At 71.9% G+C, this 56,955-nt stretch carries 52 protein-coding genes and 2 tRNA genes (2 of these 54 only partly in view); 40 read left to right on the plus strand and 14 right to left on the minus strand.

Annotation, left to right across the window (positions count from 1 at the left end; translation table 11 throughout):
• Together ACWCP2_RS21120 and ACWCP2_RS21125 are read left to right on the plus strand one after the other, a co-directional pair.
• Positions 1 to 445 carry the 3' portion of a TIGR02611 family protein gene (locus tag ACWCP2_RS21120; RefSeq protein WP_450910120.1) on the plus strand. 2 nt of this gene lie to the left of the window's left edge, so the window shows 445 of its 447 coding nt (coding positions 3-447); the start codon is cut by the window's left edge — 1 of its three bases falls inside, at position 1; the stop codon is at positions 443 to 445.
• A 58-nt stretch (positions 446 to 503) separates the two neighbouring features.
• Positions 504 to 575, plus strand: a tRNA-Val gene (locus tag ACWCP2_RS21125).
• Between the two features lie 149 nt (positions 576 to 724).
• On the opposite strand, the gene ACWCP2_RS21130 is transcribed toward ACWCP2_RS21125, so the two are convergent.
• Complete coding sequence (locus ACWCP2_RS21130) at positions 725 to 3,136, minus strand: SCO7613 C-terminal domain-containing membrane protein (RefSeq protein ID WP_450910121.1); 2,412 nt, start codon at positions 3,134 to 3,136, stop codon at positions 725 to 727.
• A 125-nt stretch (positions 3,137 to 3,261) separates the two neighbouring features.
• On the opposite strand from ACWCP2_RS21130, the gene ACWCP2_RS21135 reads away from it, so the two are divergent.
• Together ACWCP2_RS21135 and ACWCP2_RS21140 are read left to right on the plus strand one after the other, a co-directional pair.
• Complete coding sequence (locus tag ACWCP2_RS21135; RefSeq protein WP_450910122.1) at positions 3,262 to 3,741, plus strand: SRPBCC family protein; 480 nt, start codon at positions 3,262 to 3,264, stop codon at positions 3,739 to 3,741.
• Between the two features lie 38 nt (positions 3,742 to 3,779).
• Positions 3,780 to 3,851, plus strand: a tRNA-Val gene (locus ACWCP2_RS21140).
• Between the two features lie 84 nt (positions 3,852 to 3,935).
• Here the strand turns inward: ACWCP2_RS21140 and ACWCP2_RS21145 are convergent.
• Entirely contained in the window at positions 3,936 to 4,661 is a 726-nt protein-coding gene (locus ACWCP2_RS21145) for an exonuclease domain-containing protein (RefSeq protein WP_450910123.1), read from the minus strand.
• Between the two features lie 254 nt (positions 4,662 to 4,915).
• On the opposite strand from ACWCP2_RS21145, the gene ACWCP2_RS21150 reads away from it, so the two are divergent.
• Positions 4,916 to 5,506, plus strand: coding sequence for a DUF4365 domain-containing protein (locus tag ACWCP2_RS21150; protein WP_450910124.1), 591 nt, complete (start codon positions 4,916 to 4,918; stop codon positions 5,504 to 5,506).
• Positions 5,506 to 6,729, plus strand: a complete 1,224-nt coding sequence (locus ACWCP2_RS21155) for a hypothetical protein (RefSeq protein WP_450910125.1) — start codon at positions 5,506 to 5,508, stop codon at positions 6,727 to 6,729. Before ACWCP2_RS21150 ends, ACWCP2_RS21155 begins: the two co-directional genes overlap by 1 nt.
• A 52-nt stretch (positions 6,730 to 6,781) precedes the next feature.
• Here ACWCP2_RS21155 and ACWCP2_RS21160 read toward each other — a convergent pair whose 3' ends face one another.
• Positions 6,782 to 7,405 carry a histidine phosphatase family protein gene (locus ACWCP2_RS21160; RefSeq protein WP_450910126.1) on the minus strand — a complete coding sequence of 208 codons (624 nt, stop codon included), beginning with the start codon at positions 7,403 to 7,405 and terminating at the stop codon, positions 6,782 to 6,784.
• A gap of 251 nt (positions 7,406 to 7,656) precedes the next feature.
• Between ACWCP2_RS21160 and thrS the strand changes: the two genes are divergently transcribed.
• Positions 7,657 to 9,633, plus strand: coding sequence for a threonine--tRNA ligase (gene thrS, locus ACWCP2_RS21165; protein WP_450910127.1), 1,977 nt, complete (start codon positions 7,657 to 7,659; stop codon positions 9,631 to 9,633).
• A 39-nt stretch (positions 9,634 to 9,672) separates the two neighbouring features.
• On the opposite strand, the gene ACWCP2_RS21170 is transcribed toward thrS, so the two are convergent.
• On the minus strand, positions 9,673 to 10,335 hold the full coding sequence (locus tag ACWCP2_RS21170) for a potassium channel family protein (RefSeq protein ID WP_450910128.1): 663 nt from the start codon (positions 10,333 to 10,335) through the stop codon (positions 9,673 to 9,675).
• Positions 10,336 to 10,402: 67 nt separating this feature from the next.
• On the opposite strand from ACWCP2_RS21170, the gene ACWCP2_RS21175 reads away from it, so the two are divergent.
• Positions 10,403 to 10,963: an HIT family protein gene (locus tag ACWCP2_RS21175; protein WP_450910129.1), complete on the plus strand. Its 561-nt coding sequence runs from the start codon at positions 10,403 to 10,405 to the stop codon at positions 10,961 to 10,963.
• A 42-nt stretch (positions 10,964 to 11,005) separates the two neighbouring features.
• On the opposite strand, the gene ACWCP2_RS21180 is transcribed toward ACWCP2_RS21175, so the two are convergent.
• Positions 11,006 to 12,676, minus strand: coding sequence for a hypothetical protein (locus tag ACWCP2_RS21180; protein ID WP_450910130.1), 1,671 nt, complete (start codon positions 12,674 to 12,676; stop codon positions 11,006 to 11,008).
• Positions 12,677 to 12,919: 243 nt separating this feature from the next.
• Positions 12,920 to 15,136, minus strand: a complete 2,217-nt coding sequence (locus tag ACWCP2_RS21185; protein ID WP_450910131.1) for an elongation factor G-like protein EF-G2 — start codon at positions 15,134 to 15,136, stop codon at positions 12,920 to 12,922.
• Between the two features lie 342 nt (positions 15,137 to 15,478).
• On the opposite strand from ACWCP2_RS21185, the gene pgsA reads away from it, so the two are divergent.
• The 15 genes from pgsA to ACWCP2_RS21260 all read left to right on the plus strand — a co-directional run bounded on the left by pgsA (position 15,479) and on the right by ACWCP2_RS21260 (position 30,723).
• The gene (pgsA, locus tag ACWCP2_RS21190; protein WP_450910132.1) at positions 15,479 to 16,165 is read left to right on the plus strand and encodes a phosphatidylinositol phosphate synthase; all 687 of its coding nucleotides are present in this window, start codon (positions 15,479 to 15,481) and stop codon (positions 16,163 to 16,165) included.
• Positions 16,165 to 17,118 (plus strand): phosphatidylinositol mannoside acyltransferase, encoded by a 954-nt coding sequence (locus ACWCP2_RS21195; protein WP_450910133.1) that lies wholly within the window; start codon positions 16,165 to 16,167, stop codon positions 17,116 to 17,118. The genes pgsA and ACWCP2_RS21195 overlap by 1 nt, the downstream gene beginning before the upstream one ends.
• Positions 17,115 to 18,278: a glycosyltransferase family 4 protein gene (locus ACWCP2_RS21200; protein ID WP_450910134.1), complete on the plus strand. Its 1,164-nt coding sequence runs from the start codon at positions 17,115 to 17,117 to the stop codon at positions 18,276 to 18,278. Before ACWCP2_RS21195 ends, ACWCP2_RS21200 begins: the two co-directional genes overlap by 4 nt.
• 91 nt (positions 18,279 to 18,369) lie before the next feature.
• Positions 18,370 to 18,909, plus strand: coding sequence for a hypothetical protein (locus tag ACWCP2_RS21205; protein ID WP_450910135.1), 540 nt, complete (start codon positions 18,370 to 18,372; stop codon positions 18,907 to 18,909).
• A gap of 164 nt (positions 18,910 to 19,073) precedes the next feature.
• The gene (gene pdxS, locus ACWCP2_RS21210) at positions 19,074 to 19,988 is read left to right on the plus strand and encodes a pyridoxal 5'-phosphate synthase lyase subunit PdxS (protein WP_450910136.1); all 915 of its coding nucleotides are present in this window, start codon (positions 19,074 to 19,076) and stop codon (positions 19,986 to 19,988) included.
• A gap of 8 nt (positions 19,989 to 19,996) precedes the next feature.
• A complete protein-coding gene (pdxT, locus tag ACWCP2_RS21215) occupies positions 19,997 to 20,599 on the plus strand; it encodes a pyridoxal 5'-phosphate synthase glutaminase subunit PdxT (protein ID WP_266668838.1) in 603 nt (200 codons plus the stop codon).
• Between the two features lie 57 nt (positions 20,600 to 20,656).
• Positions 20,657 to 21,409, plus strand: a complete 753-nt coding sequence (locus tag ACWCP2_RS21220) for a YebC/PmpR family DNA-binding transcriptional regulator (RefSeq protein WP_274547954.1) — start codon at positions 20,657 to 20,659, stop codon at positions 21,407 to 21,409.
• A gap of 132 nt (positions 21,410 to 21,541) precedes the next feature.
• Positions 21,542 to 22,078, plus strand: a complete 537-nt coding sequence (ruvC, locus tag ACWCP2_RS21225; RefSeq protein WP_450910137.1) for a crossover junction endodeoxyribonuclease RuvC — start codon at positions 21,542 to 21,544, stop codon at positions 22,076 to 22,078.
• Positions 22,075 to 22,707, plus strand: a complete 633-nt coding sequence (gene ruvA, locus ACWCP2_RS21230; RefSeq protein ID WP_450910138.1) for a Holliday junction branch migration protein RuvA — start codon at positions 22,075 to 22,077, stop codon at positions 22,705 to 22,707. The genes ruvC and ruvA overlap by 4 nt, the downstream gene beginning before the upstream one ends.
• Before the next feature lie 76 nt (positions 22,708 to 22,783).
• Positions 22,784 to 23,845, plus strand: a complete 1,062-nt coding sequence (gene ruvB / locus ACWCP2_RS21235; RefSeq protein ID WP_450910139.1) for a Holliday junction branch migration DNA helicase RuvB — start codon at positions 22,784 to 22,786, stop codon at positions 23,843 to 23,845.
• A gap of 165 nt (positions 23,846 to 24,010) precedes the next feature.
• Entirely contained in the window at positions 24,011 to 24,478 is a 468-nt protein-coding gene (gene yajC / locus ACWCP2_RS21240) for a preprotein translocase subunit YajC (protein ID WP_450910140.1), read from the plus strand.
• A gap of 152 nt (positions 24,479 to 24,630) precedes the next feature.
• The gene (gene secD / locus ACWCP2_RS21245) at positions 24,631 to 26,427 is read left to right on the plus strand and encodes a protein translocase subunit SecD (RefSeq protein WP_450910141.1); all 1,797 of its coding nucleotides are present in this window, start codon (positions 24,631 to 24,633) and stop codon (positions 26,425 to 26,427) included.
• A 3-nt stretch (positions 26,428 to 26,430) separates the two neighbouring features.
• Positions 26,431 to 27,483: a protein translocase subunit SecF gene (secF, locus tag ACWCP2_RS21250; RefSeq protein ID WP_450910142.1), complete on the plus strand. Its 1,053-nt coding sequence runs from the start codon at positions 26,431 to 26,433 to the stop codon at positions 27,481 to 27,483.
• Positions 27,480 to 28,034 carry an adenine phosphoribosyltransferase gene (locus ACWCP2_RS21255; RefSeq protein ID WP_399382135.1) on the plus strand — a complete coding sequence of 185 codons (555 nt, stop codon included), beginning with the start codon at positions 27,480 to 27,482 and terminating at the stop codon, positions 28,032 to 28,034. Before secF ends, ACWCP2_RS21255 begins: the two co-directional genes overlap by 4 nt.
• A 253-nt stretch (positions 28,035 to 28,287) precedes the next feature.
• Positions 28,288 to 30,723 carry a RelA/SpoT family protein gene (locus ACWCP2_RS21260; RefSeq protein ID WP_450910143.1) on the plus strand — a complete coding sequence of 812 codons (2,436 nt, stop codon included), beginning with the start codon at positions 28,288 to 28,290 and terminating at the stop codon, positions 30,721 to 30,723.
• Positions 30,724 to 30,819: 96 nt separating this feature from the next.
• Here the strand turns inward: ACWCP2_RS21260 and ACWCP2_RS21265 are convergent, their stop codons facing one another.
• Both ACWCP2_RS21265 and ACWCP2_RS21270 read right to left on the minus strand, forming a co-directional pair.
• Positions 30,820 to 32,049 (minus strand): DUF349 domain-containing protein, encoded by a 1,230-nt coding sequence (locus ACWCP2_RS21265; protein ID WP_450910144.1) that lies wholly within the window; start codon positions 32,047 to 32,049, stop codon positions 30,820 to 30,822.
• 209 nt (positions 32,050 to 32,258) lie between these two features.
• Entirely contained in the window at positions 32,259 to 33,053 is a 795-nt protein-coding gene (locus tag ACWCP2_RS21270) for a peptidylprolyl isomerase (RefSeq protein ID WP_450910145.1), read from the minus strand.
• Between the two features lie 154 nt (positions 33,054 to 33,207).
• Between ACWCP2_RS21270 and ACWCP2_RS21275 the strand changes: the two genes are divergently transcribed.
• Positions 33,208 to 33,918 (plus strand): MBL fold metallo-hydrolase, encoded by a 711-nt coding sequence (locus ACWCP2_RS21275; RefSeq protein ID WP_450910146.1) that lies wholly within the window; start codon positions 33,208 to 33,210, stop codon positions 33,916 to 33,918.
• A 10-nt stretch (positions 33,919 to 33,928) separates the two neighbouring features.
• On the plus strand, positions 33,929 to 35,188 hold the full coding sequence (hisS, locus tag ACWCP2_RS21280; protein WP_450910147.1) for a histidine--tRNA ligase: 1,260 nt from the start codon (positions 33,929 to 33,931) through the stop codon (positions 35,186 to 35,188).
• A gap of 265 nt (positions 35,189 to 35,453) precedes the next feature.
• Here hisS and ACWCP2_RS21285 read toward each other — a convergent pair whose 3' ends face one another.
• The 4 genes from ACWCP2_RS21285 to ACWCP2_RS21300 all read right to left on the minus strand — a co-directional run bounded on the left by ACWCP2_RS21285 (position 35,454) and on the right by ACWCP2_RS21300 (position 39,169).
• Positions 35,454 to 36,086, minus strand: a complete 633-nt coding sequence (locus ACWCP2_RS21285; RefSeq protein WP_450910148.1) for a response regulator — start codon at positions 36,084 to 36,086, stop codon at positions 35,454 to 35,456.
• A gap of 13 nt (positions 36,087 to 36,099) precedes the next feature.
• Entirely contained in the window at positions 36,100 to 37,257 is a 1,158-nt protein-coding gene (locus ACWCP2_RS21290; RefSeq protein WP_450910149.1) for a sensor histidine kinase, read from the minus strand.
• 98 nt (positions 37,258 to 37,355) lie between these two features.
• Complete coding sequence (locus ACWCP2_RS21295) at positions 37,356 to 38,201, minus strand: ABC transporter permease (protein WP_450910150.1); 846 nt, start codon at positions 38,199 to 38,201, stop codon at positions 37,356 to 37,358.
• Positions 38,198 to 39,169, minus strand: a complete 972-nt coding sequence (locus ACWCP2_RS21300) for an ABC transporter ATP-binding protein (RefSeq protein WP_450910151.1) — start codon at positions 39,167 to 39,169, stop codon at positions 38,198 to 38,200. Before ACWCP2_RS21300 ends, ACWCP2_RS21295 begins: the two co-directional genes overlap by 4 nt.
• 138 nt (positions 39,170 to 39,307) lie before the next feature.
• Between ACWCP2_RS21300 and ACWCP2_RS21305 the strand changes: the two genes are divergently transcribed.
• The 3 genes from ACWCP2_RS21305 to ACWCP2_RS21315 all read left to right on the plus strand — a co-directional run bounded on the left by ACWCP2_RS21305 (position 39,308) and on the right by ACWCP2_RS21315 (position 42,123).
• Positions 39,308 to 39,928 (plus strand): vitamin K epoxide reductase family protein, encoded by a 621-nt coding sequence (locus ACWCP2_RS21305; protein WP_450910152.1) that lies wholly within the window; start codon positions 39,308 to 39,310, stop codon positions 39,926 to 39,928.
• 62 nt (positions 39,929 to 39,990) lie between these two features.
• Positions 39,991 to 41,346 carry a replication-associated recombination protein A gene (locus tag ACWCP2_RS21310; RefSeq protein WP_450910153.1) on the plus strand — a complete coding sequence of 452 codons (1,356 nt, stop codon included), beginning with the start codon at positions 39,991 to 39,993 and terminating at the stop codon, positions 41,344 to 41,346.
• Positions 41,347 to 41,415: 69 nt separating this feature from the next.
• Complete coding sequence (locus ACWCP2_RS21315) at positions 41,416 to 42,123, plus strand: HNH endonuclease family protein (RefSeq protein WP_450910154.1); 708 nt, start codon at positions 41,416 to 41,418, stop codon at positions 42,121 to 42,123.
• Between the two features lie 4 nt (positions 42,124 to 42,127).
• On the opposite strand, the gene ACWCP2_RS21320 is transcribed toward ACWCP2_RS21315, so the two are convergent.
• Positions 42,128 to 43,018, minus strand: coding sequence for a DUF2470 domain-containing protein (locus ACWCP2_RS21320; RefSeq protein WP_450910155.1), 891 nt, complete (start codon positions 43,016 to 43,018; stop codon positions 42,128 to 42,130).
• 55 nt (positions 43,019 to 43,073) lie between these two features.
• Here ACWCP2_RS21320 and rpsD point away from each other — a divergent pair, with 55 nt between their 5' ends.
• Positions 43,074 to 43,685: a 30S ribosomal protein S4 gene (gene rpsD, locus ACWCP2_RS21325; RefSeq protein WP_008740451.1), complete on the plus strand. Its 612-nt coding sequence runs from the start codon at positions 43,074 to 43,076 to the stop codon at positions 43,683 to 43,685.
• 33 nt (positions 43,686 to 43,718) lie between these two features.
• Here the strand turns inward: rpsD and ACWCP2_RS21330 are convergent, their stop codons facing one another.
• On the minus strand, positions 43,719 to 45,971 hold the full coding sequence (locus ACWCP2_RS21330) for an ATP-binding protein (protein ID WP_450910156.1): 2,253 nt from the start codon (positions 45,969 to 45,971) through the stop codon (positions 43,719 to 43,721).
• A 169-nt stretch (positions 45,972 to 46,140) separates the two neighbouring features.
• Between ACWCP2_RS21330 and ACWCP2_RS21335 the strand changes: the two genes are divergently transcribed.
• From ACWCP2_RS21335 to ACWCP2_RS21385, 11 genes are all read left to right on the plus strand, one after another.
• Positions 46,141 to 46,581, plus strand: coding sequence for a DUF948 domain-containing protein (locus ACWCP2_RS21335; protein ID WP_450910157.1), 441 nt, complete (start codon positions 46,141 to 46,143; stop codon positions 46,579 to 46,581).
• 8 nt (positions 46,582 to 46,589) lie between these two features.
• Positions 46,590 to 46,943: a DUF6167 family protein gene (locus tag ACWCP2_RS21340; protein WP_450910158.1), complete on the plus strand. Its 354-nt coding sequence runs from the start codon at positions 46,590 to 46,592 to the stop codon at positions 46,941 to 46,943.
• Positions 46,943 to 49,627, plus strand: coding sequence for an alanine--tRNA ligase (alaS, locus tag ACWCP2_RS21345; RefSeq protein ID WP_450910159.1), 2,685 nt, complete (start codon positions 46,943 to 46,945; stop codon positions 49,625 to 49,627). The genes ACWCP2_RS21340 and alaS overlap by 1 nt, the downstream gene beginning before the upstream one ends.
• A gap of 2 nt (positions 49,628 to 49,629) precedes the next feature.
• A complete protein-coding gene (ruvX, locus tag ACWCP2_RS21350; RefSeq protein WP_243334308.1) occupies positions 49,630 to 50,100 on the plus strand; it encodes a Holliday junction resolvase RuvX in 471 nt (156 codons plus the stop codon).
• Between the two features lie 127 nt (positions 50,101 to 50,227).
• Positions 50,228 to 52,000 carry an endolytic transglycosylase MltG gene (mltG, locus tag ACWCP2_RS21355; RefSeq protein ID WP_450910160.1) on the plus strand — a complete coding sequence of 591 codons (1,773 nt, stop codon included), beginning with the start codon at positions 50,228 to 50,230 and terminating at the stop codon, positions 51,998 to 52,000.
• 6 nt (positions 52,001 to 52,006) lie between these two features.
• Positions 52,007 to 52,834: a shikimate dehydrogenase gene (locus tag ACWCP2_RS21360; RefSeq protein WP_450910161.1), complete on the plus strand. Its 828-nt coding sequence runs from the start codon at positions 52,007 to 52,009 to the stop codon at positions 52,832 to 52,834.
• A 180-nt stretch (positions 52,835 to 53,014) separates the two neighbouring features.
• On the plus strand, positions 53,015 to 54,199 hold the full coding sequence (gene aroC, locus ACWCP2_RS21365) for a chorismate synthase (protein ID WP_450910162.1): 1,185 nt from the start codon (positions 53,015 to 53,017) through the stop codon (positions 54,197 to 54,199).
• Positions 54,200 to 54,243: 44 nt separating this feature from the next.
• The gene (locus ACWCP2_RS21370; RefSeq protein WP_450910168.1) at positions 54,244 to 54,726 is read left to right on the plus strand and encodes a shikimate kinase; all 483 of its coding nucleotides are present in this window, start codon (positions 54,244 to 54,246) and stop codon (positions 54,724 to 54,726) included.
• Entirely contained in the window at positions 54,723 to 55,814 is a 1,092-nt protein-coding gene (aroB, locus tag ACWCP2_RS21375) for a 3-dehydroquinate synthase (RefSeq protein WP_450910163.1), read from the plus strand. Before ACWCP2_RS21370 ends, aroB begins: the two co-directional genes overlap by 4 nt.
• 171 nt (positions 55,815 to 55,985) lie before the next feature.
• A complete protein-coding gene (locus ACWCP2_RS21380) occupies positions 55,986 to 56,753 on the plus strand; it encodes an AAA family ATPase (protein WP_450910164.1) in 768 nt (255 codons plus the stop codon).
• A 141-nt stretch (positions 56,754 to 56,894) separates the two neighbouring features.
• Positions 56,895 to 56,955, plus strand: partial view of a M24 family metallopeptidase gene (locus ACWCP2_RS21385; RefSeq protein WP_450910165.1) — the 5' end (the start) only. The gene runs 1,049 nt beyond the window's last position; only the first 61 of its 1,110 coding nucleotides appear in the window; the start codon lies at positions 56,895 to 56,897; the stop codon falls past the right edge of the window.

A 56,955-nucleotide genomic window follows, 5' to 3' on the forward strand; every position in this document is an offset into this window, starting at 1 on the left:
GAACACGGGGAGTGACCGCGAGACCAACGAGTCCGCCAACGAGTCCACCGCTGCCGAAGAAGAGCCGAAGATCCATCACGTCTCCAAGGCGCCGGACTTCATCAAGGCCCGCCGGAGCCTGCACCTGAGCTGGCAGGTCGGCGTCTTCGTCGTCGGCCTCGCCGTCGTCGGCGCCGGCATCGCGATGCTGGTGCTGCCCGGACCGGGCTGGGTGGCGATCTTCGCTGGCCTCGCGATCTGGGCCACCGAATTCGCCTGGGCCCACCTCGCGCTGCGCTGGACCAAGCGCAAGGTCAGCGAGGCCGCCCAGAAGGCCCTGGACCCGAAGGTCCGCCGCCGCAACATCATCCTGACCAGCGTGGGGCTCGTGATCGCGGGCGCCCTGACCGGCTTCTACCTGTGGAAGTACGGGCTCGTGCTGCCCTGGAACCTCAAGGACCAGTGAGCCCGCCCGGCCATGGCGGAGAGCGCCGCTGACATGCGGTAATGTTTGCGGTGCGTCCGGGCGATTAGCTCAGTGGGAGAGCACTTCGTTCACACCGAAGGGGTCACTGGTTCGAACCCAGTATCGCCCACCCGGACCAGAGGCCCGGAGACTTCACAGTCTCCGGGCCTCTGGCGTTTTCCCCCGTCCGGCCCATGGTCCCCACCCGTCCGGCCCCGGCGCCGGGGTGCGGACGCCAGGGCCGGTCGGCGGGGCCGGACGGGTGGGTCCGGCGGCGGGCTACTTCAGCCGCCCGATCGCCTCCCGCAGTCGGCGGGCGTCGCGCAGCCGCTTCTCGTAGGTGGCCCCCACCGCCAGCAGCAGCACCCCCGCCAGGGCCGGCGGCAGCCAGCGCGGCAGCGCGTCCACGACCTGCACGACGTACGGGGTCAGCTCGTGCACCGCCACCGCCGCCAGCGTCGCCCCGCCCAGCAGCAGCGGCGCCCGGAGCCGGCCGCGGGCACCGGCCAGGGTCACCCCGAGCGCGGCCGTTCCCAGCAGCAGCGGCCGCAGCCAGTGCGGATCGCCCCACACCGCGAGGGTGCTCGGCAGCAGGGTCGCCGCCAGCCCCGGCCCGTACGCGGCCCAGGACCCGGTGAGCGGATCACGGCGCCGCCGCAGGAAGCCCACGGCCAGCGCCGCCGCCGTCACCGGCAGGGTGTACGCCTCGGGCACCGTCACCGCCGAGGCCGCCAGCCGGACCCACGTCGCCGCGAGGAACAGCGCCCCGGCCGGCCAGCCCGCCGCCGACCGGCGCTCGGGCCGTACCGCCGCCGCCGCGCACACCACCCCGGCCAGGGCCAGGACCAGCGCCAGCACGGGAGCGTCCCCGGTGGCCAGGGCCACCGCGAGGAGACCCGCCGCGGCCGCCGCGGCCTCCGCCGGGACCCGTACGGAGCCCAGCCGCGGCCCGAGCGCCGCCACCGCCGCCGGGACCACCAGCACCGCCGGCGCCCACCAGGCCACCGGCCGCTCCAGCAGTGCGCCCAGCGCCACCGCGAGCAGCGCGGCGTACCCGACGGCGAGCGCCGCAGCGGCCGCGCGGGCCCACACCGGCGCGGCCCGGTACGCCGCTCCCGCCGCGCACGCGGCCCCCAGCAGGCCGAAAACCGCGAAGGTGGCCAGCCGGCCGTCCAGGGCCGCCACGGACAGGTTCAGGGCCCCTGCCAGGGCGCACGCCCCGGCGGCGACCCCCGCGAGGCCGCGACCGGCGAGGGCGGGTGCGGGTGCGGGGGCGGGTGCGGAGTCCGCCGGGCCGTCGCCGGCCGGCCCCGCCGGGGAGCGCAGGGCGAGCGCCCCCGCCGCCAGCGTCACCGCGAGCTGGGCGGCGAAGACCGCGCCCGGGGCCGCGTCGAGCGTCAGGGGGGCGGTGAACAGCGCCGCCCAGCCCAGGACCACCGCGGCCACCCCCGGCTCGTTGCGCCCGGGGAGCACCCGGACCAGCCACCACGCGGCCCCGGCCGTCAGCAGCAGGGCCACCAGCGGGGCAAGCTCGGAGCTGTTCGCCACCGGAGCGGGGGTGGTCACCGACCAGACCTCCTCCAGCACCCGCAGCCGGCCCACCAGCACCGTGGCCACCCACACCGCGGCGAGCGCCGCCTGCAGGACGGCCACCCCCGCACCGGCCAGCGCGAGCCCGCGCCGGACCGGCTCCGGGAGCGCGGAGAGCCGTAGGGCGCCCAGCAGGGGCAGGGCCGCCGCGAGGTACACGACCGCCGCCCAGGACGGGCTCAGCTCCGGCCGGAACGGGCCGCCCAGCGCCGCCACCGCCGCGAGGGCGCCGGCCGCCGCGCACGCGGCCCGCAGGACCGGGGCGCGCCACGCCGCCACCAGAGCGAGCCCGGCCGCCGCCACCAGCCGCACCGAGGGACCCAGCGCCTCGCCCGCCGACTCCGCGGCCGCGGACTGCGCCAGGGCCGTCAGCAGCGCCGCCCCGCCCATCACCGATCCGGCCGCCCCCGCCCAGCGGGACCGGGGCCCGGGCCGCAGCAGCGCGAGCCCGGCGTCCAGCGCGGCGGTGCCCAGCAGGGCCCAGGCCATGTCCAGCCCCGCCGACCCGGCGGCCAGCGCCGCCAGCGGCAACGGGAGCTGCGCCGCCAGCAGCGCCGCCGGGACCGGGATCCGCAGCGCCGGCAGGCAGCGCCCGTACCCCGCCCACGCCGCCGCCAGCACCGCGGCCGCGCCCGCCGCGTACGCCAGGCCGTCCACCTCAGGCATGCCGACGGCGTACAGCGCGTACGCGTCCAGCACCGTCAGCAGCAGACCGACCGCGGCCACCGCCTCGGCGGTCGAGCCGAGCCCCCGGCGCAGCAGCGCCACCGGTGCGCCCAGCGCCGCCGCCGTCACCGCGGCGAGCACCGCACTGCGCCCGGCGATCCCCAGGGACCCCCAGCTGACCAGCGTGAACGCCAGGGCCGCGACCGCCAGCAGCACCGCGCCCAGCACCAGCAGCACGTTCTGCGCACCGGGACCCGAGGTCTCCGTCCCCCGCGCGGGCACCGGCGGCCGGGCCGGGGCGCCCCACGCCGGGGGCGCCTGGGCGGCCAGCAGCCAGGCGCGGCGACCGAGCAGGAAGTGGCGCCGGGCGTCGAGTTGGATCAGTTCGCGGTCGATGAGCACGAGCTCCTCGGCCGGCGGCAGCGGGTTGTCCATGGTTCGGAGTGTGGCGCCCGTCACCCCCTCGGGACATGGGTGCGCGTACTCATCTCGGGATGAGTCACGGCTGAGTTCGGGGTGAGTACCGGGTGGGCGTCCGTGCCGCGCGCGAGACTGGAGGCATGGACCGAAGCAACCCCGGTGGCCGGTGGACCCGTTACCGCTTCCGCAGCGTGTGGGACCTCGACGCCGCACCCGCCCGCGTCTACGCAGCCCTGGAGACTCCCGAGTCCTACCCCCTGTGGTGGCCCCAGATCCGCGCCGTGGCCCCCGCGGCCGGGGGCAGCGGCACGGCCTCCATCCGCTCCGTCCTCCCGTACACCCTGCGCGTGGGCGCGGCCGAACTCCTGCGGGACCCCGTGCGCGGCATCCTGGAGGTCGCCCTGCTCGGCGATCTGGAGGGCTGGGCGCGGTGGACCGTACGCGCGCGGGCCGGCGGCACGCGGGCGCTGTACGAGCAGGAGGTCGAGGTGCGCCGCCCCCTGATGCGCCTCCTCGGCCTCCCCGGGCGGCCGGTGTTCCGGCTCAACCACACCCTGATGATGCGGGCCGGACGGCGCGGGCTCGCCGCACATCTGGCCGCGCGGCCGGAAGCGGTTTGAACCAGCCGCAGGCCTTCTGTATTGTTCACACCGTTCCCGGGCGATTAGCTCAGCGGGAGAGCACTTCGTTCACACCGAAGGGGTCACTGGTTCGATCCCAGTATCGCCCACCGGGACAGGCCGGTCCGTCTGATGACGGACCGGCCTTCCGCATGTACGGGGCCCTCCGCACAGACCCTTTCCGCGCCCGCCCCTCACGCCGCCGCGGGCAGCTCCGGCCGCAGAGGCCAGTGCGGATCCACCGACTCCGGCGTGCCCTGCCGCGCGAACCACGCCTGGAGCCCCCGCGCCTGGGCCGCGTGCCACACCTGCTGGAGCGTGTGCAGCTCCGCCGGCGTCAGCCGCTCCAGCCGGCCCGCGAACCTGCGCCCCACGGCCCGTACGAGCTCCAGGGAGGCCAGCGCGTCCGCGCCCGCGTCATGGGCCCCCTCCAGCTCTATCCCGTAGTGCGCGCACAGGTCCGTGAGCGTGCGGCGGCCCTTGCGGTAGCGGTCCAGGTGCTTGTCGAGCACCCGGGGATCCAGCACCGTCAGCGGCCGGTTGTCCAGGTACCGGGCCAGCGAGGACGCCCGGTGGCGGCGCAACTCCCGGTCCAGCAAGGTCAGATCGAACGGGGCGTTCATCACCACCACCGGCCGCCCCGCCATCTGCTGCTCCCCGAGCGCGCGGGCTATCTCCTCCACCACCGGCGCGGGCCACCGGCCGTTGCGCTGGAGGTGGTCATCGGTCAGACCGTGCACTTCCGTGGCCCCCGGGGGTACCGGGATGCCGGGATTGACCAGCCAGCGCGTGGAGCGGATCCGGCCGCCCGCGCACTCCTGGACGATGAGCGCGGCGGACACGATCCGGTCCCGCTCCACGTCCACCCCGGTCGTCTCCGTGTCGAATGCGGCCAGCGGGCCCTCATACCAGCGTGTCATGGCGAACTCCTCGTCACCCGTCGGCAGATGGCCCCACCCGGGCATCGCGCCCCAGGCCCACCACCCTTGCCCGAAACGGTGATACCCGGGCTCTTTGCCCCGTACGCCGTTTGCGGGACGCCGACTGCGGAGACAACTCCAGTGGGGGACCGCACACATGACCGGTCGTCAACCCCGACACCCTGACACGCACCTGACGCGGCCCCACGCGGCCGCTTCGACGGGGACAGCCCGGAAGGCATGGGGAGCCGGCCATGGCGCTCGCGCAGCCCGAACCGGGCGGGGTGCTCGCTGGGCGTATCGATCCGCGGACCGACCCGCGGAGCGGACCGCTGCGCGGCACGCTCGCCACCACCGCCTGCATGGAAACCCTTCAGGTGGGATACCTGCACGCCGTCGTCGCCGCGGCGGGCTGCTCGCTGTCCCAGCCCTTTCCCGACAACGGCATCGACTGGCACGTCAGCCACGGCGCCCCCGAGCACGTCATCGACGACGAGGTGACCATCAAGGTCCAGCTCAAGGCGACCTACCAGATACCGCCCAGACCGGCCGGGCCCACCTTCGGCTTCACCCTCGACAACGAGCACCTGGTGAAGCTGGCCCGCAGCCCGGTCGCCGTGCACAAGATCCTCGTCGTGATGCTCGTCCCGCGGGAACGCGACCAATGGCTGAGCGCCGGACACGACCGGCTCGACCTGCGGCACTGCTGCTACTGGACCAATCTCGCCGGACACCCCGTGACCGGCCGGCGCCGGACCACCGTACGGATCCCGACCACGCGGATCTTCGACGACCGGGCGCTCTGCGAGATCATGACCCGGGTCGGGTCGGGAGGGACACCTTGATGAACTGGCAGTCACCGCACCTGGAGCCGCTCTCCTCACCGGAGTTCGCCGCGGGCGCCCCCGATCCCGCCCACGTCGATCCGCTCGTGCTCGGCGCGCTGCTGCACCGGCACGGCTGGCTGCGCCGCGGCGGCGCCGCCGGACGGTACGGACGCTGGACGCCGCCCGCCCCGTACGCCGCCGCGGGCAGCGGCGGCACCAGCCTCCTCGTCCCCGAGAGCCGGGCCTTCCCCGACTGCGCCGACCTGCTCGAAGAGGCGATCACCGCGCTCTCGCGCAGCGCGCTGCCGTCGGCGCGCGAGGTGCTGTACGGGCTCAGCGTGCCGAGCGACGAGATCCGCTGGGAACGCGAGATCCCGCGCGGGGCGTACGGACTCCAGGGCGAGGCCGACTGGACGGTCCAGGAGCAGCTCCGCTCGGCCGCCCGCCAGCTGCTCCTCGCCGGAGCCCTGGCCGACCGGGCCCGCGCCGGGTACTACGGTGCCCGGCACCGCGGCCAGGCGGAGCGGGCGCTGGACGGGGTCCTGGTCGGGCCGGCCCCGGGCGGGCGGCGGCTGACGGCGTACGTCCCCGTCGACGGGGGCCGGGGCACCGTGACCCGGCTGCACCACGCCCTGCACGCCGCCCGCGAGGCCGTGGACTACCAGCGGGCCACCGGCGGCATGGACGCCTTCGACGCGGCGGTCGAGGCCGGGGTGAGCCGGGAGCTCGCCGAGGCACTGATCTCGCTGGTCCACGGCTCGGAGGGGGCCCGGGTGGCCCTCGCGTGGGCCCCGGCGGCGGGGGTCCCGGCGGGGTGCGCGGCCCGGCCGGAGCCGGTGGAGTTCTCGCCCGGCGACCTCCCGGTGCTGCGGGAGGCGGCCGCGCGGTACACGCGGGACGAGCCGGCGGTGCCGGTCCGGGTGGCCGGGGCGGTGGTCCGGATGCGCCGCTCGGCCCCGGGCGGCGGGGGCACGGTCCGGCTGCGGGTCCTCGCCGGGGCGGAGATCCCGTACGTCCGGGTGGTGCTCGACGAGGAGTCGTACCGGGTCGCGGGCCATGCCCATCTGGTCGGCCTGCCGATCCGGGTCAGCGGGCGCTTGCAGCGCCGGGGCGGCTTCCGCCGCCTGACGGACGCGGCGGACGTCCGCCCGGTCCCCCTGGACGAGGTGGAGCGGGACCGGCTGATGAAGTCCCTGGACGAGTCCCTCGACGCCGGGGACGTGCTGCCGTCGGACGACTAGGGCGACTGGGGCGACTGGGGCGGCCAGGGCGACCGGGTCCGACCAGGACGGCCTAGACGTGCAGCTCGGCGGGGAATCCGGTCCAGCGCAGCTCGGCGGGCAGGTGCCGCATGTCGTTGGAGACGAGGACGGAGGCCGGCCGGCCGGGCGCGTACCGGATGACCGTGAGCGCGGCGTTGGCGTGGTTGAGACCGAGCCAGCGCCAGTGCGGCGCGTCCATGGCGTCCCGGACGAGCCAGGCGACCAGGAAGTTGTGGGTGACGACCAGCTCGTGCCGGTCCACGTCACCCTCCACCGGCCCGGTGAACCGGTCCAGCGCCTGCCGGGCGAGTGCTCCTCCGTGCTCCTGCTCCTCCTCGGTGGTACCGGCGAGGAAACGGAGGAAGAGGTCCGCGCAATCCGCCGGAAGCTCGTCCCGCGCCGGCAGGTGGGGGACGTAGTCGCCGGCCACGTCGGAGACGTGCAGGGGGACGTCCTCCAGCTGGTCGCCGATCAGGCGTGCGGTCTGCTCCGCCCGGGGCAGCGGGCCGTGGTGAACGGCCGCGAGAGGGACGTCACGCAGGCGCCGCCCGAGCAGCACGGCCTGCCGGCGGCCGCTCTCCGTCAGACCGCTCTCCTCCGACGCCGCCTCGCCGTGCCGCACCAGATAGAGATAACGGGTAGCCGTTCCGGTCATCACACAGTCCTCCGGATCCACAGACGATCTTGTCCATCCAGGGACGCCGCCCCCTCCGGCGGCGGTTCCCTCCCCCCTCCCGAAAAGGCGCCCGCCGGCGCCGCGGCGCCGCTGCCGGGGCTCCGACCCGGACCCCGCGCGGGCGCGGCCCGCGGGCCCGGGCGGTAACCGTTTAGCGGCGCAGCCACTCCGCTCGGTACGATTCAGGCGCGCAGTGTTCGCTCGCGCACCCCCTGAGTCAGGAGAGACCGGTGTCAGACGTCCGTGTGTTCATCCAACGCGATTCCGAGCGGGACGAGCGCGTGGTGGCCACGGGCACTACGGCGGCGGAGCTCTTCGCCGGCGAGCGCACCATCGTCGCCGCGCGCATCGCAGGTGAGCTGAAGGACCTCGCGTACGAGGTGAAGGACGGCGAGACCGTCGAGCCCGTGGACATCTCCTCTCCCGACGGCCTCGACATCCTGCGCCACTCCACCGCGCACGTCATGGCCCAGGCCGTGCAGGAGCTCTTCCCCGAGGCCAAGCTGGGCATCGGCCCGCCGGTCCGCGACGGCTTCTACTACGACTTCGACGTCGCGAAGCCCTTCACCCCCGATGACCTCAAGGCCATCGAGAAGAAGATGCAGGAGATCCAGAAGCGCGGCCAGCGCTTCGCCCGCCGCGTCGTCACCGACGAGGCGGCCCGCGAGGAGCTCAAGGACGAGCCGTACAAGCTGGAGCTCATCGGCATCAAGGGCTCGGCCTCGACCGACGACGGCGCGAACGTCGAGGTGGGCGGCGGCGAGCTGACCATCTACGACAACTTCGACGCCAAGACCGGCGACCTGTGCTGGAAGGACCTCTGCCGAGGCCCCCACCTGCCCACCACCCGCAACATCCCCGCGTTCAAGCTCATGCGCAACGCCGCCGCCTACTGGCGCGGCAGCGAGAAGAACCCGATGCTCCAGCGCATCTACGGCACCGCGTGGCCGTCGAAGGAGGAGCTGAAGGCCCACCTCGACTTCCTCGTGGAGGCCGAGAAGCGCGACCACCGCAAGCTCGGCACCGAGCTCGACCTGTTCTCCGTACAGGACGAGATCGGCTCCGGCCTGGCCGTCTTCCACCCGCGCGGCGGCGTCATCCGCCGCACCATGGAGGACTACTCGCGCAAGCGGCACGAGGAAGAGGGCTACGAGTTCGTCTACACCCCGCACGCCACCAAGGGCACCCTCTTCGAGAAGAGCGGCCACCTGGACTGGTACGCGGAGGGCATGTACCCCCCCATGCAGCTCGACGGTGGTACCGACTACTACCTCAAGCCCATGAACTGCCCGATGCACAACCTGATCTTCGACGCGCGCGGCCGCTCCTACCGCGAACTGCCGCTGCGCCTCTTCGAGTTCGGCACCGTGTACCGGTACGAGAAGTCCGGCGTCGTGCACGGCCTGACCCGCTCGCGCGGTTTCACCCAGGACGACGCGCACATCTACTGCACCAAGGAGCAGATGGCGGAGGAGCTCGACCGCACGCTGACCTTCGTGCTGAACCTGCTCCGCGACTACGGTCTGACCGACTTCTACCTGGAGCTGTCGACCAAGGACCCGGAGAAGTTCGTCGGCTCGGACGAGATCTGGGAGGAGGCCACCGCCACCCTCCAGCAGGTCGCCGAGAAGCAGGGTCTGCCCCTGGTCCCGGACCCGGGCGGCGCCGCGTTCTACGGCCCGAAGATCTCCGTCCAGTGCCGTGACGCGATCGGCCGCACCTGGCAGATGTCGACCGTGCAGCTCGACTTCAACCTGCCGGAGCGCTTCAACCTGGAGTACACCGGCCCCGACGGCACCAAGCAACGCCCGGTCATGATCCACCGTGCGCTCTTCGGTTCCATCGAGCGGTTCTTCGCCGTGCTGCTGGAGCACTACGCGGGCGTCATGCCGCCGTGGCTCGCCCCGGTCCAGGCGGTCGGCATCCCGATCGGCGACTCGCACATCGAGTACCTGCAGGAGTTCGCCGCCGAGGCGAAGAAGAAGGGCCTGCGCGTCGAGGTGGACGCCTCCTCCGACCGGATGCAGAAGAAGATCCGCAACCAGCAGAAGCTGAAGGTCCCCTTCATGATCATCGTCGGTGACGAGGACATGGCCGCGGGCACCGTCTCCTTCCGCTACCGCGACGGCTCGCAGGAGAACGGCGTCCCGCGCGACCAGGCGCTGGCGAAGCTCGTGGACGTCGTGGAGCGCCGCGTCCAGGTGTGACCGTGCTCACCGCACACGTGGGGTCGCCCCCGGGAAGTCTCACTTCCCGGGGGCTTCCTCGTCCTCCCGCCGGAAGGCCTGCAGCATCCAGGAGGAGAACGAACCCGTCACCGCGCCCAGCAGCGCCAGCCCGCCGGCCATCATGAACCCCGCGATGATCCGGCCCCCCGGGGTCACGGGGGCCATGTCCCCGTAGCCCACCGTCGTCAGCGTCTCGCACACCCACCACACCGCGTCCCCCAGCGTGAGGATCGTGGCGCCCGGGGCCTGGCGCTCGAAGTGGTGGACCCCGAGGGCGGCGGCGAAGCCGAGCAGTCCGGCCGACAGGCCCGCGTACGACATCACGCGCGCGTACAGGTTCCGGCGCGGGCGGTTGTAGCGGGCCTGGATCGCGTCGTGGACCTTGACCATGCGCAGCGGCCGCAGCAGCGGCAGCATCACGATCAGGGTGTCCAGCCAGTGCACGCGGACGAAGCGCAGCGGCCGCATGCGGCTCAGGACCAGCCGGGCCAGGTAGTCCACGACGAAACAGGCCCAGGTCACCACGACCATGCCGATGCCGATGTCCCGCCACAGGGGGTGGGCCCGGTAGGCCACCACGGAGAGCGTGTAGCCCGCGAGGAAGAGCAGGGAAGCGTAGAACAGCGGCAGCTCGGTCCGGCGCTCCCAGGCCTGGTCACCGGTATCGGGTGCATCGCTCATGGGCCCAGCATCGCGTCCCGCACAGCGGTGTTCGCCCCGGCGACACGCCGCCCGGGGCCAAGGTCATATGCTGCATCCCATGACGATTGAGCCGGAGCAGCAGATCGGTGTGGGCACGCAGGACGCGTTCCAGCGTCTGTGGACGCCCCACCGGATGGCCTACATCCAGGGGGAGAACAAGCCGACCGGGCCGGAGGCCGGGGACGGCTGTCCCTTCTGCGGGATTCCGGAGATGTCGGACCAGGACGGGCTGGTCGTCGCCCGGGGCCGGCACGTCTACGCCGTGCTGAACCTCTATCCGTACAACGGCGGCCACCTGATGGTCGTGCCGTACCGGCACGTCGCCGACTACACGGACCTGGACGCCGCCGAGACCCTCGAACTGGCCGACCTCACGAAGCGGGCGATGATCGCGCTGCGCAAGGCCTCCGGTGCGCACGGTTTCAACATCGGCATGAACCAGGGCCAGGCCGCCGGCGCCGGCATCGCCGCGCACCTGCACCAGCACATCGTGCCCCGCTGGGGCGGGGACACGAACTTCATGCCGGTCGTGGGCCACACCAAGGTGCTGCCCCAACTCCTCGCGGACACCCGCCAGATGCTCGCGGACGCCTGGCCCGTCGACTGAGGACGGGCCGCCGGGCCGGGCCGGGCGGGCATCCGCCCGGCCTCACGCGTCGTAGACGTCCGCCTTGCGCGGTGCGGCGTCCTGCACCATGCCGCTGACGATCATCGAGCGGTTGGTGAAGCGTTCGGTGTCGACCCCGTTCTCCTCCAGGACCCGCATCGCGGCGGTGTGCACCGCCCGCAGGACGGGGGTCGCGGCGCGCATCGCGTCGTCCGCCATGAAGCGGTGGCGCCACGGCTGGCCGGCCCAGACGTGCCGGACGCCGAAGGGCTCCGGGAGGACGAGCTTGCCGCCCAGGAAGTCCAGGAGCGGCGGGTACCAGGTGAGGGGCGCGCGCACGGCGAGGCGTACGACCTCGCTGGTGTCGACCACCGGCCGCTTGAGCTCCACGGTCTCCCAGAAGCGTACGGATTTGGCGACCTCGTCCACCGGCGCCGCCGATTTGGTGGTGAACAGGCCGTGCACCGGGCCGAGCGCGTGTCCGGTGACCTCCACGCGCAGGGTCTTGTAGAGCACGGTGACCGTGACCAGCATGGTGATCACCAGCTGGCCGTCCCAGAGCGGGTACTGGATGCCGAGGTAGTGCCGGTTGCCGGCACTGAACTGCTGCTCGTTGCAGATCCGGGTGATCTCGTGCGGCTTGACCAGGAAGGTGTCCACGTCCGCTCCGCTGGGGCGGGTCACCTCCTTCGCACCCTCACCGACCGGGGTGACGATCCAGTGCATGATCGACGCGGGCGGGAGGCCGCCGGTGTGCAGGGGGCCGCGCTCCAGCTTGCGCAGCTGGGTGTCGATCGCGCGTATGACGTCCCAGCTGCGGAACGGGTGGATCTCGGAGCCCTCGTTCTTCGGGACGAGCTCCTCGGCCAGCTGCCAGCTGCCCCAGCGCGTGCCCATGCCGAGTATGCCCTTGGGGCCCGCGTAGAAGACGGCGTTGCTGCGGTCCTCGGCGGTGAGCTTGGCCAGGGAGTGGCGCAGGTCCTCGCGGGCCTTCTCGTCGGGGTTGCCGGGGACGGCCTCCGGGATCTTGGCGGCCACCCCGCCGCCGCCCGCGAGGAGCCCGTCCCAGCGGGAGCGCAGGTCTTCGGCGGTGGCCTCGCAGAGCCGGCGGGCGAGGAACCAGCCGGCGACCGGGGCGATGACCATCGCGCGGACGTAGATGCCGAGGACGCCGGTCACCGGGAGCCGGAACATCAGGAAGGCGACCACCAGGCCCACGCCGACGAGGAGCGCCGTGCCCAGCCAGGAGGTTCCCCTGGCCTCGGAGGACGACAGGGCCTTGCGGGCCCAGAACAGTCCGAGCCACAGCAGCAGGCCGGGGAGGAACAGGACCCCGCAGACGAGCATGATCAGGCGGAGCTTGCGGTCGCGCTCCTTGCGGATGCGGGAGGCGGCCAGGCAGTGCTCGACGACGGTCTGCGGGTCGGCGCCGAAGGACTGGATGAGGGGTTTGCGGGTGGCCGGGATGGTGCGGGCCTCGACGGCGCGGCAGAAGGCCTCGCCGAGGTTGGGGGCGAGGAGGGAGATCTTGGCGGGTTTGACCACGGACTCGTGGTACTCGTTGTTGGCCTTGAGTATCTCGTCCAGCTTGGTGTCGCGTCCGCCGTCCCGGTAGGCGGCGGAGGCGAGGGCGTTGGTCGCGGCGGTCTGGCCGCCGCCGCCCTGGAGTGGGATCTGTGCCCCGGGCCTGAAGTCGAATCCGTCGTCCGCCACCGCTGCCCCCATCGCTGTGCGTCGTACTCGTGTACCTCGTGTGCGGGTCTGCCCGCGATGCCGCCCGCTCCGGGTGGTGTGGTCCGCCTGCTCGGTCCGCCCGCTCGGTCCGCCTGGTTGGTCTACCCGTTCGGTCTGCCCGTCTCACGCGCGGACGAGCCTATAGGCCGATTCCTCCCCATGGTGAGGGGACAGGCAAATGCCGCCCACCGCAAGCGGGTTGGGTGGGCGGCCGGGATGACGCTATGTCAGGTGGCTTCCCTTCTCGGACTGTTCGCGCAGCTTGTCCGCTATCTGCGGTGGCATCGGCTCGTGCCGGGCGTAGGTACGGCTGAACAGCCCCGTGCCGTGCGACACGGAGCGCAGCTCGACGGCGTACCGGCCGATCTCGATCTCGGGGATCTCGGCGAGGACCCGGGTGCGGCCGGTGCCCGCCGCGTCGGTGCCCACCACGCGGCCCCGGCGGCCGGCGAGGTCGCTCATGACGGGGCCCACGTACTCGTCGGGCACGAGGACGGCGAGCTCCGCGACCGGTTCGAGGAGCTGGACGCAAGCCCCTGCGGCGGCGGCCTCGCGCAGGGCGAGGGCGCCCGCGGTCTGGAAGGCGGCATCCGAGGAGTCCACCGAGTGGGCCTTGCCGTCGAGCAGGGTCACGCGTACGTCGACCAGCGGGTAGCCGGCCGCGAGCCCCCGGGCGGCCTGCGCCCGGACACCCTTCTCCACGGACGGGATGAACTGGCGCGGCACCGCTCCGCCGACGACCTTGTCGACGAACTCGATGCCGCTGCCCGGCGGCAGCGGCTCGACCTCGATCTCGCAGATGGCGAACTGCCCGTGCCCGCCGGACTGCTTCACGTGCCGCCCCCGGCCGCCCGCCTTGGCGCCGAAGGTCTCGCGGAGGCTGACCTTGTGCGGGACCGGGTCGACCTGGACCCCGTACCGGGTGCGCAGTCGTTCGAGGGCGAGGTCCTGATGGGCCTCGCCGAGGCACCACAGGACGAGCTGGTGGGTGTGCGGGTTCTGTTCGAGCCGCATGGTCGGGTCCTCGGCGACGAGCCGGGCCAGCCCCTGGGAGAGCTTGTCCTCGTCGGCCTTGCTGTGGGCCTCGATGGCGAGGGGGAGCAGCGGGTCGGGCATCGACCACGGCTCCATCAGGAGGGGGTCGTCCTTGGCGGAGAGGGTGTCGCCGGTCTCGGCGCGGGTGAGTTTGGCCACGCAGGCCAGGTCGCCGGCGACGCACTGGGCGAGGGTGCGCTGCTGTTTGCCGAAGGGGGAGGTCAGGGCGCCGATCCGCTCGTCCACGTCATGGTCCTCGTGCCCGCGGTCGGTGAGCCCGTGTCCGCTCACGTGGACCGTCTCGTCGGGGCGCAGGGTGCCGGAGAAGACGCGGACGAGCGAGACGCGGCCGACGTAGGGGTCGGAGGAGGTCTTCACCACCTCGGCGACGAGCGGTCCGCCGGGATCGCAGGTGACCGCGGGGCGGGCCGCGCCGTCGGGGGTGGTGACGCCGACGGGCGCGCGCTCCAGCGGGGTGGGGAAGGCGCCGGTGATCAGTTCGAGGAGTTCCACGGTGCCCAGGCCCTTGCGGGCGCCGTCGGCGGCGGGGGCGGCCATCAGGACGGGGTGGAAGGTGCCGCGGGCCACGGCCCGCTCCAGGTCGTCGACCAGGGTCTTGAGGTCGATGTCCTCGCCGCCGAGATAGCGGTCCATGAGGGTCTCGTCCTCGCTCTCGGCGATGATCCCCTCGATCAGCCGGGCGCGGGCGTCGGTGATGAGGGCGAGCTCGCCGGGGTCCGGGTCGCGTTCGACGCGGTCGCCGGAGGAGTAGTCGTACACGCGCTGCGAGAGCAGTCCGAGCAGTCCGGCCACCGGGGCGTGGCCGTCGGGGGCGGCGGGGCCGTGCAGGGGCAGGTAGAGCGGGCGCACGGCATCGGGGTCGTCCGCTCCGAAGGCGTCGCCGCACACCGTGGTCATCTGGGTGTAGTCGGCGCGGGCGGCTTCCAGGTGGGTCACGACGATGGCGCGCGGCATGCCGACGGCGGCGCACTCGTCCCAGACCATCCGGGTGGCCCCGGAGAGCCCGTCGCCGTCCTCGGCGGCCGAGACCACGAAGAGGGCCGCGTCGGCGGCGCGCAGCCCTGCCCGGAGCTCTCCGACGAAGTCGGCGTAACCGGGGGTGTCCAGGATGTTGATCTTGATTCCGGCCCACTCGACGGGGACCAGGGAGAGCTGGACGGAGCGCTGGCGGCGGTGCTCGATCTCGTCGTAGTCGGAGACGGTGGCGCCGTCCTCGACGCGCCCGGCCCGTTTCACGGCCCCGGCGGTCAGGGCCAGGGCTTCGACCAGGGTGGTCTTGCCGGATCCGCTGTGGCCGACCAGCACGACGTTGCGTACGGACGCCGGGTGGTCGGCCGTCGGTGCTCTGCCGGCGGCTCCGGATTGGTGCGATGCGGCTCCCACGATGCTCGTGCCTCCCGATTGGAGGGGATGGGGGAATTGGAGGGGATGGGGGAAAAGGCCTCCTTCGAGCTTTGCACTGCCGTCACACGGCGTCCATACGTCGTACCGGTGGCGCCGCCGGGGCGCTGGTGGAGGCGGAGACGGCCGGGAAGGGAGGCGGTGTCCGGAAACGTGCCCGGAAACATGCGCGGACAGGGCCCGGGGAACGTGGCGAACGGCCCGAGAACCGCCCGCGTCGTGTGAACCGGTGGGTGCGCGGCGCCGATGGCCCGGGGCCCTGGCTACGATGGGCCAGCCGGTGGCCGTGGTGGCCGTGCGGCCCAGCGACCCTCCGGGAAGGCCATGCTGAACAAGTACGCGCGTGCATTCTTCACGCGTGTTCTCACGCCATTCGCCGCTTTTCTGCTCCGGATGGGAGTGAGTCCCGACGCGGTCACCCTCATCGGCACGGCCGGAGTGGTGGCCGGAGCCCTGGTCTTCTTCCCCATGGGCGAGTTCTTCTGGGGCACGATCACCATCACGCTCTTCGTCTTCTCCGACCTGGTGGACGGGAACATGGCCCGCCAGGCCGGCGTCTCCAGCCGGTGGGGCGCGTTCCTCGACTCCACCCTCGACCGGGTGGCGGACGCGGCGATCTTCGGCGGACTCGCGCTCTGGTACGCGGGTTCCGGGAACAACAACGCGCTCTGCGCCGTCGCCATCTTCTGCCTGGCCAGCGGCCAGGTGGTCTCGTACACCAAGGCCCGCGGCGAGTCGATCGGGCTGCCGGTGGCCGTCAACGGGCTCATCGAGCGCGCCGAACGCCTGGTGATCACGCTGGTCGCGGCCGGTCTGTCCGGGCTGGAGACCTTCGGGGTCCCCTCGTGGATCGGCCTGCTGCTGCCGATCGCGCTCTGGGTGGTCGCGGCGGGCTCGCTCGTGACCCTCATCCAGCGCGTGGTGACCGTACGGCGGGAATCGGCGGAGGCCGACGCCGCCGCTGCCGCCGCCACTGCCGCGGGAACCCCCTCCGAAGGCGGTACGCCCTGATGGGCAAGGCACAGGACAAGCTGGTCGACGGGCTGTACGGACTCGGCTGGGCCGGGGTCAAGAAGCTGCCCGAGCCGGCCGCGGCGGCCCTCGGCCGGCGGATCGCCGACTTCACCTGGAAGCGGCGCGGCAAGAGCGTGCTGCGCCTGGAGTCGAACCTGGCCCGGGTGGTGCCCGGCGCGACGCCCGAGCGGCTGCGCGAGCTGTCGCACGCGGGCATGCGCTCCTACATGCGGTACTGGATGGAGTCCTTCCGGCTGCCGACCATGGCCAAGGAACGATTCAGCGCCGACGTGGAGATGAAGGACGACCACATCCTGCGCGAGGCCCTGGCCTCCGGGCGCGGGGTGGTCGTCGCCCTCCCGCACCTCGCCAACTGGGACCTCGCCGGCGCCTGGGCCGTCACCCACATCGGAGTCCCCTTCACCACCGTCGCCGAACGCCTCAAGCCCGAGACCCTCTACGACCGCTTCGTCGCCTACCGCGAGAGCCTGGGCATGGAGGTGCTCCCGCACAACGGCGGCGCCGCCTTCGGCACGCTCGCGCGCCGGCTGCGCTCCGGCGGGCTGGTCTGCCTGGTCGCGGACCGGGACCTGTCGGCCTCCGGGGTGGAAGTGGACTTCTTCGGCTCGGCGGCGCGCATGCCGGCCGGCCCGGCGCTGCTCGCCCAGCAGACGGGCGCCGTCCTCCTCCCGGCGACCCTGTACTACGGGGACGCGCCGAAGATGTACGGCCGGATCCACCCCCCGGTGGAGGTCCCGGAGCAGGGCACCCGGCAGGAGAAGACGGCCGTCATGACCCAGGCCGTCGCCGACGCCTTCGCGCAGGGGATCGCCGAACACCCGCAGGACTGGCACATGCTCCAGCGGCTGTGGCTGGAAGACCTGGAAGACCTGCACGGCCCGGACACCAGCGGCCGCGACGACGGCCGGCCCGAGGAGCGCTCCGCGTGAAGATCGGCATCGTCTGCCCGTACTCCTGGGACGTCCCCGGCGGCGTCCAGTTCCACATCCGGGACCTGGCGGAACACCTGATCGGCCTCGGCCACCAGGTGTCCGTCCTGGCCCCGGCGGACGACGAGACCCCGCTGCCCCCGTACGTGGTCTCGGCGGGGCGGGCGGTGCCGGTGCCGTACAACGGGTCGGTGGCCCGCCTCAACTTCGGCTTCCTGTCGGCCGCCCGCGTACGGCGCTGGCTGCACGACGGGGTCTTCGACGTGGTCCACATCCACGAACCCACCTCCCCCTCCCTCGGCCTGCTGACCTGCTGGGCGGCGCAGGGCCCGATCGTGGCCACCTTCCACACGTCCAACCCGCGCTCGCGGGCGATGCTCGCCGCGTACCCGATCCTGCAGCCGGCGCTGGAGAAGATCAGCGCCCGGATCGCGGTGAGCGAGTACGCACGGCGCACGCTGGTCGAGCACCTGGGCGGGGACGCGGTGGTCATCCCCAACGGCGTGGACGTGGACTTCTTCGCCAAGGCCGAGCCGAACCCGGACTGGTCGGGCCAGACCCTCGGCTTCATCGGCCGGATCGACGAACCCCGCAAGGGCCTGCCGGTCCTGATGGCGGCCTTCCCGCAGATCGTGGCGGCCTGCCCGGACGTACGGCTCCTGGTGGCGGGCCGCGGCGACGAGGAGGAGGCGGTCGCCTCCCTCCCGCCCGAACTCCGCTCCCGGGTCGAGTTCCTCGGCATGGTCTCCGACGAGGACAAGGCGCGGCTGCTGCGCAGCGTCGACCTGTACGTGGCCCCGAACACGGGCGGCGAGAGCTTCGGCATCATCCTGGTCGAGGCCCTCTCCGCGGGCGCCGCGGTCCTCGCGGCCGACCTCGACGCCTTCGCGCAGGTCCTGAACCAGGGGGAGGCCGGGGCCCTCTTCTCGAACGAGGACCCCGACTCCCTGGCGGCATCCGCGATCGCCCTCCTGCGCGACCCCGCCCGCCGCGAGGAACTGAGCACGAGCGGCTCCGCCCACGTACGCCGCTTCGACTGGTCGACGGTGGCGGCGGACATCCTGGCCGTCTACGAAACGGTGACCGACGGCGCGGCGGCGGTCGCGGAGGACGACCGGGTCCCCCTGCGCACCCGCCTGGGCCTCACCCGGGACACCTAGGCCGTCTCTTTCGGATCCTGCCGGGCCCGCGACGCCTGGCACGTCCGGCGCAGCGGGGCGCGCTCCGCGTCGAGAGGTAGAGTCGCGGCCCGTGATCGAAACCCTTGTCTGGATTGCCCTCGGCCTCGGCCTCGTCGGGGTCTACCTCAGTTGGACCGCCGGCCGGCTCGACCGGCTGCACTCGCGGATGGACGCCGCCCGCGCCGCCCTCGACGCGCAGCTGGTCCGCCGGGCCTCCGTGGTGCTGGAGGTCGCGACCTCCGGGGTGCTGGACCCCGCCTCCTCCCTCGTGCTGTACGAGGCCGCGCACGCCGCCCGGCAGGCGGAGGAGGAGCACCGCGAGGTCGCCGAGAGCGAGCTCAGCCAGGCGCTGCGCGCCGTCTTCGCCGATGCGGAGCAGGTCGACGCGCTCAAGGCGGCCCCGGGCGGGGCGGAGGCGGCCGAGGAGCTCGCGGCGGCCGTCCGCCGGGTGCCCATGGCGCGCCGGTTCCTCAACGACGCCGTCCGCGCGGCCCGCGCCCTGCGCCGGCACCGCAAGGTCCGCTGGTTCCGGCTGGCGGGTCACGCGCCCTTCCCGCTGGCCTTCGAGATGGACGACGAGCCGCCGGTGGATCTGGCCGAGCGGCCGTAACTTGTACCCCGTGGCCAAATCGCGAGGAGCCACCGGCTGCACATTGGCCCTTGCAGTGGACTGGTCGAGAGGGTTTCCTCGGTCCAGTACCGCTAGGTCGGTCCGCCGGGTCGGCCCGGCGATCGCCAGTAGCGCATGAATCTTCCTTCGAGTGAGGTCAATCCGTGAGCACGCTTCCCTCCACCCCGCAGTCCGAGTCGGCGATCGGCACCTCCCGCGTCAAGCGCGGCATGGCCGAGCAGCTCAAGGGCGGCGTGATCATGGATGTGGTCAACGCCGAGCAGGCGAAGATCGCCGAGGACGCCGGCGCCGTGGCCGTCATGGCCCTGGAGCGGGTTCCCGCCGACATCCGCAAGGACGGCGGCGTCGCCCGGATGTCCGACCCGAACATGATCGAAGAGATCATCGAGGCCGTCTCCATCCCCGTCATGGCGAAGTCCCGCATCGGCCACTTCGTCGAGGCCCAGGTGCTCCAGTCCCTCGGCGTCGACTACATCGACGAGTCCGAGGTCCTGACCCCGGCCGACGAGGTCAACCACTCCGACAAGTGGGCGTTCACCACCCCCTTCGTCTGTGGCGCCACCAACCTGGGCGAGGCCCTGCGCCGCATCGCCGAGGGCGCGGCCATGATCCGCTCGAAGGGCGAGGCCGGTACCGGCAACGTCGTCGAGGCCGTCCGCCACCTGCGCCAGATCAAGAACGAGATCGCCCGCCTGCGCGGCTACGACAACAACGAGCTGTTCGCCGCCGCCAAGGAGCTGCGCGCCCCGTACGAGCTGGTCAAGGAAGTCGCCGAGCTCGGCAAGCTCCCGGTCGTGCTGTTCTCCGCCGGTGGCGTCGCCACCCCCGCCGACGCCGCGCTGATGCGCCAGCTCGGTGCCGAGGGCGTCTTCGTCGGCTCCGGCATCTTCAAGTCGGGCGACCCGGCCAAGCGCGCCGCCGCCATCGTGAAGGCCACCACCTTCTACGACGACCCGAAGATCATCGCGGACGCCTCCCGCAACCTGGGCGAGGCCATGGTCGGCATCAACTGCGACACCCTCCCCGAGTCCGAGCGCTACGCCAACCGCGGCTGGTAGTCATCACCATGACGAACACCCCCGTTGACCCCGTCGTCGGGGTACTTGCCCTCCAGGGCGACGTACGGGAGCACCTGATCGCCCTGGCCTCGGCTGACGCCGTGGCCAGGCCGGTCCGGCGTCCCGAGGAGCTCGCCGAGGTCGACGCCCTGGTGATCCCCGGCGGCGAGTCCACGACCATGTCGAAGCTCGCCGTGCTGTTCGGCATGCTGGAGCCGCTGCGCGAGCGCGTACGGGCCGGGATGCCGGTCTACGGCACCTGCGCCGGCATGATCATGCTCGCCGACAAGCTGCTGGACGGCCGTGAGGACCAGGAGACCCTGGGCGGCATCGACATGATCGTGCGCCGCAACGCCTTCGGCCGGCAGAACGAGTCCTTCGAGGCGCAGGTCGACTTCGCGGGCATAGAGGGCGGACCCGTCGAGGGCGTCTTCATCCGCGCCCCCTGGGTCGAGTCCGTCGGCGGCGCCGCCGAAGTGCTCGCCACGTACGACGGTCACACCGTCGCCGTGCGCCAGGGCAATGTCCTCGCCACCTCGTTCCACCCGGAGCTCACGGGTGACGACCGGGTCCACGCGTACTTCGTCGACATGGTGCGCGCCGGGCTGTAACGGCGTCCCGGTAGGATCTGAGGCGAACATTGTTGGTGACGCGAAGGAGACAGGCAGATGTCCGGCCACTCTAAATGGGCTACGACGAAGCACAAGAAGGCCGTGGTTGACGCCAAGCGCGGCAAGCTCTTCGCGAAGCTGATCAAGAACATCGAGGTCGCGGCCCGTATGGGCGGCGCCGACATCGATGGCAACCCGACCCTTTTCGACGCCATCCAGAAGGCGAAGAAGAGCTCGGTCCCGAACAAGAACATCGACTCCGCGGTCAAGCGCGGCGGCGGCCTCGAGGCCGGCGGCGCCGACTACGAGACGATCATGTACGAAGGCTACGGCCCGAACGGCGTCGCGGTGCTCATCGAGTGCCTCACCGACAACCGCAACCGTGCCGCGTCCGACGTACGGGTCGCCATGACCCGCAACGGCGGTTCGATGGCCGACCCGGGCTCGGTCTCGTACCTGTTCAACCGCAAGGGCGTCGTGCTCCTGCCCAAGGGCGAGCTCTCCGAGGACGACGTCCTGGAGACGGTGCTCGAAGCGGGCGCCGAAGAGGTCAACGACCTCGGCGAGCAGTTCGAGATCATCAGCGAGGCCACCGACATGGTCGCGGTCCGTACCGCGCTCCAGAGCGCCGGCATCGACTACGACTCGGCCGACTCCAACTTCCTGCCGACCATGCAGGTCGAGCTGGACGAGGAGGGCGCGCGCAAGATCTTCAAGCTGATCGACGCGCTGGAGGACAGCGACGACGTCCAGAACGTCTTCGCCAACTTCGACGTCTCGGACGAGGTCATGGAGAAGGTCGACGCCTGATCCAGGCGCCCACCGCTCACAGCGTTCGGACAGCGGGCCGACGGGGACACACCCCGTCGGCCCGCTGCTTTGTCGGTGCCGCCCGATACCCTGCGAAGCTGCACGTACAGGAGATCGAAGAAGGGGGGGCGGGTGCGCGTACTCGGTGTCGACCCGGGTCTGACCCGATGCGGTGTCGGTGTGGTCGAGGGGGTGGCGGGCCGTCCCCTGACGATGCTCGGCGTGGGGGTCGTACGGACGCCCGCGGACGCCGAGTTGGCCAACCGGCTCGTCGGCATCGAGCAGGGCATCGAGGAGTGGCTCGACGAGTACCGTCCCGAAGTCCTCGCCGTGGAGCGGGTGTTCAGCCAGCACAACGTCAGTACGGTGATGGGCACCGCCCAGGCCAGTGCCGTCGCCATGCTGTGCGCCGCGCGCCGCGGCATACCGGTCGCGCTGCACACCCCGAGCGAGGTCAAGGCCGCCGTCACCGGCAGCGGGCGCGCTGACAAGGCGCAGGTCGGAGCCATGGTCACCCGGCTGCTGCGGCTGTCCGCCCCGCCCAAGCCCGCCGACGCCGCGGACGCCCTCGCCCTCGCCATCTGCCACATCTGGCGCGCCCCCGCGCAGAACCGCCTCCAGCAGGCCGTCAACCGGCATGCCAGCGCCCTGAAAGGCCGCACCACATGATCGCCTTCGTCAGCGGCCCGGTCGCCGCGCTCGCCCCCGCCCTGGCCGTCATCGAGGTCGGGGGAGTGGGCATGGCCGTGCACTGCACGCCGAACACCCTCGCGGGTCTGCGGACCGGCGAACCGGCCCGGCTGTCCACCTCCCTGGTCGTACGGGAGGACTCGCTGACGCTGTACGGCTTCGCCGACGACGACGAGCGCCAGGTCTTCGAGCTCCTGCAGACCGCGAGCGGCGTCGGCCCGAAGCTCGCCCAGGCGATGCTCGCGGTGCACAGCCCGGACGCGCTGCGCGTAGCCGTCTCGGTGGGGGACGAGAAGGCCCTGATGGCCGTCTCCGGCATCGGGAAGAAGGGCGCGCAGAAGCTCCTGCTGGACCTCAAGGACAAGCTCGGCGCGCCGCTGGGATCGAGCGGCATGGTCGGTGCGCAGCGCGCCGCGGCCTCCGGGCCCGCCCCGTGGTCGGAGCAGCTCTCCGCGGCGCTGGTCGGTCTCGGCTACGCGCCCCGGGACGCCGAGGACGCGGTCTCGGCCGTGACCCCCCAGGCGGAGGCCGCGATCGCCGAGGGCGGTTCGGCCCCGGTTCCGCAGCTCCTGAGGGCCGCCCTCCAGTCCCTGAACCGAGCCCGCTGACAGGTCCGGCGCCGCCCCGCGGGGCCGCCCGCACACGACGGACCACCGCACCACCCCGAGAAGGCAGACTGACACCGTGAACTGGGATGACGAGAGCGACGACCGGATCGTCGCACCCGCGGCGGACGGCGAGGACACCGCCGTCGAGGCGGCCCTGCGGCCCAAGGACCTCGGCGAGTTCGTCGGGCAGGAGAAGGTACGCCAGCAGCTCGACCTCGTCCTGAAGGCGGCCCGCCAGCGCGGCGCCACCGCCGATCACGTGCTGCTGTCGGGCGCCCCGGGCCTGGGGAAGACCACCCTGTCCATGATCATCGCGGCCGAGATGGGCGCCCCCATCCGGATCACGTCGGGCCCCGCCATCCAGCACGCCGGCGACCTCGCGGCCATCCTCTCCTCCCTCCAGGAGGGCGAGGTCCTCTTCCTCGACGAGATCCACCGCATGTCCCGGCCCGCCGAGGAAATGCTCTACATGGCCATGGAGGACTTCCGCGTCGACGTGATCGTCGGCAAGGGGCCGGGGGCCACCGCCATCCCGCTGGAGCTTCCCCCGTTCACCCTCGTCGGGGCCACGACCCGGGCCGGACTGCTCCCGCCCCCGCTGCGCGACCGCTTCGGCTTCACCGGCCACATGGAGTTCTACGCCCCCGAGGAGCTGGAGCGGGTCATCCACCGCTCCGCGCGGCTCCTCGACGTGGAGATCGACACCGCCGGCGCCGCCGAGATCGCCGGCCGCTCGCGCGGAACCCCCCGTATCGCCAACCGGCTGCTGCGCCGCGTCCGCGACTACGCCCAGGTCAGGGCCGACGGTGTGATCGACCGCGAGGTCGCCGGTACCGCCCTGAAGGTGTACGAGGTCGACGAGCGCGGGCTCGACCGGCTGGACCGGGCCGTGCTGGAGGCGCTCCTGAAGCTCTTCGGCGGGGGACCCGTCGGCCTGTCGACGCTCGCCGTCGCCGTCGGTGAGGAGCGGGAGACCGTGGAGGAGGTGGCCGAGCCGTTCCTCGTACGGGAAGGACTCCTGGCCAGGACCCCGCGGGGGCGGGTCGCGACCCCGGCCGCATGGGCTCACCTGGGGCTTGTCCCGCCACAGCAGGGCGGGAACGGATCAAGCGGACAACAGGGCCTCTTCGGGACCTGACGGCGCGGAGGTTGGCCCCCTCAGGAACTGCGGTGACATGCTGGGCGTTGTTCCATCGGTGCGGACTCGCCTAGACTCCGCCGATGCCGACCCTTACGGTCGGCGTACCCACCCCCCGTACAAAGGCCGTGCGCTCGTGCGGTCGATGCGAAGGACCTGCGTCCCGTGAATATCATGTCCCTCCTTCCGTTCGTGCTGATCATCGGGGCGATGTTCCTGCTGACCCGCAGCCAGAAGAAGAAGCAGCAGCAGGCCGTGCAGATGCGCGACCAGCTGACCGCCGGCACCGGCGTCCGCACCATCGGCGGCATGTACGCCACGGTGAAGGAGATCGGCGAAGACACCGTCACGCTCGAGGTGGCCCCCGGCGTCCACGCGATCTACGCGAAGAACGCCATCGGCGCCGTGCTGGAGGACGAGGAGTACAACCGCATCGTCCACGGCATCACCGATGATCTGACGATCGACACGCCGGTCGTCCCGGACGACGCGTCCTCCCTGACCGGGGACGCGGCCCCCAAGCTCGACCTGGGCAAGAAGGACGAGCCCAAGGCCGACGAGCCCGCGGCGGAGGAGCCCAAGGGCGACGAGCCCAAGGACGGCAAGAGCGACGGCGACGCCGGCGCGAAGTAGCGCTGGGCCGGGGACCGACGGGGCGCCTGACCGGCAGCCCCGCCGGTCCCCGCCAGTGACCCTTCTGCGGGGGGCAGGGGTCCCCACACACATTTCGTGGCCGTCCGCGCGCTGACCCGGCGCGGGACGGTTGGACAGGGAGATACGACAAGGTGGCAGCACCGAAGAAGGGCCGGCGGCCCACGGGGGCTCAGGGGAGGCCGGGGCGTTCCCTGGCCATCATCCTGATCGCGATGGTGGCGCTCACCGCGGGGATGTTCCTCACGAAGCAGACGACGCCGCGACTCGGCATCGACCTCGCCGGCGGTACGAGCATCACGCTCAAGGCCAAGAGCGAGCCCGGTAAGCCGGACGCGATCAACGAGACCAACATGAACACGGCGATCGGCATCATCGAACGCCGCGTCAACGGTCTGGGCGTCTCCGAGGCCGAGGTCCAGAAGCAGGGCACGGACCACATCATCGTGAACATCCCCAAGGGGTCGAACGAGCAGCAGGCGCGCGAGCAGGTCGGCACCACCGCCCAGCTCTACTTCCGCCCCGTGCTCGCCGTCACCGAGGGTGCCCCGGCGCCTCCGGAGGCCGAAGGGAGCGGCTCCCCGAGCGGCTCCCCGAGCACTGCCCCGAGCGGCTCCGGCAGCCCGTCCGCCAAGGCCACCCCGTCGTCCAGCGCCACTTCCCAGGGCCGTGCGGTCAGTGAGGCCCTCAAGGCCCCGAACGCCCCCTCTCCCTCGCCCTCGGCGAGCGGGTCGAAGAAGGCAGACGACAAGGCGACCCCGTCCACGTCGCCGTCCGCGACCTCCGCCGACCAGGCCGCCGCGGCGGCGCTGCAGGCCAAGTTCGCCGCGCTGAACTGCAGCGACGAGGCGCAGCGCACCGCGATCACCAAGGACGTCAAGCCCGAGGACCCGACGCTCGCCTGCGGCAAGCGTGACGGTGCCTGGTACAAGTGGGTGCTCGGCCCGGCGCAGGTCAACGGCCAGGACGTGAAGGACGCCAAGGGCATCATCGACCAGCAGCGCGGCATCTGGATCGTCACGATGCAGTTCACCGACCGGGGCGCCGACAAGTTCGCCAAGATCACCGGTGAGCTCGCGGCCAAGCAGGCCCCGCAGAACCAGTTCGCCATCGTGCTCGACGGCGAGGTCATCTCCGACCCCAACGTCCGCGAGGCGCTGACCGGCGGCAACGCCGAGATCTCCGGCGGCTTCACCCAGCAGTCCGCGATGGACCTGGGTAACATGCTCTCGTACGGCGCCCTGCCGCTGTCCTTCCAGGAGGACAGCGTCACCACCGTCTCCGCCGCGCTCGGCGGCGAGCAGCTGAAGGCCGGCCTCATCGCCGGCGCCATCGGCCTCGCCCTCGTCGTGATCTACCTGCTGGCGTACTACCGGGGCCTGGCGTTCGTCGCCATCATCAGCCTCATCGTCTCCGGCATCCTCACCTACACGATCATGGCGCTGCTCGGCAAGGGCATCGGCTTCGCACTGAACCTGCCGGCCGTCTGTGGCGCGATCGTCGCGATCGGCATCACCGCGGACTCGTTCATCGTGTACTTCGAACGCATCCGGGACGAGATCCGCGAGGGCCGCACCCTGCGTCCGGCCGTCGAGCGCGCCTGGCCCCGTGCCCGTCGCACCATCCTGGTCTCCGACTTCGTGTCGTTCCTGGCCGCCGCGGTCCTGTTCATCGTCACCGTCGGCAAGGTGCAGGGCTTCGCCTTCACCCTGGGTCTGACGACCCTGCTCGACGTGGTCGTGGTGTTCCTCTTCACCAAGCCCGTCATGACGCTGCTGGCCCGTACGAACTTCTTCGCCAGCGGTCACCCGTGGTCCGGGCTGGACCCGAAGCGACTGGGCGCGAAGCCGCCGCTGCGACGCTCGCGTCGTACCGGCTCCGGCGCGGCCGCCGCGACCGTCTCCGTTCCCGTCGACGCAAAGGAGGCGTGAGAGATGTCGAAGCTCGGAGATCTCGGCGCCAAGCTGTACCGGGGTGAGGTCGGCTACGACTTCGTCGGCAAGCGCTTCGTCTGGTACGGCGTTTCCATCCTGATCACCATCACGGCGATCGTGGCCCTGGCCGTTCAGGGCCTCAACATGGGCATCGAGTTCAAGGGTGGTGCCGTCTTCACCACCCCGAAGACCTCCATCTCTGAGGTCCACGCCCGCGAGGAAGCGGAGACGGCCTCCGGTCACGACGCGGTCGTCCAGAAGCTCGGCACCGGTGCGCTGCGCATCCAGATCTCGGATCTGAACACCAATGCCGCGGCCGACGTGAAGGCCAAGCTCGCGGCCAACTTCAAGATGGACCCGGCCCAGATCAACGCGGACCTGGTCGGCCCCAGCTGGGGCGAGCAGATCGCCAACAAGGCCTGGACCGGCCTCGGCGTGTTCATGGTCCTCGTGGTGATCTACCTGGCCATCGCCTTCGAGTGGCGGATGGCGGTCGCGGCGCTGATCGCGCTGATCCACGACCTCACGATCACCGTCGGCGTGTACGCGCTGGTCGGCTTCGAGGTCACCCCGGGTACGGTCATCGGTCTGCTGACCATCCTCGGTTACTCCCTCTACGACACCGTCGTCGTCTTCGACGGTCTCAAGGAGGGCTCGAAGGACATCACCAAGCAGACCCGCTGGACGTACAGCGAGATCGCCAACCGCAGCATCAACGGCACCCTGGTCCGCTCGATCAACACCACCGTCGTGGCACTGCTCCCCGTCGGTGCGCTGCTCTTCATCGGCGGCGGCTTCCTGGGCGCCGGCATGCTGAACGACATCTCGCTGTCCCTGTTCGTCGGCCTCGCGGCCGGCGCCTACTCGTCGATCTTCATCGCGACCCCGCTGGTCGTGGACCTGAAGGAGCGCGAGCCGGCGATGAAGGCCCTGAAGAAGCGGGTGCTCGCGAAGCGGGCGTCGGCCGAGGCCAGGGGCGAGTCGCCCGAGGGCGCCGGGACCGAGGACGCGCCGGAGGTAGTGGCGCAGGGCCGTTCGGGGCGGCGCCGGTGACCGCGGAGCTGCCTTCGGGCGTACGGGACCTGCTGCTCAGCCGGATCACGGACGTCGAGGACTACCCGAAGCCGGGCGTGATGTTCAAGGACATCACCCCGCTGCTGGCCGACCCGAAGGCGTTCGGCGCCCTCACGGACGCGCTGGTGGCCCTGGCCGGGCAGTACGGGGCGACGAAGATCGTCGGGCTGGAGGCGCGGGGATTCATCCTGGCGGCTCCCGTGGCCGTCCAGGCGGGCATCGGCTTCGTGCCGGTCCGCAAGGCCGGGAAGCTGCCCGGGGCGACGCTCCTGCAGTCCTACGACCTTGAGTACGGGTCCGCCGAGATCGAGATCCACGCGGAGGCGCTGTGCGCCGACGACCGGGTCATGGTCATCGACGACGTGCTGGCCACCGGCGGTACCGCCGCGGCCTCGCTGGAGCTGATCCGGCGGGCCGGGGCGCAGGTCGCCGGGGTCGCGGTCCTGATGGAGCTCTCGTTCCTGCCGGGGCGCGAGCGGCTGCTGCCGGCGCTGGGCGATGCTCCGCTGGACGCGCTGATCGTGGTCTGACCCTGCTTTCCCCGAAGCGGGCGTGCACCGGGATTCCCGGAGCGCGCCCGCTTCGGCGTGTGCGGGCCGCTGGGCGGGAGTCCGCCCGGTCCTCGAACGCCGGACGGGCCGGATGCCGCCGGGCGCGGCAGGAGTCGGGGCGGACTCGGCGAACGGGGTGGCGCAACCCTCGCTACGATGGGTTGTCCGGACCGGACACGGGTACCGGATCCTCCCCCACACCGCGTGCGGGGGGACCCCCTGAGGAGCGCTCTTGCCAGACGAGGTCCAGCCAATCTCCGCCGCGCAGCCCGACCCGGAGGCCGAGCAGCCGGCCGCGGCGGCCGCCGCCACGCCCACGCCGGCTCCGCCGGCCCCGCCGGTCAAGCCCGCGTCAGCGAAGTCGGCCGGGTCCTCCAATCGGGTGCGCGCCCGGCTGGCCCGCCTCGGCGTGCAGCGCTCCAACCCGTACAACCCGGTCCTGGAGCCGCTGCTCCGCATAGTCCGCAGCAACGACCCGAAGATCGAGACGGCCACGCTGCGGCAGATCGAGCAGGCCTACCAGGTCGCCGAGCGCTGGCACCGCGGCCAGAAGCGCAAGAGCGGCGACCCGTACATCACCCACCCGCTCGCGGTGACCACGATCCTCGCCGAGCTGGGCATGGACCCGGCCACGCTGATGGCGGGGCTCCTCCACGACACCGTGGAGGACACCGAGTACGGGCTGGAGGACCTGCGGCGCGACTTCGGCGACGCGGTGACCCTGCTCGTCGACGGGGTCACCAAGCTCGACCGGGTCAAGTTCGGCGAGGCCGCCCAGGCCGAGACCGTCCGCAAGATGGTCGTGGCCATGGCCAAGGACCCCCGGGTCCTCGTGATCAAGCTCGCCGACCGGCTGCACAACATGCGCACCATGCGCTACCTCAAGCGGGAGAAGCAGGAGAAGAAGGCCCGCGAGACCCTTGAGATCTACGCCCCGCTGGCGCACCGGCTGGGCATGAACACCATCAAGTGGGAGCTGGAGGACCTCGCCTTCGCGATCCTCTACCCCAAGATGTACGACGAGATCGTGCGGCTGGTGGCCGAAAGGGCACCCAAGCGCGACGAGTACCTCACGGTCGTCACCGACGAGGTGATGGCCGACCTGCGCGCAGCCCGCATCAAGGCCACCGTCACCGGGCGCCCCAAGCACTACTACAGCGTCTACCAGAAGATGATCGTGCGCGGCCGCGACTTCGCCGAGATCTACGACCTGGTCGGCATCCGGGTCCTCGTCGACACCGTCCGGGACTGCTACGCCGCCCTCGGCACCGTGCACGCGCGATGGAACCCGGTCCCCGGCCGGTTCAAGGACTACATCGCGATGCCGAAGTTCAACATGTACCAGTCGCTCCACACGACGGTCATCGGACCCAGCGGCAAGCCCGTCGAGCTCCAGATCCGCACCTTCGACATGCACCGCCGCGCCGAGTACGGCATCGCCGCGCACTGGAAGTACAAGCAGCAGACCGTCGCCGGCACCTCGAAGGTGCGCACCGACGTGCCGCAGGCCGCCAAGGGCACCGCGGGCCACGACACCGTCAACGACATGGCGTGGCTGCGGCAGCTGCTGGACTGGCAGAAGGAGACCGAGGACCCGAGCGAGTTCCTCGACTCGCTGCGCTTCGACCTCTCGCGCAACGAGGTCTTCGTCTTCACGCCCAAGGGCGACGTCATCGCCCTGCCGGCCGGAGCCACCCCGGTGGACTTCTCGTACGCCGTCCACACCGAGGTCGGCCACCGGACCATAGGGGCCAGGGTCAACGGCCGCCTCGTCCCGCTGGAGTCCACGCTCGACAACGGCGACCTCGTCGAGGTCTTCACCTCCAAGGCCGAGGGCGCCGGCCCGTCCCGGGACTGGCTGGGCTTCGTCAAGTCCCCCCGGGCCCGCAACAAGATCCGCGCGTGGTTCTCCAAGGAGCGCCGCGACGAGGCCATCGAGCACGGCAAGGACGCCATCGCGCGGGCCATGCGCAAGCAGAACCTGCCGATCCAGCGCATCCTGACCGGGGACTCCCTCGTCACCCTCGCGCACGAGATGCGCTACCCCGACATCTCCTCGCTCTACGCGGCGATCGGCGAAGGCCACGTCACCGCGCAGAACGTCGTGCAGAAGCTGGTCCAGGCCCTGGGCGGCGAGGACGCGGCGAACGAGGACATCGAGGACACCATCCCGCCGGCCCGCGGCCGCAGCACGCGCCGCGGAAACGCCGACCCGGGCGTGGTGGTCAAGGGCGTCGAGGACGTGTGGGTCAAGCTGGCCCGCTGCTGCACCCCGGTGCCCGGCGACCCGATCGTCGGCTTCGTCACCCGCGGCAGCGGCGTGTCGGTCCACCGCGCCGACTGCGTCAACGTGGACTCCCTCTCCCAGGAGCCCGAGCGGATGCTGGAGGTCGAGTGGGCGCCCACCCAGTCCTCCGTCTTCCTGGTCGCCATCCAGGTCGAGGCGCTGGACCGGTCCCGGCTGCTCTCCGACGTCACCCGGGTGCTGTCGGACCAGCACGTGAACATCCTGTCGGCGGCCGTGCAGACCTCCCGCGACCGGGTGGCCACCTCCCGGTTCACCTTCGAGATGGGCGACCCCAAGCACCTGGGCCACGTCCTGAAGGCCGTACGGGGCGTCGAGGGCGTCTACGACGTCTACCGCGTGACCTCGGCCCGCAGGCCGTAGCGGCGCACGGAGCCGCGCACACGGCAGCGCACATGTGAGAGGGCCCCGGTACGCAGTGCGTACCGGGGCCCTCCCCTGTGCCGGGCGTCCGCGACGTCAGCCGCCGAACTCCTCGAGACCCTTCAGCGCCTGGTCCAGCAGGGCCTGACGGCCCTCCAGCTCACGGGACAGCTTGTCGGCCTTGGAGTTGTTGCCCTGCGCGCGCGCCGCGTCGATCTGGCCGCGCAGCTTGTCGACCGCCGCCTGCAGCTGACCCGTCAGACCGGCCGCACGCGCCCGCGCCTCCGGGTTCGTACGGCGCCACTCGCCCTCCTCGGCCTCCTGGATGGCCCGCTCCACGGTGTGCATCCGGCCCTCGACCTTGGGACGCGCGTCCCGCGGTACGTGGCCGATGGCCTCCCAGCGCTCGTTCAGCGAGCGGAAGGCCGCCCGGGCCGCCTTCAGGTCCGTGATCGGGACGAGCTTCTCGGCCTCGTCGGCCAGCTCCTCCTTCAGCTTCAGGTTCTCGACCTGCTCCGCGTCGCGCTCCGCGAAGACCTCGCTGCGCGCCGCGAAGAACACGTCCTGGGCGCCGCGGAAACGGTTCCACAGGTCGTCCTCGGACTCGCGCTGCGCGCGGCCCGCGGCCTTCCAGTTCTCCATCAGCTCGCGGTAACGCGCGGCCGTCGGACCCCAGTCGGTCGACTTCGACAGCGACTCGGCCTCCGCGACCAGCTTCTCCTTGACCTTGCGGGCGTCCTCGCGCTGCGCGTCGAGCGAGGCGAAGTGGGCCTTGCGGCGCTTGGAGAAGGCGGAGCGGGCGTGCGAGAAGCGGTGCCACAGCTCGTCGTCCGACTTGCGGTCGAGACGGGGCAGACCCTTCCAGATGTCCACCAGGGCCCGCAGCCGTTCGCCGGCGCTGCGCCACTGGTCGCTCTGCGCCAGCTCCTCGGCCTCGGCCACCAGCGCGTCCTTGGCCGTACGGGCCTCGTCCGTCTGCTTGGCCTTCTGGACCTTGCGCTCCTCGCGGCGCGAGTCCACGGTCGTCACCAGCTTGTCCAGCCGCACGCGCAGCGCGTCCAGGTCGCCGACGGCGTGGTGCTCGTCCACCTGCGTGCGCAGGTGCTCGATGGCCGTCTGGGCGTCCTTGGCGGCCAGATCGGTGGTCCGCACCCGTCGTTCGAGGAGGCCGATCTCGACCACCAGGCCCTCGTACTTGCGCTCGAAGTAGGCCAGGGCCTCCTCCGGGGTGCCGGCCTGCCACGAGCCGACGACCTTCTCGCCATCGGCAGTACGCACGTACACGGTGCCGGTCTCGTCGACTCGGCCCCACGGGTCGCTGCTCACAGCGCCTCCTCCACCTGATGCCTTGCGAGGGGTTCACCCCCTGGGCATCGTCCACAGTTTCCTGGGGCGGGCCGCGCCCGCCCTGCACAACGCCAACATAGGCGACCGCCGGGCCGGCTGTCCGCATCCAGCACGACGGAATATCGCCGTACCGCGGCGCCCTCGGGGAATTCGAGGAGACAGCGCGGGCCCGGGGAGCCCGGTCCCGGTCACTTCTGGGTGACGGTGCCCTTCTCGATCGTCACGGGGGTCTTGGGGGCCCCGTCCTGGCCGCCGTCGGCGACACCGGCCTTGGCGACCTCTTCGAGCACCTTCACACCGGCCGCGTCGATCTTGCCGAAGGGGGTGTACGAGGGCGCGAGCGGGCTGTCCTTGTAGACCAGGAAGAACTGGCTGCCGCCCGTGCCGGGCTGGCCGGTGTTGGCCATCGCCACCGTGCCCGCCGGGTAGACGACCTGACCGGTCGCGTTGGGCTTGCCCAGCGCGTCGAGGTTCTCGTCGGGGATGGTGTAGCCGGGGCCGCCCGTGCCGGTGCCCTGCGGGTCACCGCACTGCAGGACGAAGATCCCGCTCGTCGTCAGACGGTGGCACTTGGTGTTGTCGAAGAACTTCTTGTCGGCGAGCGACTTGAACGAGTTGACCGTCTGCGGGGTCTTCGCCGCGTCCATCTCGAACGTGACGTCGCCCGCGCTGGTCTTCAGGGCGAAGGTGTACTTCGCCTTGGCGTCGATCGCCATCGCCGGGGAGGGGGACTGCTGCGGGGTGGGCGGGGCCGAGGGCGAGGCCGAGGGGTTCGCGGCCGGATCGGCCGCCTCGTCCTTCTTGTCCTTGTCGAACACACCGCCGGCCACGAGGCCGACCAGCGCCGCCACGACCACGGCCACCGCCGCACCGATCACGGCCAGCCGCTTGCGCGACTTCTGCCGCGCTTCGGCACGCCGCTTCTGCTGGCGTTCGTACTTCTCCCTGGCGAGCTGGCGCCGCCGCTGATCGCTCGTGACCACCGGGTCGTCTCCTTGTGCGTGTCTGGTACCACTGTCCGGGCTGGGTTAGGCCGTACCGTATATGGGTTCGCTGTGTAATGAGCGGCGCCGGTAGGCTCTGAACAGCAGCATTCCGATCTGCAAGCCTCCCGCCGGACGACGATTGAGGACGAACGTGCTGATTGCCGGATTCCCCGCCGGGGCCTGGGGGACCAACTGCTACGTGGTCGCCCCCGCCGCCGGTGAGGAGTGCGTCATCATCGACCCGGGCCACCAGGCCACCCAGGGTGTCGAAGAGACGCTGAAGAAGCATCGGCTCAAGCCCGTCGCGGTCGTCCTCACCCATGGCCACATCGATCATGTGGCCTCGGTGGTCCCGGTGTGCGGAGCACACGACGTACCGGCCTGGATCCACCCCGAGGACCGCTTCATGATGAGCGACCCGGAGAAGGCCCTCGGCCGTTCCCTCGGCGCCCAGCTCATGGGCGAGCTCACGGTGGGGGAGCCCTCCGACGTCAAGGAACTGACCGACGGCGCGAAGCTCGCCCTGGCCGGCATGGAGCTCACCGTGTCGCACGCCCCCGGCCATACCAGGGGGTCGGTGACCTTCGGGACGCCCGCGGCGGCGGACATCCCGCCGCTCCTGTTCTCGGGCGACCTGCTCTTCGCCGGCTCCATCGGGCGTACCGACTTCCCCGGCGGCAGCCACGCCGACATGCTCGCATCGCTGGCCCGCGTGTGCCTGCCGCTCGACGACGCGACCGTGGTGCTGCCCGGACACAACGAGCACACGACCATTGGCCGTGAGCGAGCCACCAACCCGTACCTGCGGCAGGTGGCCGCCGGCCTGGGAGACGGTTTCACGTCTCCACGACGAGGAATGTGACGAGAGTTTCGTGAGTACTTTTCAGGCCCCCAAGGGCACGTACGACCTGCTGCCGCCCCGCTCGGCCACCTTCCTGGCGGTGCGCGAGGCGATCTCCGCGCCCCTGAGGAACTCCGGCTACGGATACGTGGAGACCCCCGGCTTCGAGAACGTCGAACTGTTCTCGCGCGGCGTCGGCGAGTCCACCGACATCGTCAGCAAGGAGATGTACACCCTCACCACGAAGGGCGGCGACCAGCTCGCCCTGCGTCCCGAGGGCACCGCCTCCGTGCTCCGCGCCGCCCTGCAGGGCAACCTGCACAAGCTCGGCGGGCTGCCCGTCAAGCTCTGGTACTCCGGCTCGTACTACCGCTACGAGCGGGCCCAGGCGGGCCGCTACCGCCACTTCTCCCAGGTCGGCGCCGAGGCCATCGGAGCCGAGGACCCGGCACTGGACGCCGAGCTGATCATCCTGGCCGATCAGGCGTACCGCTCGCTGGGCCTGCGCAACTTCCGCATCCTGCTGAACTCGCTCGGCGACAAGGAGTGCCGCCCGGTGTACCGGGAGGCCCTCCAGGCCTTCCTGCGCGGGCTCGACCTCGACGCGGAGACCGTGCGCCGGGCCGAGATCAACCCGCTGCGCGTGCTCGACGACAAGCGGGCCGACGTGCAGAAGCAGCTCGTCGGCGCCCCGATGCTGCGCGACTACCTCTGCGACGCCTGCAAGGAGTACCACGAGGAGGTGCGGGCGCTGGTCACGGCGGCCGGGGTCGCCTTCGAGGACGACGAGAAGCTGGTGCGCGGGCTCGACTACTACACCCGCACCACCTTCGAGTTCGTCCACGACGGTCTGGGCTCCCAGTCCGCGGTGGGCGGCGGCGGCCGCTACGACGGCCTCTCCGAGATGATCGGCGGACCGGCGCTGCCGTCGGTGGGCTGGGCGCTGGGCGTGGACCGTACGGTGCTGGCGCTCGAAGCGGAGGGCGTCGAACTGGACATCCCGTCCGCGACCTCCGTCTTCGCGGTGGCGCTCGGCGCGGCGAAGCCGGTGCTGTTCGGTCTGGTGACCGAGCTGCGCCGGGCCGGTGTCGCGGCGGACATCTCCTACGGGGGCAAGGGCCTCAAGGGTGCGATGAAGGACGCGAACCGCAGCGGGGCCCGCTTCGCGGTGGTCGCGGGGGACCGCGACCTCGAAGAGGGCGTGGTCCAGCTGAAGGACATGCAGTCCGGGGAGCAGACGCCGGTGGCCGTCGCCGACGTGGTGGCTACGGTTCGGGCACGCCTGGCCTGACGCTCGCCGCCTGCTGGGGCGGGGCCGGGGGAGCCGCTGCGCGGAGCCTTGCCCCGCCCCGCCCTTTCGCCGTTTCCCGGGGCTCCGCCCCAGACTCCGCGCCTCAAACGCCGGCGAGGCTGGATTTGCCGGCTCCGCCGGGCACATACAACCCGCGCGGCGTTTGAGCGCACCGGGCGCGCAGCGCCCGGGATCGGGGTGGGGGCGGAGCCGCGAGAAACGGCGGAAGGGCGGGGCGGGGCAAGGCTCCGCGCAGCGGAAGCGGTCAGAGCAGGCCGTGGCGCATGGCTGTCGTCACCGCCGCCGTGCGGTCCGTGACCTCCAGCTTTCCGAAGATGCGCAGCATGTGCGTCTTGACCGTGGACTCCGCCACGAACAGGCGGCGGCCGATGTCCGCATTGGTCGCGCCCTCGGCGACCAGCCGGAGCACCGCCACCTCCCTCTCCGAGAGCCGCGGCAGCGACGGCCGGGCGCGGAGCCGGTCGACCAGGCGGCCCGCCACCGTCGGGGCGAGGACCGTCTCGCCGCGCACGGCCGCCCGGATCGCGGCCGCCAGTTCCGCCCTCGCCATGTCCTTCAGCAGGTAGCCCGCCGCCCCCGCCTCCACGGCCCGCAGGATGTCCCGGTCCTCCTCGTACGTGGTCAGCACCACCACCCGTACCGGCAGCCGGGCCGCCGTGATGCGGGCGATCGATTCGACTCCGTCGCCGCCGGGCATCCGCAGGTCCATCAGGATCAGGTCCAGGCCGCCTCCGGGGACCAGCCGCGCGGCCAGGGCCTCCGCCTGCGGACCGTTCGAGGCCTCCGCGACGACCTCCAGGTCAGGTTCGGCGCTGAGCATGCCGCGCAGACCCTCCCGTACCACCGGGTGGTCGTCGGCCAGCAGGATGCGGATCATGGCGTACGGCTCCTCAGCGGATCGGGAGGGTGACGGTGACGGTCGTGCCGGCCGAGGCGGCGCTGTCGACGGCCGCCGCACCGCCCACTTCCGCCGCGCGGGCGAACAGCCCCCGCAGGCCGTAGCCCGGTGCGGGGGCCGCCGGGTCGAAGCCCCGGCCGGTGTCCCGGACCGTGAGGACCAGCTCGGAGCCGCCGTAGGCGAGGGACACCGCGCAACGGGCCCGCGGTCCGGCGTGCTTGGCCGCGTTGGACAGGGACTCCTGGCAGGACCGCAGCGCCACCACCTCCACGGCCGCCGCCAGCGGCCGGACCTCCCCGGTCACCGTGACGGCCGCCGGCGGATCCTGCCGGGCCGCGAGTCTGCGCACCGCGTCGGGCAGCGAACCGCCGTCGAGATCCGCGGGCGCGCCGCCCGCCACCAGGGCGCGGGCCTCGGCCAGGTTCTGCCGGGCGGTGGTCTCCATCAGCTCCAGGTGGTGGCGGGCCCGCTCCGGATCGGTGTCCAGCTCCGACTGCACGGCCTGTACGAGCATCAGCAGACTGGTGAAGCCCTGGGCGAGGGTGTCGTGGATCTCGCGGGACATGCGTTCCCTTTCCGCGTGGGCGCCGCGTTCGGCGGAGAGCCGGGCCACCTCCTCCCGGCTGGCGTCGAGTTCCGCGATGAGGGAGGCCCGGTCCTGGCTCTGCTCGATGATCCGGACCGTCCAGGCACCGAAGAAGGCGGAGAAGGCGAAGGTGACGAGCGCGCTGATCGCGCTCACGAAGACGTGGATCCCCTCCGGCCGCCACAACAGCGCCCAGCCGGCCACCGGCAGCAGCGACACCAGGGCCACCGCACCGATCGCGCGCCGCAGGGGCAGCAGCATGAAGCACTGCGGGGCGAGGGCGAAGGTGATCAGCCGGGTTTCGCCGGCCAGGGAGGCCGCGGGCAGGAAGAGGGCCAGGGCCACGCCCAGGTAGCGGGCGGACGAGCGCGGTTCGGCGCCGGGCTCCCGCACGAGCAGCGGGCGTCCGGCGCGCAGGAACCAGGGGACGAGGAGGGCGAGCAGGCCCACCGCGAGGATCCGGTACGGCAGCGCCGGGAAGTCCGCACCGAGGACGAAGACCGCGGTCGCGGCCCACACCACCGCGAAGTAGAGGATCCACGGCCCGAACGCGCGGTCCCACACGTGGGATTCGCGCGCTCCGGCCGCCCTGCCAAAACCCGCCCTGCCAAAACCCGCCCTGCCAAAACCCGCCCGGGCGAAGCCCGCCCCGGCGAAGCCGCTCAGCCGTCGCGGCGGTTCTTCCACTTGAAGGTCAGCAGGCACAGCACCAGTCCTCCGACGACCCAGGCCCCCAGGACCAGGGCGACCCGCCCATACTCCCAGCCGCCGGTCTGTTCGAGAACGGCCGCGGACTCGGGCAGGAACACCCCGCGCAGCCCCTGGCACATCCACTTGAGGGGGAACAGCGCGCCGATGTTCAGCAGCCAGTCGGGGATCTGGTTGACCGGGATGTAGACGCCGGAGACGAACTGGAGGACCAGGAAGGGCAGGACGACCACCGAGCTCGCGCTCTTGCCGGACTTCGGCAGACTGCTGATCGCGATGCCGAGCAGGGCGCAGCCCGCCAGTCCGAGGACGAAGATCCAGCCGAAGGTGAGCCACTTCCCGGTGGTGGTGGGGAGGTCGAGCCCGAACAGGGTCGAGCCGACGAGCAGCAGGATCGCGGTCTCGGCGAGCCCGGTGGCGAGCACCATCCAGACCTTGCCGAGGAAGTACGCGGCCGGGGGCATCGGGGTCCCGCGCAGCCGGCGCAGCACCTTCTCGTCGCGTTCGACGGCGATGGAGATGCCGAGGGACTGGAAGCTGGTGGACATGATTCCGGCGGCGACCATGCCGGCCGCGTAGAGCTGGGAGGCGGTGATCCCGGTTCCCTCGACCGTGTCGCTGAAGATCGAGGCGAAGAGGGCGAGGAAGACGATGGGGAAGGCGAAGGTGAAGATCACGGCGTCGCGCTGGCGGACGAACTGCTTGATCTCCAGGGCCCCGCGGGACAGGCCCAGGGCCCAGGCGCCGGGCAGGGCGGGGGCCGGCCCGGTGACGGCCTGCTGGGTGACGTCGGTGCTCATCGGGATTCCTCCGGCTGCTGAACGGCGCTCTGGGCGGTCAGGTCGCGCTGGGCGGTCGGGTCGCTCGCGCCGCTCTGGACGGTCCCGTCGCCCGCGCCGCTCTGGGCGGGCAGGGACGCCTGGTCGAGCTGCCCCGTGAGGCGCAGGTACACGTCCTCCAGGGTGGGGCGGGAGATCTTCAGCCCCGGGATCTCGCCGTCGAAGCGGGCCATCAGTTCCGCGACGCTGCGGGTGGGGGTCTCGGTGGCGATGCTGCGCGCGGTGCCGTCCGGGTCGGTCCACTCGACGGTGGCGCCGGAGCCGAAGCGGGTGCGGAGCTCGGCCGGCACCCCCTCGGCGACCACCCGGCCGCGGGCGATCACCGCGAGGCGGTCGGCGAGGGCCTCGGCCTCCTCCAGGTAGTGCGTGGTGAGCAGAACGGTGGTGCCGCCGTCGGCGAGCTGCCGGATCAGCTCCCAGAACTGACGCCGGGCCGCCGGGTCGAAGCCGGTGGTCGGCTCGTCCAGGAGCAGCAGCTCCGGGTCGCCGATCACGCCGAGCGCCACGTCCAGGCGGCGCCGCTGGCCGCCGGACAGGCCCTTCACCCGTTCGTCGCGCTTGTGCTCCAGGCCCACGAGGGCGATGACCTCGGCCGGGTCCCGCGGGGCCGGGTAGTAGCGGGCGAAGTGCCCGACCGTCTCCCGCACCGTGAGTTCGGCGGGCGCCGACTCGTCCTGCCAGACGATCCCGACGCGCGAGCGCCAGGCCCGCCCGGCCCGCGCGGGGTCCGCGCCCAGGACGGAGACCTCGCCGCCGTCCCGGGCGCGGTGGCCCTGCAGGATCTCCACCGTGGTGCTCTTGCCGGCGCCGTTGGGCCCCAGGAGGCCGAAGACCTCGCCCCGCCGGATCGTCAGGTCCAGTCCGTCCACCGCGGTGACTTCGCCGTACTGCTTGCGGAGCCCCCGTACTTCCACCGCGTTCTGTGTCATGGCTCCCATGGTGGGGCGGAAGCGCGGCCACCGGTCCCCCCGTGCGTACCTCCCGCTGTCCGTCGATCGGTGGACAGAGCGGTCGGGTACGGCACAATGGCCGGTGCTTGGTGACCTTGCAGATGTGGAGCGGGCCGGATGACGACACGAGGGACCGAAACGGACACCGCCGGGACGCGGACGGCCGTCGGCGGCAGCCGGGCGCTGGCCCTGCTGCTGGTGATCACGGGAGCCGCGGGGCTGCTCGCCGCCTGGGTCATCACGATCGACAAGTTCAAGCTGCTGGAGGACCCGGACTTCGTCCCGGGCTGCAGTCTCAACCCGATCGTCTCCTGCGGCAACATCATGAAGAGCGACCAGGCGGCCGTGTTCGGCTTCCCGAACCCGATGCTGGGGCTGGTCGCCTACGGCATGGTCGTCTGCGTCGGCATGAGCCTGCTCGCCCGGGCGCGCTTCCCGCGCTGGTACTGGCTCACCCTGAACGCCGGGATGCTCTTCGGCATCGGCTTCTGCACCTGGCTGATGTACCAGTCGCTGTACAACATCAATTCCCTGTGCCTGTGGTGCTGCCTGGCCTGGGTCGCCACCATCGTCATGTTCTGGTACGTGACCTCGCACAACGTCCGCAACCGGCTGCTGCCCGCCCCTGGCTGGCTGCGGGCCTTCTTCGACGAGTTCACCTGGGTGCTGCCCGTCCTGCACATCGGGATCATCGGCATGCTGATCCTGACCCGCTGGTGGGACTTCTGGACCTCCTGAGCCCGGGAGGCACCGTGAGCGGACCGGGAGGGAGTGTCGGTGGCCTCGCATAGGCTTCCGGTGTGGAACCAGACCTCTTCACCGCAGCCGCCGAAGACCGCCAGGCGAAGGACCCCTCCAGTTCTCCGCTCGCCGTCCGGATGCGGCCGCGCACCCTGGACGAGGTCGTCGGTCAGCAGCACCTGCTGAAGCCCGGCTCCCCGCTGCGGCGGCTCGTCGGGGACGGGGCGGGCGGTCCCGCCGGCGCCTCCTCGGTGATCCTCTGGGGCCCGCCCGGCATCGGGAAGACCACCCTGGCGTACGTGGTGAGCCAGGCGACGAAGAAGCGGTTCGTGGAGCTGTCCGCGATCACCGCCGGCGTGAAGGAAGTACGGGCCGTCATCGAGGGCGCCAAGCGGGCGGCCGGCGGATACGGCAAGGACACCGTCCTCTTCCTCGACGAGATCCACCGCTTCAGCAAGGCGCAGCAGGACTCGCTGCTGCCCGCCGTGGAGAACCGCTGGGTCACGCTGATCGCCGCGACCACGGAGAACCCGTACTTCTCGATCATCTCCCCGCTGCTGTCGCGCTCGCTGCTGCTGACGCTGGAACCGCTGACCGACGAGGACCTGAGCGCCCTGATGCACCGGGCGCTGACCGAGGAGCGCGGCCTCGGCGGCGCGGTCACCCTGCCGGCGGACGCGGAGGCGCACCTGCTGCGGATCGCCGGCGGCGACGCGCGGCGCGCGCTGACGGCCCTGGAGGCGGGGGCCGGCTCGGCGATCGCCAAGGGCGAGGCGGAGATCAGCCTCCAGACGGTGGAGGAGGCCGTCGACCGGGCCGCGGTGAAGTACGACCGGGACGGCGACCAGCACTACGACGTGGCGAGTGCGCTGATCAAGTCGATCCGGGGCTCGGACGTGGACGCGGCGCTGCACTATCTGGCCCGGATGATCGAAGCGGGGGAGGACCCCCGGTTCATCGCGCGCCGGCTGATGATCTCCGCGAGCGAGGACATCGGGCTGGCCGACCCGACGGCCCTGCCGCTCGCGGTGGCGGCCGCCCAGGCGGTGGCGATGATCGGCTTCCCGGAGGCCTCGCTCACGCTGTCGCACGTGACGATCGCGCTGGCGCTGGCCCCCAAGTCGAACACCGCGACGACAGCGATCGGCGCGGCCCTGGCCGATGTCCGGGCTGGGCTGGCGGGCACGGTCCCGGCGCACCTGAGGGACGGGCACTACAAGGGGGCGGCGAAGCTGGGGCACGCCGTGGGGTACGTGTACCCGCACGACGTGCCCGGCGCGATCGCCGCGCAGCAGTACGCGCCGGACGCCGTGCACGGCAAGCGGTACTACGAACCGACCCGGTACGGGGCCGAGGCCCGCTACGCGGACGTGGTGGAGAAGGTCCGCGAGCGGCTGCGGGGCGCCGGGTCGTAACCGGTGGCCCCGGGCCGCGGCCTCGTGTCGCGGGTGCCGGGCATCGGGGCCGGGCCTAGGCTCCGGAGCATGGGTCGTCCCGCTCCGTTCATCGCCGCCGCGGCCGTGCTGCTGCTCAGCGGGTGTCACCACGCAGACGCCGAAAGGGCGCAGGCCAGCGCCGCCGCGCTCGTCGCCGAGGTCCCCCTCGCGAGCGCCGGGTTCCCGCCCGCCGCGGCCACCGCGAAGACCCAGCTGGGGAAGCTCACGGTCGAGTGGGGCAAGAACTGGGAGACGTACAAGCGCGAGAACTTCGGCAGGTACTGGTCCGACGAGACCGACGGCGTCGGCGGCCGCAACGGGTGCGACACCCGCGACGACGTCCTGCGCCGGGACCTGCGGGAGCTGCGCGAGGGCGACAGGAACCCCTGCGTCGTGCTCTCCGGGGTGCTGAAGGATCCGTACACGGGAAAGGAACTCCCCTACTCCTACCGCCGCGCCTCGCAGATCCAGACCGACCACGTCGTCGCCCTCGGCGCCGCCTGGCGCGGGGGCGCGTACGCCTGGACCCCGCAGCGGCGCCTGGAGTACGCCAACGACCTGGACGTGCTGCTGGCCGTGGACAAGCAGACGAACTACGACAAGAGCAGCAAGACCGCGGACAAGTGGAAGCCGCCCCAGAAGGGCTACTGGTGCGAGTACGCGCGGCGGTACACCGGGATCAAGGCGAAGTACGGGCTCTCCGTGACCCCGCCGGAGAAGCAGGCGCTGCAGGAGATGCTCGGCACCTGCCCGTAGCGGTTCAGCCGGCGAACAGCGTGCTCATCGCCCGGCGCAGGCCGCAGACGTCGGTCACCGGCTCCGGGAAGTCGAACCGGGCGTCGAAGGCGGTGGCTCCGCGGAGGAAGCGCACGCGCAGGCCCAGCCGGTCCAGCGCGAGGGGGACCGCCGTCAGGTCCGCGGCCTCCCGGGTGCCCAGCAGGCCGCACAGGTCACCCATCCGGTCGCCGTGCGAGGAGGCCAGGTGCTGGAGGAGCTCCGTCTCGTGGGCCACCATCGGGTCGGGCTCGGCCCCCGCCAGCAGGTCCGGGTCCACGTGCTCGGCGCCCCACAGGTCGTCCACCGAGATCTCGCCGACCTCCAGGCGCAGCAGCATCCACGCGGGCCGGCCGCCGGGCGCGGCGTCGAGGGACTCGGCCAGGCCGAGGAGCTCGCCGACCGGGTGCCGCTCCGCCAGCAGCGCCGCGCAGGCGGCCCGCTCCCCGGCTCCGCGCACCGGCGTGAGCCACCCGGCGAGCCAGGCGCGGCCTCGGATACGATGGGGCACGGACACCGGCGCCACATCCGTGATCTCGATCACGGCGGTGAGGTCGTCGTCTTGGGCGTGAGCGGCTGCCCTGGCAGCCGCGGATTCCCCTGATACCAGGAGAATCACGTCCCCGTCCGGGGTGACGGTCCGTGCGGCCGGCATCCCTGTCCCGAACTCCCCCTGGTCAAGAGCACCGGGGAGCGTGAGGGATACTGAGGCGTTGGACTCTACGAGGGTTCGTACGCGTTCGGCTCCGGTGAGCTGCCGAACGCCTTCCCTGGGACGCGGCTGACCTTGCCTATCGTCGCCGAAAGCAGATCCTGTTTCGTTTGGATCTGAACTTCGGTGCGCACTGGGCAGGGGGATCCCATGTGGTCGAGACATTACGTCCTCCTCGCTAAGGTAAGCCTCACCTAACTTACATGGAGGTAGGTTCCACGTGAACCAGAAGCGACCCAAGGTCAAGAAGTCGCGTGCCCTCGGCATTGCGCTGACCCCGAAGGCCGTCAAGTACTTCGAGGCCCGCCCCTACCCGCCGGGCGAGCACGGCCGTGGCCGCAAGCAGAACTCGGACTACAAGGTTCGTCTGCTGGAGAAGCAGCGTCTGCGCGCTCAGTACGACATCTCTGAGCGTCAGATGGCCCGCGCGTACGACCGCGCCAAGAAGGCCGAAGGCAAGACGGGCGAGGCGCTGGTCGTCGAGCTCGAGCGTCGCCTCGACGCCCTGGTCCTGCGTTCGGGCATCGCCCGCACCATCTACCAGGCTCGCCAGATGGTCGTTCACGGCCACATCGAGGTCAACGGCGACAAGGTCGACAAGCCGTCGTTCCGCGTCCGTCCGGACGACGTCATCACGGTGCGCGAGCGCAGCCGCGAGAAGGTTCCGTTCCAGGTCGCCCGTGAGGGTGGCTACGCAGGCGAGGGCGAAACCCCGCGTTACCTGCAGGTCAACCTGAAGGCCCTGGCCTTCCGCCTGGACCGCGACCCGAACCGCAAGGAAATCCCGGTCATCTGCGACGAGCAGCTCGTCGTCGAGTACTACGCCCGCTGATTTAGAGCCAGCGGACGTAGCCTCACAGGCTGGTCAGCCCGCCGGTTCCCCCTCGGGGGAGCCGGCGGGTTTCCTGCTTTTCACCCCCGGGCGCACCAGCGGCCGCTCCGCCCGCTCGCCCCGGTCCGCCGCGCCGCGCGGCCTCGGCAGCGGACCCGCCGGCACGGGCGCCGGCTCCGGTCCCCGCAGGGCCCGCGCCACCAGGGCGTCCAGCGGCAGGGTCCGGCCGTGCCGGGCGCACGACGCGTACCGCTCGGCGCCCAGCAGTTCACCCGCCCGCTCCTGGCACATCAGCCGCGGGGCGTTGAAGTACCCCGAGCCGAACAGCCGCATCCCCACCCCGTCCCACAGCGGCTCCGCCGCGCCCTGCAGGACCGCGGCCTCCGCCGGATGCCCCTCGGCCACCGTGACCAGCGCCAGCAGCTCCACCGCCAGCACCAGCCCGACCCGGTCGCGGAACGTGTGGTTGATGGCCACGCACTCGGCCAGCAGCCGCCGCGCCTCGGCCGTGCCCCCCGCGTCCAGCGCCGCGTAGGCGAGGACGTAGAGGGCGTACGCCTTGGTCCAGCGCTCCCCGCGCTCCTCGCAGATGTCCCGGACCTCCCGGCACAAGGTGAGCGCGCCCGCCAGGTCCCCCTGGAAGGCCAGCGCCATCGCCAGCTCCACCTGGCACATCAGCACGTTGCTGTTGAGCTCCCCGGCCTCCCGGTAGCGCTCCAGCGCCGAGCCCAGCAGCTCCCCGGCCCGCGCCATGTCGTCCGAGACCAGGGCCAGGCACCCCATCCGGTGCACGGCGTACGCCCCCGCCACCGGGTTCTCGCTGCGCACGGCCCCGTCCCGGCACTCGTACAGCGCGCTCATGGAGGCCACCGAGTCGCCCTGGAGGGCCGCGACGTACCCGAGCACCCACAGCGCCTTCAGCCGGGAGCTCTCGTACTCCGCCCCCGGCGGGCCGGTGCGTCCGAGGTCCCCCTCCAGGGTCCGGTCCAGCCAGTGCCGCCCCTCGGTGAGCCGGCCGCAGCCGGCCCAGAAGAACCACAGGGTGCCCGCCAGGTACTGGCCCAGGTGGGTCTCCTCCGGCTCGTCCAGGCAGCACTCCAGCGCGAGCCGCAGGTTCGCCAGCTCCGCCTCCACCAGCGCGGCCACCTCCTCCTGGCGCGGGCTGAACCAGTCCAGCTCGCACCAGGTCGCCAGGCCCATGTACCAGTCCCGGTGCCTTCGCCGCAGCCGCCGGGCGTCGCCCAGCGACTCCAGCCAGCCCGCCCCGTAGATCCGTACGCTCTCCAGCATCCGGTAACGGACCCCGGCCGCCGTCTCCTCCCGGACCAGCAGGGACTGCCCCAGCAGCTCCCCGACCAGGTCCAGCACCGAATCCACCGGCAGGTCCGGCCCCGCGCACACGTACTCCGCGGCGTCCAGGTCGAACTGCCCGGCGAACACCGAGAGCCGCGCCCACAGCAGCCGCTCCCCGGCCGTGCACAGCTCGTGGCTCCAGCCGATCGCCGTGCGCAGCGCCCGGTGCCGGGGCAGCGCGCCCCGCGAGCCGCCCGTCAGCAGGGCGAACCGGTCCTCCAGCCGGGACAGCACCTGCTCCGGCGACAGCGTGCGCAGCCGGCCCGCCGCCAGCTCCAGCGCCAGCGGCAGGCCGTCGAGGCGGGCGCACACCTCGGCCAGCACCGCCCGGGTGGACTCCGTCAGGGTGAAGGCCGGATCGGCCGCCGAGGTCCGCTCGATCAGCAGGGTCAGGGCCTCCTCGGGCCCCAGCGGGGCCAGCGGCCACGACAGCTCCCCGTCGAGGGTCAGCGGGCGCCGGCCGGCGGCGAGCACGCGCAGGCCGGGGGAGCGGCGCAGGAGGTCCCGTACCAGGTCGGCGGTCTCGTCGACCAGCTGCTCGAAACCGTCCAGGACCAGCAGCAGCCGCCGCTCGGCGAGGTGTTCGGCCAGGACCGTACGGGTCGGCCGGACGGTGTGGTCGGTCAGCCCGAGCGCCTCGGCGAGCGTCAGCTCCAGCAGCGCCGGATCCCGTACGGAGGCCAGCTCGGCCAGCCACACACCGTCGCAGTAGCGTTCCTGCGCCGGATCGCCCGGGCCGCCCGCCCCGGCGGCCGCCCTGGCCGCCGCCAGCACCAGGCGGGTCTTGCCCACACCGCCCGCACCCGTCACCGTGACCAGCCGCGAGGCGTCCAGCAGCCGCCCCAGCTCGGAAAGTTCCCCGCCCCGCCCGACAAAGCCGCTCAGGTCCGAGGGAAGGTTGCCCGGCGTCCTTGGAATGGGTCTTTGTCGCATGGGACACGGAGCGTACTGGTCCAGATGCGCTGCGTACAAGGCAGGCCCGTTCCGGACGCCCGGCCGGGGTGGCGCCCCGGAATTCCGGTACTGCGGCGGATCTCCGGCGCGATAGGGTCGGAGGACGACTTTTTCGCTTGGTGATCAATCTGTAGAGAGCGGTGTGAACGTGTCCGGTGGAGAGGTGGCCGGGATCCTCGTGGCCGTCTTCTGGGCCATCCTGGTCTCCTTCCTCGCCGTGGTACTGGTGAGGCTGGCCCAGGTGCTCAAGGCGACCACCAAACTGGTGGCCGACGTCACCGAACAGGCCGTCCCGCTGCTCGCGGACGCCTCCACCACCGTCCGCTCCGCCCGCACCCAGCTCGACCGGGTCGACGCCATCGCGAGCGACGTACAGGAAGTCACCTCCAACGCCTCCGCGCTGTCCGCCACCGTGGCCTCCACCTTCGGCGGCCCGCTCGTCAAGGTCGCGGCCTTCGGCTACGGCGTCCGCAAGGCGCTGGGCAAGGGCGGCGCGACCCCCGAGGCCACGCCGGGCAAGACCTCCCGACGGACCGTGATCGCCGGCCGTACGGTGCCGTCGGCCCGGCGCCGGAAGCAGAAGGGCTGAGATCTCCGATGTTCCGCCGAGCCTTCTGGTTCACCGCCGGCGCTGCCGCCGGCGTGTGGGCCACCACCAAGGTCAACCGGCAGCTGAAGAAGCTGACGCCGGAGAGCCTCGCCGCCCAGGCCGCCGACAAGGCGATCGGGGCCGGCCACCGCCTCAAGGACTTCGCCCTCGACGTCAAGTCCGGAATGTCGCAGCGCGAGGACGAGCTGAACGACGCACTGGGACTCCACCAGGATCCCGACCTGCCCGCCAACGTCACCGCCCTTCCCGGGCCGCGCCGGCTGCAGGCCATCGAGCACGACCAGACCAAGAACCGCTCTCACCACTTGAGCGGGCCGTACAACCGGAATGAGGACCACTGATGGAGTCGGCTGAAATCCGCCGCCGCTGGCTGAGCTTCTTCGAGGAGCGCGGTCACACCGTTGTCCCTTCGGCGTCGCTCATCGCGGACGACCCGACTCTGCTGCTGGTGCCCGCGGGCATGGTGCCGTTCAAGCCGTACTTCCTCGGCGAGGTCAAGCCGCCCGCGCCCACGCTCACCAGCGTGCAGAAGTGCGTCCGCACGCCGGACATCGAAGAGGTCGGCAAGACCACCCGCCACGGCACGTTCTTCCAGATGTGCGGCAACTTCTCCTTCGGCGACTACTTCAAGGAAGGCGCCATCAAGTACGCCTGGGAGCTGCTCACCAGCTCCGTGGCGGACGGTGGCTACGGCCTGGAGCCCGAGAAGCTCTGGATCACGGTCTACCTCGACGACGACGAGGCCGAGGCCATCTGGCGCGACGTCGTGGGCGTCCCGCAGGAGCGCATCCAGCGACTGGGCAAGAAGGACAACTTCTGGTCCATGGGCGTCCCGGGCCCCTGCGGTCCCTGCTCCGAGATCAACTACGACCGCGGCCCCGAGTTCGGCGTCGAGGGCGGCCCCGCCGTCAACGACGAGCGCTACGTGGAGATCTGGAACCTGGTCTTCATGCAGTACGAGCGCGGCGCCGGCGACGGGAAGGAAGACTTCCCGATCCTCGGAGACCTGCCGTCGAAGAACATCGACACCGGTCTCGGCCTCGAACGCCTCGCCATGATCCTGCAGGGCGTACAGAACATGTACGAGACCGACACCCTGCGCGTGGTCATGGACAAGGCCACCGAGCTGACCGGCGTGCAGTACGGCGCCGAAAAGGGCACGGACGTCTCGCTGCGCGTGGTCGCCGACCACATCCGCACCTCGACCATGCTCATCGGCGACGGCGTCACCCCCGGCAACGAGGGCCGCGGCTACGTGCTGCGCCGCATCATGCGCCGCGCGATTCGCAACATGCGCCTCATGGGCGCCACCGGGCCGGTCGTCCAGGACCTGGTCAACGTGGTCATCGAGACGATGGGGCAGCAGTACCCGGAGCTCGTGACCGACCGCAAGCGCATCGAGACCGTCGCGCTCGCCGAAGAGGCCGCCTTCCTCAAGGCCATCAAGGGCGGCACCAACATCCTCGACACCGCCGTCAGCGAGACCAAGGCCGCCGGCGGCACGGTCCTGGCCGGCGACAAGGCGTTCCTGCTCCACGACACCTGGGGCTTCCCGATCGACCTCACCCTGGAGATGGCCGCCGAGCAGGGCCTCGCCGTGGACGAGCCCGGCTTCCGCCGCCTGATGCAGGAGCAGCGCGACCGCGCCAAGGCCGACGCCAAGGCCAAGAAGACCGGCCACGCGGACATGTCCGCCTACCGGGAGATCGCCGACGGCTCCGGCGCCACCGAGTTCACCGGCTACGCCACCAACCAGGGCGAGTCCACCATCGTCGGCCTCCTGGTCAACGGCGTCTCCGCGCCCGCCGCCTCCGAGGGCGACGAGGTCGAGGTCGTCCTCGACCGCACCCCCTTCTACGCCGAGGGCGGCGGCCAGCTCGCCGACCAGGGCCGCATCAAGCTCGACTCGGGCGCCGTCATCGTCGTCCGCGACGTGCAGCAGCCGGTCCCCGGTGTCTCCGTGCACAAGGGTTCCGTCCAGGTCGGCGAGGTGACGGTGGGCGCCTCCGCGTACGCCGCCATCGACATCCAGCGCCGCCGGGCCATCGCCCGCGCCCACTCGGCCACGCACCTGACGCACCAGGCCCTGCGCGACGCCCTCGGCCCGACGGCCGCCCAGGCCGGTTCCGAGAACTCGCCCGGCCGCTTCCGCTTCGACTTCGGCTCGCCGAACGCGGTGCCCGGCTCGGTCCTCACCGACGTCGAGCAGAAGATCAACGACGTGCTCTCCCGCGAGCTCGACGTCACCGCCGAGATCATGAGCATCGACGAGGCGAAGAAGCAGGGCGCCATCGCCGAGTTCGGCGAGAAGTACGGCGAGCGCGTGCGCGTCGTGACCATCGGCGACTTCTCCAAGGAGCTGTGCGGCGGCACGCACGTCGGCAACACCGCCCAGCTGGGCCTGGTGAAGCTGCTCGGCGAGTCCTCCATCGGCTCCGGCGTGCGCCGTGTCGAGGCCCTCGTCGGCGTGGACGCGTACAACTTCCTCGCCAAGGAGCACACGGTCGTCGCCCAGCTCCAGGAGCTGGTCAAGGGCCGTCCGGAGGAGCTGCCGGAGAAGATCGCCTCCATGCTCGGCAAGCTGAAGGACGCCGAGAAGGAGATCGAGAAGTTCCGCGCGGAGAAGGTCCTCCAGGCCGCCGCCGGTCTCGCCCAGAACGCCCAGGACGTCAAGGGCGTCGCCCTCGTCGTGGGCACCGTGCCGGACGGCACCGGCGCCGACGACCTGCGCAGGCTGGTCCTCGACGTCCGCGGCCGGCTGCAGCAAATTACAGGAGCGGGCGACCGCCCGGCCGTCGTCGCCCTGTTCACCACGGCGAACGACCGCCCGCTGACCGTCATCGCCACCAACGAGGCGGCCCGCGAGCGCGGCCTCAAGGCCGGCGACCTGGTCCGTACGGCCGCCAAGACCCTCGGCGGTGGCGGCGGCGGCAAGCCGGACGTGGCCCAGGGCGGCGGCCAGAACCCGGCCGCCATCCCCGAGGCCATCGCCGCGGTCGAGCGCCTCGTCGTAGAGACGGCCTGACGATGACACTGCGCCGCGGCCGCCGTCTGGCCATCGATGTCGGTGACGCCCGGATCGGGGTCGCCTCGTGCGACCCCGACGGGGTGCTGGCCACACCGGTGGAAACCGTTCCGGGCCGGGACATCCCCTTCGCTCACCGGCGGCTGCGGCAGCTCGTCGCGGAGTACGAGCCCATCGAGGTGGTGGTCGGTCTGCCCCGCTCGCTCAGCGGGCGGGAAGGGCCGGCCGCGGCCAAGTGCCGCGCCTTCGCCACGGAACTCGCCAAGGGCATCAAGCCCGTGACGGTGCGTCTGGTGGACGAGCGGATGACCACGGTCACCGCCGCCCAGGGCCTGCGGGCCTCGGGGAAGAACGCCAAGAAGAGCCGGTCGGTCATCGACCAGGCGGCCGCGGTGGTGATCCTTCAGAACGCTCTGGAGACCGAACGGGTATCAGGTAATCCGCCCGGTGAGTGCGTCGAAGTGGTTGTCTGATCGCGATACGGTAACGTTCCGCGCGATGTGACGGCATTCGAACAGCCGTCGCCCATCAAAAGAGGCGGAACCGTGTGCCGCGTCAGACGGAGTCGCGGCCAACGCCCTGCGGCGCGCTAGGGGATCGATGACTGAGTATGGCCGGGGCCCTGGCCCCGAACCGTGGCACCCCGAGGACCCGCTGTACGGGGACCAGGGGTGGACCGGGCACGAGGCCCAGCAGGGTCAGATGCCCTACGTCGCAGGCCCGCAGCAGTACCAGCAGGAGCCTCAGTCCCAGCAGGGCTACTACCCGCAGCAGCAGGGCCAGCAGCAGGGCCAGTACCCCCAGGCCCAGCAGATGCCCTACCAGCAGCAGGAGCAGCAGCACTACCAGCAGCAGGGGCCGTATCCCCAGCACCCGCAGCAGCAGGAGTACGCGCAGCAGCACCAGCAGCAGCAGACGTACGGGGGCCAGAGCCAGGGCCAGGGCCAGGGCCAGGTCTGGGACACCGGGCAGGGCCAGTACGCCGCGGTCCCGCAGGCCGCCGACCCCTACGCGGGCGCCGATCCGTACGCGCAGCAGCAGTCGAGCGGCTACCCCGGCGAGGCCCCCGACACCTACGGCACCCCCGAGGCCTTCCCGCCGCCGCGGCCCCCGGGCATGCGGCACCTGCAGACCGAGGAGCCGTGGCAGGAGGAAGAGGACGCCGCGGCGGACTCCTTCCTCGCGGGCGGCGCTGCCGGCGGCGGCGGTGACGACGGCGACGACGGTGACGGTGACGACGGCGGGCGCGGCGGCCGCCGGTCGGGCCGCTCCGGTGGCAAACCGAAGAAGCGCAGCGGCATGGCCTGCCTCGTCGCGGCCGTGGTCGTCGTCGGCGTGCTCGGCGGTGGCGGCTACTACGGCTACCACTACATCAAGGAGAAGTTCGGCGCGGCCGAGGACTTCGCGGGCGAAGGCATCGACGAGACCGTCGACGTGGAGATCCCCAAGGGCGCGGGCCTGGGCCAGATGGGCCGCATCCTCAAGGAGGCGGGCGTGGTCGCGAGCGCCCAGGCCTTCGTGGACGCCGCGGGCCTCAACCCCAAGGGCCAGTCGATCCAGCCCGGTGTCTATCCGCTGAAGAAGAAGATGTCGGCCGCGGCCGCCGTCGCGGTCATGACCGACCCGTCCAAGCTGCACGTCCTCACCATCTCCGAGGGCATGCGCAACAGCACGGTCTACGACGCGATCGACAAGAAGCTCGAGAAGCCGGCCGGCACCACCAAGGACATCGCCTTCAAGCAGGCCAAGAACCTCGGCCTGCCGGCATGGGCGAACAACGACAAGAACATCATCGACCCCCTCGAGGGCTTCCTGTACCCGATGCGCTACGACCTGAGCAAGGACAGCACCCCCGAGTCCCTGCTCAAGCAGATGGTCAAGAACGCGACGGACAAGTACACCGAGCTCGGGGTCGAGGGCAAGGCCAAGGAACTGGGTCTCGAGAACCCGCTCCAGGTCATCACGGTCGCCAGCCTCGTCAACGCCGAGGGCAAGAACCACGACGACTTCCGGAAGATGTCGGAGGTGGTCTACAACCGCCTCAAGAAGACCAACGACGTCACCAACCGCAAGATCGAGTTCGACTCGACGTACAACTACGTCAAGAACCAGAGCGAGATCAACTTCAACCTCACGGAGGCCAAGGCCTTCGTCAACCCGTACAACACGCACAACGTCAAGGGGCTGCCGCCCGGCCCGATCGGGAACCCCGGTCTGGACGCGCTGACCGCTACGCTCAACCCGGACCACGGCGGCTGGATGTTCTTCGTGTCGGTCGACGGCAACAAGACGACCTTCACCAAGACCTACGACGAGCACCTCAAGCTCGTGGCCGAGTTCCAGGAACGGCAGAAGCAGAAGAACGGCGGGTAGCAGGACATGTCACGGATACGGGCCGCGGTGCTGGGTTCGCCCATCGAGCACTCCCTCTCACCGGTGCTGCACCGCGCCGCGTACCAGGAGCTCGGCCTCGGGGACCGGTCGTACGACCGGTTCGAGATCGACGAGGCCGCGCTCCCCGGTTTCATCGCAGGGCTCGGCCCCGAGTGGGCCGGGCTGTCGCTGACCATGCCGCTCAAGCGGGCGATCATCCCGCTGCTCGACGGGATCAGCGACACGGCCGCCACCGTGGAGACGGTCAACACCGTCGTCTTCACCGAGGACGGCCGCAGGACCGGGGACAACACCGACATCCCCGGCCTGCTCGCCGCACTGGGCGAGCAGGGCGTGCACAAGGTGGAGTCCGCCGCCGTCCTCGGCGCCGGCGCCACCGCCTCCTCGGCGCTCGCCGCGCTCGCCCGGATCTGCACCGGCGAGGTCACCGCGTACGTACGCTCCGAGGCCCGGGCCGCGGAGATGCGCGCGTGGGGCGAGCGGCTCGGCGTGGACGTCCGTACGGCCGACTGGTCGCGGGCCGCCGAGGCGCTCCACTCGCCGCTGGTCATCGCCACCACCCCGGCCGGCGCCACCGACGAGCTGGCCGCCTCCGTGCCCGCCGCCGCGGGCACCCTCTTCGACGTGCTCTACGATCCCTGGCCCACGGCCCTGGCCGCGGCCTGGACACGGCGCGGCGGCAAGCTCCTCGGCGGCCTCGACCTCCTGGTCCACCAGGCGGTCCTCCAGGTCGAGCTGATGACCGGCTGCCCCACCGCCCCGCTCGCGGCCATGCGCGCCGCGGGCGAGGCGGCACTGCGCGCCCGCCACTGAGCACCGCCGCAATCCCTGCCTGGATCCACGGGTCACCCCGGGCAGAGGTGCGCCGCCGTCCGACAGTTGGACCGGAGGGCGGTGCAGCGGCCCGGACATGGGAGGATCGGGTGTAGGCGGGTCCGGGCCGCGCACCCGATCGCGCCATCGATGAATCAGGCGCGAGCACGAGGAGCATCGTTGAGCAGGTTGCGTTGGCTGACGGCCGGGGAATCCCACGGCCCGGCTCTGGTAGCGACGCTGGAGGGGCTTCCCGCCGGCGTCCCGGTCACCACAGAGCTGGTGGCCGAACACCTGGCGCGGCGCCGGCTCGGCTACGGCCGCGGTGCCCGGATGAAGTTCGAGCAGGACGAGATCACCTTCCTCGGCGGTGTCCGCCACGGCCTGTCGCAGGGATCGCCGGTCGCCGTCATGATCGGCAACACCGAGTGGCCCAAGTGGGAGACCGTCATGTCGGCCGACCCGGTCGACCCCTCGCTGCTCAAGGAAACCGGCCGCAACGCGGCGCTGACCCGCCCGCGCCCCGGCCACGCCGACCTCGCGGGCATGCAGAAGTACGGCTTCTCCGAGGCGCGGCCGATCCTGGAGCGCGCCAGCGCCCGTGAGACCGCCGCCCGCGTGGCCCTCGGCGCCATCGCCCGGTCCTTCATCAAGGAGGTCGCCGGCATCGAGATCGTCTCCCACGTCGTGGAGCTGGCCGCCGCCAAGGCCCCGTACGGCGTCTACCCGACCCCCGCCGACGTCGAGAAGCTCGACGCCGACCCGGTGCGCTGCCTCGACGCCGACGCGTCGAAGCAGATGGTCGCGGAGATCGACCAGGCCCACAAGGACGGCGACACCCTCGGCGGCGTCGTCGAGGTCCTCGCCTACGGGGTGCCGGTCGGCCTCGGCTCGCACGTGCACTGGGACCGCCGCCTCGACGCGCGCCTCGCGGCCGCGCTCATGGGCATCCAGGCCATCAAGGGCGTCGAGGTCGGCGACGGCTTCGACCTCGCCCGCGTGCCCGGCTCCAAGGCCCACGACGAGATCGTCAACACCCCCGAGGGCATCAAGCGCACCTCCGGCCGCGCCGGCGGCACCGAGGGCGGTCTCACCACCGGCGAGCTGCTGCGCGTACGCGCCGCGATGAAGCCGATCGCGACCGTGCCGAAGGCGCTGGCCACCGTGGACGTCGCCACCGGCGAGGCCACTGTCGCGCACCACCAGCGCTCCGACGTCTGTGCCGTGCCCGCCGCGGGCATCGTCGCCGAGGCCATGGTCGCCCTGGTGCTGGCCGACGCCGTCGTGGAGAAGTTCGGCGGCGACTCCGTCCCCGAGACCCGCCGCAACGTGCGGTCCTACCTCGACAACCTGCAGATCCGGTGACGGGCACCAGCGCCACCGGACCCCTGGTGGTCCTCGTCGGCCCCATGGGGTCCGGCAAGTCCACCGTGGGCGCGCTGATCGCCCAGCGCCTCGGCGTCGCCTACCGGGACACCGACGCCGACATCGTCGCGGCCCAGGGCCGGGAGATCTCCGACATCTTCATCGACGCGGGCGAACCGTACTTCCGTGAGCTGGAGCGGGAGGCGGTCGCCGCCGCCGTCGCCGGGCACCAGGGCGTCCTCGCCCTCGGCGGCGGCGCCGTCCTCGACGAGAAGACGCGCGAACTGCTGTCCGGGCTGCCCGTCGCCTATCTCTCGATGGACGTCGAGGAAGCCGTCAAGCGCGTGGGCCTCGGCGCCGCGCGCCCGCTGCTCGCCGTCAACCCGCGCCGCCAGTGGCGCGAGCTGATGGAGGCGCGCAGCCCCCTGTACACCGAAGTCGCGCGCGTCGTGGTGGCCACGGACGCCCGCACCCCCGAAGAGGTCGCCCAGGCGGTCCTCGACGCTCTGGAGTTGAAGAACGCATGACAGACCAGGTGACGCGGATCAAGGTCGGCGCGAGCGCCGGGCACGACGCGTACGAGGTGCTGGTCGGCCGGCAGCTGCTCGGTGAGCTCGGCTCCCTGATCGGTACGAAGGCCCAGCGGGTCGCCGTCATCCACCCCGAGGCCCTCGCCTCGACCGGTGAGGCCCTGCGCGACGACCTCGCCGCCCAGGGGTACGAGGCCATCGCCATCCAGGTGCCGAACGCCGAGGAGGCCAAGACGGCCGAGGTGGCGGCGTACTGCTGGAAGGCGCTGGGCCAGTCCGGCTTCACCCGCAGCGACGCCGTCGTCGGCGTCGGCGGGGGATCCACCACCGACCTCGCGGGCTTCGTCGCGGCCTCCTGGCTGCGCGGGGTGCGCTGGATCGCCGTCCCGACCACCATCCTGGCGATGGTGGACGCGGCCGTCGGCGGCAAGACCGGCATCAACACCGCCGAGGGCAAGAACCTCGTCGGCGCCTTCCACCCGCCGGCCGGCGTGCTCTGCGACCTGGCGGCCCTGGACTCGCTGCCGGTCAACGACTACGTCAGCGGTCTCGCCGAGATCATCAAGGCCGGATTCATCTCCGACCCGGTGATCCTCGACCTGATCGAGGCGGACCCCGAGGCGGCGCGCACGCCCGCCGGCCCGCACACGGCCGAGCTGATCGTCCGCTCCATCCAGGTCAAGGCCGACGTGGTCTCCAGCGACCTCAAGGAGTCGGGCCTGCGGGAGATCCTCAACTACGGGCACACCCTCGCGCACGCCATCGAGAAGAACGAGCGCTACAAGTGGCGCCACGGCGCGGCCGTCTCGATCGGCATGGTCTTCGCCGCCGAACTCGGCCGGCTCGCGGGCCGGCTCGACGACGCGACGGCCGACCGGCACAAGGCCGTCCTCGCCTCGGTGGGCCTCCCGCTGACCTACCGCGGCGACCAGTGGCCCAAGCTGCTGGAGACCATGAAGCTCGACAAGAAGTCCCGCGGGGACCTGCTGCGCTTCATCGTCCTGGACGGGCTGGCCAAGCCGACCGTCCTGGAGGGTCCCGACCCGGCCGTTCTCGTGGCGGCCTTCGGCGAGGTCACGGCCTGAACCGGCCGCGGGCCGGTACTACGGGCGGCTGCGGGCCGGTGCGGGCGGGTGCGAACCGGCCCGAACCGGCCCGGCCGGGCCACCTCGCGACCGCTGCGTGACCCGGCGGGCCTCCGGGGTCATATAACGTTCTCGTATCAGTCGTGGTGGAACGAGACGGAGTGGCAGCGGATGCACCAAGGAGTGGGAGCAGGGGGCTGGGAGCCCCCGGGGAGTCGACACCCGGCGGCGCCCGCGCAGCCGCCGGCAGCGCCGGTCGCGGGCTGGCCCGCGCCCTCCACGCCTCCCGTCCCCTCCCCGCCGGCGGCGCCCCTGGGCGCCTCCGGTGCGCCGGACGGGTTCACCGGGCACGTCCCGCTGCCGCCCGCCGTTCCCGGCACCGGCGGCGCCACCCTCGCGGTGCTGCTGATCGGTCCCGCGGGGGCCGGCAAGACCACGGTGGCCCGCCACTGGGCCGGGACCCGGCCCGTCCCCACCGCGCACGTCAGCCTGGACGACGTCCGGGAATGGGTGTGCTCCGGCTTCGCCGACCCGCAGGCCGGCTGGAACGACCACTCCGAGGCCCAGTACCGCCTCGCCCGCCGCACCTGCGGCTTCGCCGCCCGGAACTTCCTGGCCAACGGGATCTCGTGCATCCTCGACGACGCCGTCTTCCCGGACCGGCCGGTGGTCGGCCTCGGCGGCTGGAAGCGCCACGTGGGACCCGCGCTGCTCCCGGTCGTCCTGCTGCCCGGCCTGGAGATCGTCCTGGAGCGCAACGCCGCCCGCTCCGGGAACCGGCGCCTCTCCGACGAGGAGGTCGCACGGATCCACGGCCGCATGGCCGGCTGGTACGGATCCGGGCTGCCGATCATCGACAACTCCCATCTGGACGTCGAGGGCACCGCCCGCGCCCTGGACGAGACCCTGGCCCGCGTCATCTCGCAGCCGGCCCACTGAGCCGCCGGGCCCGGGCGCCGGGACGGGGCGCCCGGGACGGGGCGCCCGGACCGCGGGATCCTCGTCCGCCGGGCCCGGCCCGGTTCCCGTACGGCTGCGCTCACCAGGCCGGATGTGCCCAGCGCTCGTAGGCTCGGAAACATGTCAGACGTGTACGCGGCCCGCCGGGGCCTGCTTCGCGACCGCTGTGCGGCCGCCGGAA

It is taken from the genome of Streptomyces sp. NPDC002104, from assembly GCF_053593795.1.

Coding starts and splice junctions, on each gene's coding strand:
- ACWCP2_RS21195 (WP_450910133.1), top strand. CDS start 16,165: ATGGGCAAGGCACAGGACAAGCTGGTCGACGGGCTGTACGGACTCGGC.
- mltG (WP_450910160.1), top strand. CDS start 50,228: ATGACTGAGTATGGCCGGGGCCCTGGCCCCGAACCGTGGCACCCCGAG.
- ACWCP2_RS21360 (WP_450910161.1), top strand. CDS start 52,007: ATGTCACGGATACGGGCCGCGGTGCTGGGTTCGCCCATCGAGCACTCC.
- ACWCP2_RS21305 (WP_450910152.1), top strand. CDS start 39,308: ATGACGACACGAGGGACCGAAACGGACACCGCCGGGACGCGGACGGCC.
- ruvA (WP_450910138.1), top strand. CDS start 22,075: ATGATCGCCTTCGTCAGCGGCCCGGTCGCCGCGCTCGCCCCCGCCCTG.
- ACWCP2_RS21135 (WP_450910122.1), top strand. CDS start 3,262: ATGGACCGAAGCAACCCCGGTGGCCGGTGGACCCGTTACCGCTTCCGC.
- pgsA (WP_450910132.1), top strand. CDS start 15,479: ATGCTGAACAAGTACGCGCGTGCATTCTTCACGCGTGTTCTCACGCCA.
- ACWCP2_RS21150 (WP_450910124.1), top strand. CDS start 4,916: ATGGCGCTCGCGCAGCCCGAACCGGGCGGGGTGCTCGCTGGGCGTATC.
- ACWCP2_RS21370 (WP_450910168.1), top strand. CDS start 54,244: ATGGGGTCCGGCAAGTCCACCGTGGGCGCGCTGATCGCCCAGCGCCTC.
- ACWCP2_RS21155 (WP_450910125.1), top strand. CDS start 5,506: ATGAACTGGCAGTCACCGCACCTGGAGCCGCTCTCCTCACCGGAGTTC.
- ruvX (WP_243334308.1), top strand. CDS start 49,630: ATGACACTGCGCCGCGGCCGCCGTCTGGCCATCGATGTCGGTGACGCC.
- ACWCP2_RS21340 (WP_450910158.1), top strand. CDS start 46,590: ATGTTCCGCCGAGCCTTCTGGTTCACCGCCGGCGCTGCCGCCGGCGTG.
- pdxT (WP_266668838.1), top strand. CDS start 19,997: ATGACGAACACCCCCGTTGACCCCGTCGTCGGGGTACTTGCCCTCCAG.
- ACWCP2_RS21175 (WP_450910129.1), top strand. CDS start 10,403: ATGCTGCATCCCATGACGATTGAGCCGGAGCAGCAGATCGGTGTGGGC.
- ACWCP2_RS21315 (WP_450910154.1), top strand. CDS start 41,416: ATGGGTCGTCCCGCTCCGTTCATCGCCGCCGCGGCCGTGCTGCTGCTC.
- ACWCP2_RS21320 (WP_450910155.1), bottom strand. CDS start 43,018: ATGTCTCGACCACATGGGATCCCCCTGCCCAGTGCGCACCGAAGTTCA.
- aroB (WP_450910163.1), top strand. CDS start 54,723: ATGACAGACCAGGTGACGCGGATCAAGGTCGGCGCGAGCGCCGGGCAC.
- ACWCP2_RS21160 (WP_450910126.1), bottom strand. CDS start 7,405: ATGACCGGAACGGCTACCCGTTATCTCTATCTGGTGCGGCACGGCGAG.
- ACWCP2_RS21300 (WP_450910151.1), bottom strand. CDS start 39,169: ATGACACAGAACGCGGTGGAAGTACGGGGGCTCCGCAAGCAGTACGGC.
- ACWCP2_RS21130 (WP_450910121.1), bottom strand. CDS start 3,136: ATGGACAACCCGCTGCCGCCGGCCGAGGAGCTCGTGCTCATCGACCGC.
- ACWCP2_RS21220 (WP_274547954.1), top strand. CDS start 20,657: ATGTCCGGCCACTCTAAATGGGCTACGACGAAGCACAAGAAGGCCGTG.
- ACWCP2_RS21295 (WP_450910150.1), bottom strand. CDS start 38,201: ATGAGCACCGACGTCACCCAGCAGGCCGTCACCGGGCCGGCCCCCGCC.
- ACWCP2_RS21380 (WP_450910164.1), top strand. CDS start 55,986: ATGCACCAAGGAGTGGGAGCAGGGGGCTGGGAGCCCCCGGGGAGTCGA.
- ACWCP2_RS21330 (WP_450910156.1), bottom strand. CDS start 45,971: ATGCGACAAAGACCCATTCCAAGGACGCCGGGCAACCTTCCCTCGGAC.
- ACWCP2_RS21145 (WP_450910123.1), bottom strand. CDS start 4,661: ATGACACGCTGGTATGAGGGCCCGCTGGCCGCATTCGACACGGAGACG.
- alaS (WP_450910159.1), top strand. CDS start 46,943: ATGGAGTCGGCTGAAATCCGCCGCCGCTGGCTGAGCTTCTTCGAGGAG.
- ACWCP2_RS21285 (WP_450910148.1), bottom strand. CDS start 36,086: ATGATCCGCATCCTGCTGGCCGACGACCACCCGGTGGTACGGGAGGGT.
- ACWCP2_RS21170 (WP_450910128.1), bottom strand. CDS start 10,335: ATGAGCGATGCACCCGATACCGGTGACCAGGCCTGGGAGCGCCGGACC.
- secF (WP_450910142.1), top strand. CDS start 26,431: ATGTCGAAGCTCGGAGATCTCGGCGCCAAGCTGTACCGGGGTGAGGTC.